The sequence below is a fragment of the Gemmatimonadaceae bacterium genome, from assembly GCA_036496605.1.
Lineage (GTDB): Bacteria > Gemmatimonadota > Gemmatimonadetes > Gemmatimonadales > Gemmatimonadaceae > AG2.
This window is the reverse complement of sequence record DASXKV010000052.1, coordinates 1-50227: the sequence shown is the minus strand read 5'-3', so window position 1 is coordinate 50227 and position 50227 is coordinate 1. Positions and strand designations below refer to the sequence as shown.

The window sequence follows — 50227 nt, the reverse complement described above, 5'->3', positions numbered from 1 at the left end:
TTCACGCCGATACCGCAGGTCGAACCAGAAAGCTGACTGTGCGTAACCGTCGCCGACCAGTAGCCCGGCCCGGGGGTCACGCCTGGGACGCCGACACCAGACGAGTTCTTGAACCCGTTACGCGCAACGAGCGTCGTCGCGTCGGTGTAGTACGTCGAATCGGAGAAGAACGCTTCCTCAGCGGTGACGAGGTTGCGCAGGTCCGACTTCATCGCCGTTACGTACGCCTTGTTCTTGGTGTTCGCGAACTTCGGAATCGCGATCGCGGCCAAGATGCCGATGATCACGACCACGATCAGGAGCTCGATGAGGGTGAAGCCCTTCCGAGCACGAAGCATTGTGGACATGAGGCTCTCCGTGGGGAATATCGAGAAGAGAAACAGGCGCGCGGCGGGGGAGCCGGGGCGACCACGGCGAGGATTAGGCAACGGTCAGACCCTAGCGGAGCCCATAGAAAAGCTTATGGGCGCCAAGGACATAGTGAGTCAGAGGGCACTCTTGCCCGGCTTGAGACGACCGCGACTTGCACGATGCATCGCGAATTGCGCTATCGGACGTGCGCCGATGCGGAGGCCATGCTAGCGATGCGTGCCGTTTCTAGGTGGATGCGAACAGTGTCGTCCAGATTCCGGCCGTAGCCGCCCGCGATGGTGATCGCGACTGGTATACCCACTTCACGGCAGAGATCGATCACGAGCGCGTCGCGCCGCGCCAATCCATTGAAGGAAAGACCCAACCTGCCCAGGGCGTCGCCCTCGTGCGGATCGGCACCGGCGAGATAGACGACGAGATCCGCGCTCGCGCGGGCGAGCACCGTCGGCAGACGAGAGGTCAGTTGATCGAGGTAGTCATCGTCCCGCGTGCCGTCGGGCAGCTCCACGTCGAGCGAGCCCGGGATTTTGTGAAAGGGATAGTTCCGGCCGCCGTGCATGCTGAAGGTGAAAACACTCTCATCGCCGGCGAAGATGGCATTGGTTCCATTCCCCTGATGTACGTCGAGATCGACGATCGCGGCGCGACGGACGCGGTGAGTGCGCTGGAGCGCGCGAATGGCGATGGCGACGTCGTTGAACACGCAAAATCCCTCGCCGTGATCGGCAAATGCGTGGTGTGTTCCGCCAGCCAGGTTCATGGCCACGCCGTCCTCCAATGCGGCGGCGGCTGCTTCGCAAGTCCCTCCCACGGCGCGCAGCGATCGCTCGACCAGTGCGGAAGACCAGGGGAAACCGAGGCGGCGCAACTCCTCGGGCGAGAGGCGTCCCTCGAGAAAGCGATCGACGTAGTCTGCCGTGTGGACGAGCTGCAGCGCTTCGCGTGTGGCCCGTTCCGGCTCGCGTAGCGCCTCCGGCGCGACGATACCGTTGATTAAAACTTGCTCACGCAGAAGCTGGTACTTCCCGATCGGAAACCGATGTCCGGCCGGGAGCGGGAACGTATACCGGGCGCTCGTCCAGAGGCGGAGCAAGACTAGGGGCCAGGGAATAGGGCCTGGGGCGACCACGCGCCACGCTTACACGCGTTCATCCTCGTTTGCCGAGCCGCACGGTGAACTGCTTCCGGTCGCCATTCCGCAGGACGGTTACAGATACGCTGTCGCCTGGCTTGTGCGAGTAGAGCACATCGCTGAAGTCGTAGAGGTCTTTCACCGGACGGCCCGCGAATTCGACGACGATGTCGCCCGACTCCAGGCCTGCTTGCTCGGCGGGACTGCCGGCGCGGATGCCCGTTAAGCGCAGCCCCTGGTTGCCGCCAGTCATATCGGGAATCGAGCCGAGATAAACGTCGGAGCCCTCACGGTCCCCTCCGACTGGCGGCGGCGCCGCGCCTCGCACGAACGTGAGTCGCCCTGGGCGATCGGCGATGGCGCGAATGACGCTCTCGGCGACGTCGACGACGCGCGCCTCGCCCTTCGCGTTGATCTTGCTCACCACATCAGTCGCGCGGTGATAGTCCTCGTGAAGATCGGTGAAGAAGTGCAGCACCGGGATATTGCGCGCATAGAACGAGCTGTGATCGGATGGACCGTAGCCATCGCCGAGTGCCGTTAGGCGTAGCGGTGCACGCCACTGCCGCTCGGTAGCAGTCGCGACGTTGGCGCTGTCGAGCAAAGCCGTGAGCTCCGTCGCCGTCGCGACGCCGTAGACGATCAGCTTGTCGTCTCGCAGTCGTCCGACCATGTCGAAGTTGATCATGGCGTCGGTGCTGTCGAGCGGGACAGGGCTGTTCGCGACGAAGTACTCGGAGCCGAGCAGGCCCATCTCTTCGCCGCTAAAGGTGACGAAGACAATCGTGCGTCGAGTGGGCGACCTCGCGAAGAGACGCGCAAGCTCCAGGACAGCGGCAGTGCCTGAAGCGTTATCGTCCGCGCCGCGACGAACGGCATTCTTGCGATCCGGGTCGAGCGCACCCTGAGTCGAGCGCCCGAGATGATCGAAGTGCGCTCCGACGATCACGAATTGCCCGCGAAGCGCCGAATCGCGACCGGGCAACAGGGCCACAACGTTCTGCGTCGGCAACGAGAGCGGCGCGACGTTGTGAGCAACGAGCGGATGGGCGACAAAGTGTTGCTCGAAGTCGCCGCCCAACGGTGTCAGACCGAGCGTCTGGAATCGCCGTGCGATGAACGCGGCCGCGGAATCATTGCCCGGCGTGCCAGTGCCGCGGCCTTCGAGTGCGTCGCCCGCAAGGAAGGCGATATCGGCGTGGAGACCGCGCGCGTCCGCGTGGTTTTCGGCGGGTCTGGTTCCCGCCGCGCCAGGCACCGGAGCGGCGCTGGCGCAGGCGTGCAAGACGGCGCTCAACGCCACCAAGGGCGCGCCGATAAAAAACCGTCGCGGCGAGGCCGGTAAGCCGCGCGGGAAGAACATCCCCATTCAACTCCATGTTCGAGGCAAGTGGAAGCGAAGTTACGCGACGAAGCGTCAAGCGGGTACTGGGCCAAAAGGTCGTGACGGGTCGCCGCTGCAGGCGTCTGCTGAGAGTCCGGGGCGTGCAGGGGCGCGGCATGCGTCCGTGACATCGATGCTGCGCCGCTTTGATCCGATGCCGACCCAGTGAATCCAGCCATCGTTTTCGCCTGCCAGTACGCACGACTCGTCTGGCTTCTGCTCCACGATCCGAGAAACATCGAGGAGCAGAAGGACGCGTTGCGTGCGGCGATGGCCGTTGTTGGCCAGGGTCCAGTCACGATTGCGCGACGCGGGAGCCGAGTGTTCGCGAACGGCAAGGCTCTGCCAGACGCGCTGGCGGCGGCTCCAGAGCTGGGTGCTCAGATGATGCAGCACGGGGTAATGATCATCGAGCTGGCCGCGAATACTCCCCCGGCGGAGCTCCTCGGTACGGCGAGAATCCTTTCGACGCCCGGATCGAGCGGCGACAAGGGCCGCAACGCAAAAGAACATTTTACGCCGCTGAAGCTTGGGGCGCTCAAGTTCGCGTACGAGGACGACACGCTCTCGCCAAAGCTGGACAACAAGCTCTCCGAGCCGACGCCGCTCCCCAGCAAGGGAATGCGACTGCCGATGACCGGAGGAACGCCGGTGCAGGGGATGCAGCTCGTAGAGAACCGCGAGATGTGGCATCAATTCCGAGCTGTGCAGGTGGCGAAGGAAGACACCGAGTCGCTCTTTGCGGCGCTCGACGTTGCCAAGTCGCCTAACGAGGAAGGGGAGCGGCTCGACGAGCTGGCGACGCTGGCGGAGCATTCGTCGCGAGACGGGCGCACGCACGTGCTCGCCGCGATCTGCATCGGTATCGTGCAGCGGGAGTCGAACGGGAATAGCGAAACTCGCCGGCAGGCATGCACGATGACGTTGCGCCGATTGCTTCGGCCGGCGTTGCTCCGCGGGATCGCGATGCTCCTGCCGCGTAAGCGTGACATCGCGGTCGATCTGGAGCGCGTGCTCTCGCGCGCTGGCGCCGAGGGAGCGGACGCGGTGATCGAGCTCCTGACCGAAGAAGCGCTGGCGACTGACCGGCACGCGTACCTCGAGGTTCTGCCCCGCCTGCAGACCGGCGTCTCGACGCTCGTCCATATGCTCGGCGACACGCGGTGGTTCGTCGTGCGCAACGCGTCGGATCTCCTCGGCGAGATGAAGGTGCAGTCCTCGGAGCCGGCGCTCCTGCCGCTCCTCCAGCACGCCGATGAGCGAGTGCGGAAATCGGCGGCGAACGCGCTGATCAATCTCGGAACAACGGCGGGATTCCGAGCGGTGTGCGAGATGCTTCAGGCCGAGTCGCCGCGGACGCGCGCGCACGCGGTGATGGCGCTCGCGTCCCGGAAGGACGAGAAGAGCACCGCGCAGCTACGCACGGTGCTCGAGGACGAGCCGGATACCGAGGTTCAACTCGCGCTGCTCTCCGCGTTGGGCAAAATCGCGACCCCGGCGGCGGTCGAGCAGCTCATTCGCGCGGCGGAGCCGAAGCGCCGATTGCTCGAGCGGAAGCCGAACTCGTTTCGCATTGCGGCCATTCAGGCGCTGTCGGAGGCGAAGACGCAAGCCGCGATCGCGGCGATCTCCGTGCTGCGCGAGGATAAGGAGCGGGATGTGCGCGATGCGGCGGCGAGGGCGTACCAGCGCGCGACCCGCTCAACTTGAGACCACGGAGCGATGGTCGGGCCTAACGCGCGGTGAGATCGATCGTTGCCGGGACCGCACGACAGGCTTCAGCGAGCAGCGTCGCCGTTTTATCGACGTCCTCGAGGCTGATCATCTCGTTAGGCGAATGCATGTAGCGGTTGGGAATCGAGACGAGCGCCGTCGCCACGCCCTCTCGAGCGATGTGGATCGCGTCGGCATTGGTCGACGTGTCCCGCCCCACCGCATGCACTGAGAAGGGAATCTTCTTCGTCTGTGCCGTATCGCGAATGAGATCGAACACCACAGGCGAGATCAGGGCGCCGCGGCTAACCACCGGGCCGGAACCCATCTTGTGTTCGCCGAGCTCTTTCTTCTCGAGATTCGGATGGTCGGTCGCGAACGTCACGTCGACGACGATGGCCATCTGCGGATTGATGCAATGCGCGCAAACGAGCGCACCGCCACCGTGCCAGGCAATTTCTTCCTGTACGGTCGCAGCGGCCACGACCCGCGCCGATCCGGGATTCTCGGAGTACCGACGCAGCGCCTCCAGTATGACGAACGCGCCGATGCGGTTGTCGATCGAGCGCGAGACGAGACGTCCATTGGGAAAATCGACGCTTCTGGAATCGATCACACCTGCATCACCGATTTGCAGGCGCTGCTCCACTTCGGCGCGGTTCGATGCGCCGATGTCGACCCAAAGATCAGTCATCTTCGAGGCGTGCTCGCGGTCGCTGTTCTTCATGAGGTGAATCGGCTTCTTGCCAACGACACCGACGACGTCACCGCCGTGGCCAAGAAAGCGAATGCGCTGACCAACGAGGACCTGCGGATCCCAACCGCCAATGGGAGAGACGTAGATAAACCCATCGTCGTCGATGTACTGCACGATCAGACCGATCTCGTCGAGGTGCCCATCGAGCATGATCGTCGGTGTACCGCTTGGATTCACCTCGGCCATGCAGTTGCCGGCGACGTCCGTGCTCACGTGTTTCGTGAATCCTGCGGCCTCTTCTCGCCACACTCGGCCTGCGGCAGCCTCATAGCCCGATGGGCCCGGCGTATCCAACAAGCGTTTCAGGAACGCGATCGAGGACGGGTTCAGCATTCTCGTTCAACGAAAGTGAAGCTCGGTGCGGCCGACTTCGGCGGCGTATGGGCACAGGAACATGACGAAACGCCCTGGCCCTCGGAAACTCAAGTGATTGGTTGGGCTTCGCAACAACGACCCGAACGAACGCCACCTTCAGCGGGCGCTGGTCGAGGGACTCCTGTCCTCGCGAACCGGGAACGCCCAGAAGCTGACCGCAAGGATAACTAATCCGGCGATGAACCAGCGAAGGTCTTCGGTGAGGCCGTAGTAGAGAATGCCGAACCAGGCTACCATCTGCCCGAGAAGCCACCCGTTGAGGCTCTCTGGGATCCGGAGCTGGGCGCGCCGGCGCTGCGCGAAGCGGCTGTTGTAAAACCGCATATCCGCCATCTGGACGAGCGCATACAACCAGGTGAGCACGCCAACGCCGCGAAGCTTGAAGATGAAGTTGGGCGCCCGGACAGTAGCGGGGCCAAGCGTGTGGAAGATCCAGACGACGAGGCCGAAAAAGAGGGTCAATCCGAGGAGCACGGCGCGCACGTGCGCGAGGCGCTCGGGAGTGAGCCAGTCGTATCGGGTCGAAACCTCGTCCGAAGGGCCGAGGCCGACGATCGGTGGAACCATGAAACCCTAACCTTGAACCGCCAGCCTCAATATATGCCGCAGGTTGTGAGCCTGCCTATGTACCCGGAATCCGCGTCCAGATGACGACGACGCCGCAGATGGTGGTTCCTTCCTTCGTGTTGAACTGCGGTGGTACCGTTGCGGCGCCTTCGTAGATCTCGATGCCTTCGACGTCTTGCGGGACGATGTCGTCGATGTTGAGGCCGTACGCCTTCACCCCATCGACCCAGTACTGGGGCGGACAATCGCGTCCGCCCATCGACGCCCGGTTGAAGCGCAGCGTGGCTTGGCCGCCACCGCGCAGCGGAACGAGACGAGCGCCGGGGATCATTCGCATCATGTCACTCAGGTTCATCGGGTTTCGTTTCTCGATGTCCTCTCGAGTTACGAAATGACCGAAGCCCCGCGAGCTGCGGTCGTAGAAGTCGGCGAGTATTTGACGGCGGCGCGCGAGCTCTTCGACCGTTACGCCTTCGATTTCCGTCGCCGAGGCCTCGAGCACGACGTTGAGCGCGAGCGTTTTTCCCTCTGTGATCGCCGTGTCGAGGGACTTCGGTGCGAAGCCGAGCCGGCGGAAGTGGAGCTCATGCTTTCCGGCAGCAATGCTGGGGAAGCGGAAGACGCCGAGACTATCGGAGTGCACCGCGCCTTTGAGCTGCAGCAACACGACCTCGACGCCGGGAATGGGCGTACCGGTCGAGTCGCGCACGGTGCCGGAAATCGCACCCACGGACTGCGCGGACACCGATGCGAACGCCGGTAGCAGCAGCACGGGTACACAACGCCGGACGCAAGCAGACAACGCCGCCGTCCGTGGGCGCGAGCGTAACATGGAACCCTCCGAAAGCGTTGCCTTACGAGCACGGCGACGCCGGTTCCCCGACGGGGCAAAGCGCGTGCGCGCAGATCTCGCGGCGTGCTCGTCACCGGCAGGGACCGCCAATCGCTCGACTGGCGGTCCCCAAGGTCTAATGTACCCGAAGTTCAATCCTCGAGTTCGGAAATGTGTCGAACCGCGAAGCCCCTGTTAGGCGCGCTCGCCGCCGACGCTCTTCTCTGGCAGGCGGAGACCGTGGTTCGCGAGAAATCGCCGCGCGATGTAGAGAGCCGCGCCGATGAGTAGGCCAACGGGGACGAGTATGCCTAGAGAGGCGATCAGGCCTGCTGTAAGGCTGACGAAATTCCTTCCCGCCTGGGCGAATGCATCGCGCATCGGGTGCATTCCGGCATGCTCGGCGACGATCGGGTACGCCTCGTGGAGGGCGATGGTGAGCGTGCTGACCGATGCGCGCGAGCTGAGATACCGCATTCGTCCCTCGAAGCGCTCGATTTCTTCACGGACGCGCGCGAGCTCGCTCTCGACGCGCAGCACGTCGGTGAGCTTGCCGGTGCGATTGGCGAGGAGGTCGGTGAGACGTTGCTCGAGTCGCCGCGCGTTGGTCATGCGCGCCTGTACGTCGACAAATTCCTCGCCGACGTCCTCGACGTTGACATTCACGGATTCCAGCTTGCCGATGGGTGAGAGTCCACTCACTGCTTCGTCGAAATGCTGTGACGGAATGCGGAGCTCGAGCGAGGCGGCCCGCGTTTGTTCCTTGCCATCCTCCATCGTGGTGTTGGCGATGACGGCGCCGGTGCGCCTTGCCACGTCGCGAACGCGGGAAATTCCTACGTCGAGCGACTCGACTTGCACCGACGCCTGGCCGACACGAACGAGCATGCTTCCGGGGACGACATCCTGGGGAACGGCCGGTGGAGCGATGGTTCGCGTATTCTCTGGAGCCGGACTGGCCTCCGCCTCACTTACAACGACGCGTGCGCGATCGGCGGCGCCAGCAGCGCCAGTGGTATCGTGACGTGCGCGGCTCTCAAAGCCGTCGAGGGCAGCAGGAGAAACTGAGTCGGCAATCCGCACGACGCCGGCGGAAAACGCTGCTTTCGCCGCCTGTGGACTGTGAGCGTACTGACGCCTACCGGCATCGGCGTCGCAGCCGGTCATCGCGGCCGCGATGACGATGAAGAGCAGGGCTAGGCGCGTTGTGGCGGACATCGAATCCTCGATGTAAGAGCGACCCGACAGCGGGGTCGAGCAGATCAGTCGGATCGCCGCTGTGACCATCCCGTTCTCGACCCCGAGCGGGAGACGTCGCGGCGCGTCGGAACTTGCACACCTCATCCACGGTCGAGTGTAGTTTTTCGCAGCACTGGCCCACTCATTGGAGCTTCATGACGCCGTCCAGCCTTGGCAGGCGGAGTGTCGCGGCGATCGCCGCATTCCTCGTCGGAGCGCCGGCCGCGGGGCAAGCGCCGCGAGACGCGAAAGGCACTTCCGCCGATATCCAGGACATTCGCTACGAGATCACCTTCGACCACGTCGCCGCGGCGTCGCGGACGGTGAAGGTCTCGATGACCTTCGCGGTCGGGGGAAACGCTCCGGTGATTCTGTCGCTTCCCGAATGGACGCCGGGCGCGTACGAGATTAGCAACTTTGCACGTTGGGTCTCTGACTTCGTCGCGAAGGCAGACGGTCACGACCTGACGTGGAGCAAACAGGATTATGACAGCTGGCGCGTCGAGCCGGCTGGCGCGAAGAGCGTCACGGTGAGCTTCACGTATCTCGCGGACTCGCTCGACAACGCCATGGCGTGGACACAGCGCGACTTCCTGCTCTTCACCGGTACCAACCTGTTCCTGTACCCCGAGGGACGCTCGCTCGGATTCCCGGCGCGCGTAACGGTGCGTACTGAAGCGGATTGGCGCGTCGCGACGGGAATGCAAGCCGAGGGAGCGAACAGCTTCCGCGCGACGAACTATCACGATCTGGTCGACATGCCCTTCTTCGTTGGCCGCTTCGACATCGACAGTGCGCAGATCTCCGGGAAGTGGGTGCGCTATGTGACCTACCCTCAGGGGAGCGTGAGCGGTGCCGCGCGCCTAACGGCTTGGGATCAGCTCAAGCGCGTGATTCCACCCGAGGTTGCGGTGTTCGGCGAAGTGCCGTGGGAGAATTACACGGTCATGCAGATCGCCGACTCATCGTATCAAGGCGCGAGCGGTCTGGAACATCAGAGCTCACACGTCGACGTCGTGACTCCGGTCGCGATCGGGAGCACCTTTCAGCCGTCGCTGTACGCTCACGAGATCTTCCATGCGTGGAACGTGAAGCGTCTGCGACCGGCGGAAATGTGGCCGTACGAATACGATCGCTCGCAGCCGACGCCGTGGCTGTGGGTGAGCGAAGGGATCACGGACTACTACGCCGATCTCGCTGAGGTGCGCGGCGGAGTCGTCGACGAGAACGGCTTCTATGCCGCGACGGCGGCGAAGATGCGTGAAGTGAGCGACACCCGACCCGTCTCGCTGGACGACGCGTCGATCGACACGTGGATTCATCCGGTCGACGGCACGCAGTACACGTATTACGCGAAAGGCTCTCTGGCGGGATTGCTCCTCGACATCATGATTCGCGACGCGAGTGACAACCGCCAGTCTCTCGACAACGTGATGAGAGATCTCTATACGAATGTCTACAAGGCCGGCCGCGGCTTTACCGCGACGGACTGGTGGGCAGCGGTAAGCAAGGCAGCGGGCGGAAAATCCTTCGGCGATTTTGCGGCACGATACGTAGAGGGCCGCGAATCGTATCCATGGGATCGCGTGCTCGCGCTCGCGGGACTGCACACGAGTCGGCCGAACGCGCCGCGTCTTGGCGTGTACACGGTCGCCGACTCCGGTGGTGTGCTGGTGACGCGCGTCGAGGAGGGGAGCTCAGCCGCGGCGGCGGGGGTGCGAGAAGGGGATTACCTCCTCACCGTCGGCGACATTCCTGTGACAGACGAGCAATTCGGCGAGCATTTCCGGGGCAAGTTCGGCAACGCGGCGGAGGGTTCGCCGATTGTCGTGAAAGTGCGACGCGCGGGACAAACGCTCTCGCTGACGGGAAAGCTGCGCTTTGCGCCTGGAGATATCGTACTCGAGGCGGATACGAAGGCTGGAGCGAAGGCCGTGCGAATCCGAAACGGAATCGTGAGGGGGAAGTGACCTGCGCAGTTGCGCCGGTCTGGCTCAGGTCCGATCGAGCTCCTTCGCGTACCCGGCGAGATTCGTCCCATCGGGCAGCGTCGACTTTACGAGCTTCATAACCGTGCTGAGCGCTTCGTCATCGTCGATCGGAATCGTGACGCCGTTCACCCGGTGTCGGAGCCCGGCGAGCGGGATCTCGGTTGGCGATGCGACGAGAAGGAGGTAGCCGATCGGACTTGCTCCTGGGCCGGGCTCGCGAAGAGGGCCCAAGCCGCGCGAGGTGGTCCCGCTGTCGCTTCCGTAACGCACGGAGTCGCGGCGAGCCGTATCGCGGAAGACCGGTGGTGGCTGGGACGGATTGGGATTGCGTCCCTGTTGCTGCCGTCGGATCGCGGCGAACATGCTGTCGCGATTGAACGCGCGCTCCCGGAACTGCACTGGGATCGTGTGCTGTCCCGCGTCGACGTGCGTATTCATCGCGGTATCCGTCGGAAATACGATGACGGCTCCCCGACCGGGCACCACATAAAGCGCTGTGACGTACGAAGGGCGCGCGAGATTCACCGTGATCTGCGTCGGCGTCTTCTCGTTCTGCGGCGTGGTGAACAGAGGCGCAACGGTTCCGTAGTCGCCGAGTTTACGGATCTCGGGCCCGCTGGAGCACGCCGCGGTGGTCACGACCAATGCGAGCAGAATGCGACGAAGCTGGAACATGCGTGTCAGGACGGAAGTGGACTGAGCTCACAATAGTGTCGAGCGTAACGAAGCGACGTCATCGAAAGGCACTGCGAGAATCTTACCATCTCGCGTCCCGAAGTTGGATCGTGTGGCCGGAAAGCGCTTGCGTCGCCGCCGGCCGCCGGAGATACTCGCACACCCTTGGTTTCTCACCTCAGCCCGATTTTCGAATGCGCGTGCATAGTGCCTGGACTCTTGTGACACTTCTGGGCGTCGTTCCCCTTATCGCCGGCGCTTCGATAGCGACGGCGCAGGCAACGCCCGGTGCGCAAGGGGTCTCCTCGTCGATCTCTACATCTATCGCGAGCCGAACGAGCGGCTTCGAGAAATTCGACGGCTTCATTCCGCTCTACTTCGATCCGCGGCAGGGCAAGCTCCTGCTCGAGCTGCCGCATGACTCGACTCGGGCGCTATTCGTGGTGACGCAGGCGACGGGTCTGGGGTCGAATCCAATCGGCATCGATCGCGGATCGGATGCGGCAAGCGACGTCGTCCGGTTCGATCGGGACGGGGAGCGGGTGCTCGTCGTGCTGGAGAACTGGAACTATCGCAGCTCGGCACTCAGCAATCCCGATCATCAGCGCACGGTGCGCGAGGCGTTCGCGGCGAGTACGGTCGCGTCGCTGCCGATCGTGGCGATGGAGGGCGGCCGACTCCTCGTCGACGCGGCGGACCTCGTTATGCGCGACTGGAATCACGTCGCCGAAACGCTGGCGTCGAGTCGCCAGGGGATGTACACGGTGGCGCGCGAGCGGTCCTCGATCTACCCGCCGTACACGAAGGCATTTCCACAGAACACCGAGATCGAAGTTGCGCTCACGTTCGCGACTACCGGATCACCGGGTTCGATCGTCGAGCGCGTGGCGCCGGACGGCCACGCGGTCACGCTACGTCAACACCTCGCGCTGGTCGCGCTACCTAACGACGGCTACGAACCGCGGGCCTGGGATCCACGTGTCGGATATTTCGGAATCTCGTTCAACGACTATGGCCAACCGATTCAACGCCCCTTGCAGGTGCGATGGATCGCGCGCCATCGGCTCGAGCGCATGAATCCGAGTGATCCGAATTCGCCGATCAAGAACCCCATCATTTATTACGTCGATCGCGGGATCCCGGAGCCTTTGAGAACGGCGACCTTGCAAGGGGTGGGTTGGTGGACGGAAGCCTTCGAACGGGCGGGCCTGCACGGAGCATTCAAGGTCCAGCTGCTGCCCGAGGGCGTCGATCCCATGGACATCCGATACAACGTCGTGCAGTGGGAGAATCGGAACGAGCGCGGCTGGTCGGTGGGGGGTGCGGTTACGGATCCGCGGACCGGAGAGATGCTAAAGGGCATGGCTCGGCTCGATTCGCATCGCTCGCGCACGGATTACAACCTCTACGCTGGCCTGATGGGAGCCGCCGCCGCCGCGGCCGACACGGCATTCGTCCTGGCGCGCGTGAGACAGGTGAGCGCGCATGAGGTTGGCCACACGTTGGGCCTGGCGCACAACTACATCGCCTCGAGCTTCGAGCGCGCGTCGGTGATGGATTACCCACCGCCGCGGGTGTCGCTGACGCCCGACGGTCGCATCGACCTCTCGCAGGCGTACGGTGTGGGACCGGGCGCGTATGACGTCTGGGCGATTCACTGGGGCTATGGAATCTTCCCCGCCGCGACCGAAGCGGACTCGCTTCGCGCGATCGTCGCGGATGGACTCAAGCGTGGCTACCTGTTTCTCTCGGATGCAGATGCTCGACCCGAGTATGGGTCTGATCCGCGCGTAAGTCTGTGGGATGACCGCGAAAGTGCGATGAGCTTTCTCGAAAATCAGATGGCCGTGCGTCGCGTCGCGCTCGATCGGTTCGGCGAACGGAACATTCGCGTCGGTGACCCGATCACCTTGTTGCAGGAGCGCCTGGCGCCCGTGTACTTCATGCACCGCTTCGCGCTGAATGGCCTGACGAAGACAATCGGTGGAATGGAGTACGCGAATGCGGTTCGCGGTGACGGTCAGCAGGTGACGCATCCGATCGCCGCGGCGCAGCAGCGGGCGGCGCTGACGCTGCTCTTATCTGCACTCGCGCCGAAGGAGCTCGCGATCCCGGACACGGCGCTCACGCTGATGGCACCGGGTGCGACGAATGTGACCCCGCCCGTGGAGCTGTTCGGCAGCCGAACGCGTCCGGCATTCGACGAGCTTGGCGCGGCGCGTACGCTGGCACAGATGGTCGTCGACGGCATCCTGCAGCGCGACCGGGACGCACGCTTGGTGCAGTTCGCCGCGCACGGATCGGGCTTCACGTTAGGCAACGTGATCGATGCATTGGTGAACGCGACGTGGCGCGCTCCGACGGCGGCAACGCCGAAGCTCACGGCGCTCCAGCGCGTGACGCAGCGGGCTGTGGTCGACCGGCTCCTATTGCTCGCGGCGGACTCCGAGGCTGCGCCCGAAGTGCGGGCGATGGCCGATCTCAAGCTCACCGAGCTGCGGCCGAGCGCGGTGGCGTGGTCGAAGGGTGTGGGGCGCAGCGAAGAGGAGAGGGCGCATTGGTTGGCGATTGCGACGGATGTCGGGCAGTGGATAGACAAGCGGCAGTTGCCGGCTCTCACGCGGGCACTGGTAGCGCCGCCGGGCGATCCGTTCTAACTCACGCGCACCAACGCGGCCACAATCGAGCGTCGGAGGGCGCTTAGTTTTCACCGGGTAGTCAGCTCTTACGGAGAAGACTTGGATGCGCATCACCAGGTTGGGTGTGGTTGGGGCAGGTACGATGGGGAGCGGGATCGCGGCGTTAGCGGCGTCGGCGGGGTTGCGGGTCGTGTTGCTCGACGTGGCCGGACCCGATGCGGACAAGAATGCGATCGTTAGGCAAGGGCTCGAGCGCGCGAAGAAAGCGCGGCCGGCGGCGTTCATGGATCCGGATCGCGCGTCGCTGATTCGCATCGGCAATACCGCAGATGATCTCCAACTGCTCGCCGAGTGCGACCTGGTAATCGAAGCGATCATCGAGCAGCCGGGACCAAAACGCGAGCTCTATGCGCGGCTCGAACCGATGCTGCGCGGCGACGTCATCGTCGCGACGAACACGTCCGGGATTCCGATGCGTGTGTTGACGGAAGGACGGTCGGAAAGATTTCGGTCGAACTTCCTCGGCATGCATTTCTTCAATCCGCCGCGCTATCTGCACCTCCTCGAGATCATACCGACGGCCGAAACGCGTCGTGAGGCAATCGACGCCGCGCAACGTGTCAGCGAGCGCGTGCTCGGCAAAGGAATCGTGCTCGCGAAAGACGTTCCCGGATTCGTCGCGAATCGCCTCGGCGTGTACGGAATGGTGCTCGCGCTGGATTTGATGCAACGCTATGGCTTCACGATCGACGAAGCCGACGTGCTCACTGGTCCAATACTCGGTCGCGCGAAGTCTGCAACTTTCCGCACGGGAGATCTCACGGGAATCGACGTTCTCCTTCATGTCACGGAAGGGTTGAGCCAGGCGACTGGCGAAGCGTTCGCGATGCCCGGCTGGGTGAAGGAGCTGGTGAGCTCGGGGCGCGCCGGAGAGAAGAGCGGTGCGGGATTCTATCGACGCGTTGGCAAGGACATCCAGACGCTCGATTGGAAAACGCTCAACTACGGGCCGCAGCGCAAGCCCGACAGCCCGGAGCTCGATCGCATGACGGGCTTGCCACTCGCCGAGCGCTTCGCGGCGGTGCGCGAGCTGGAGGGACGATACGGCGACTTCGCGCGCGAGTACCTGCTGCGATTCTCGCATTACGTGGCCACGACGACGCCGGTAATCGCGTACGACCTCGTCAGCGTCGACCGAGCGATGGAGTGGGGTTATGCGTGGGAAGCGGGGCCATTCAAGCAGATGGATCTGCTTGGTCTCGATTTCCTCGAGAGCGGCTTCGAGCGGCTCGGGCTCGACATGCCAGCGATGCTCGGCAAAGTGGAGGGCTGCTTCTATCGAAGCGCGGGCGATGAGCTACGGTACCTGACGAATGACGGCGGCTACGCGCGCGTACCCGAAGTCCCGGGTACGATCCATCTCGCGTCGCAGAAGCGGTGGCGGCGATTGCTCGAGGCGTCGACGGACGCGAGTCTCGTCGACGTCGGAGACGGCGTCGCGGTGCTCGAGTTCACGAGCAAGATGAACACGCTCGGTGAGGGCGTGCTGCGCATGCTGGGGGAGTCGTTGGCGCGCGTTCGGCGCGACGGGTTAGCAGGCTTGGTCATCGGCAACGACGATCCGCGCACCTTCACGGCCGGCGCCGATCTGGGCTGGGTAATGCGAATGGTGCGCGATGGGCGGTGGAAGGAGCTCGAGGCGGCCGTGGAGCTGTTTCAATCCTGCTCGATGAGCTTGCGTGCCGCACCCTTTCCCGTTGTCGTCGCCCCGTTCGGCTTGACGTTAGGCGGCGGCTGTGAGTTCTCGCTTCACGCGGATCTCGTGCAGGCGCACGCCGAGCTATATATGGGTCTCGTCGAGGTCGGAGTCGGATTGTTGCCCGCCGGCGGCGGGACCAAGGAGCTGCTCTTCCGGTTCACGAATGACCTCGCGCCATATGAGGAGGCGGACCCGTTCGAGGCGGTGAAGCGAGCATTCAAGCTGATCGCGATGGCGACGACGAGCACGAGCGCGCTCGAGGCGAGGAAGCTCGGCTTGCTGCGCACGACAGATCGGATCTCGATGAACCGGGATCAGCTCATTGCGGATGCGAAGGCACGCGTGCTCGATCTCGCGCCTGATTATGTGCCGCCGGCACCGATGACGATCACGGCGCTGGGCCGCGAGGGGTTGGGGAATTTGAACTACGCAGCGTTTGCGATGCGCGAGGCCGGGCAGATCACGGATTACGAAGTGCGGCTTGCGCACGAGATTGCGTACGTCCTCACGGGGGGCGATGGCGAGCGCCGGCTAGTGACGGAGCAGGATATTCTGGATCTCGAGCGAGATGCGTTCCTGCGGTTGTTAGGGGCGAAGGAAACGCAGGAGCGGATTCAGCATATGCTGAAGACGGGAAAGCCACTGCGGAATTGAGGAATCGTGGCTGGTGGTTGGTGGTTGGTGACTGGTGCCTTCGCAAAACCAACCACCAATCATCAATTACCATGACAAAGAGGATTGAGTGTGACTGAACTCCGAGAAGCCGTAATCGTGTCCGCCGTGCGGTCGCCGGTGGCGAAAGGGAAGAAAGATGGCGCGCTCGCGAGCGTGCATCCCACCGAGCTCTCGGCGTGGGTCATGCGCGCGGCGGTGCAGAAAGCAGGTGTCGATCCCACCACGATCGATGACATTTTCTGGGGCTGCGCGATGCCGGAAGCGTCGCAGGGACTCAACGTGGCGCGGCTCGCATCGTTGCGCGCGGGCTTTCCGGTCGCGGTGCCATCGGCGACGATCAACCGGTTCTGCTCTTCCGGATTGCAGACGGTCGCGCTCGCGGCACAGCAGATCATGACGGACATGGGCGACATCGTGATCGCGGGCGGCGTCGAGATGATGAGCCAGGTGCCGATGTCCGGCTATTACACCAGGCTCGCGCCGGAGCTGACGGAGTCGTACATCGGCATGGGTTTCACCGCCGAGCGCGTCGCCGAGCGCTGGCACGTGTCGCGCGAGGATCAGGATCGCTGGGCGTTAGGCAGCCAGCAAAAGGCGACGAACGCGTGGCGGAGTGGCGCGTTTGCCAAACAGATCGCGCCGATTCCAGTGACGAAAACGACGTGGGAAGGAGCGAGCAAGGAAGCGTGCAGCTCCGAGGTCACGCGCGACGAGCTGCTGCGTCCCGAGACGACATTGGAGGGGCTCGCGAAGCTGAAACCCGCGTTCAAGGTGAAGGGTACGGTGACGGCGGGCAACTCGAGTCCCTATTCGGATGGCGCCGCGGCACTTGTCCTGATGAGCCGCGAGCGCGCGACCGCGTTAGGCATCAAACCGCTCGCGCGTTTCATCACCTTCGCCACAGCGGGTGTCGAACCGGAGGTGATGGGTATCGCGCCGATCAAGGCCGTGCCGAAGGCGTTCAAGCGCGCCAAGATGTCGATGAAGGACATCGACTTGATCGAGTTCAACGAGGCGTTTGCGTCGCAGGTGGTCGCCGTGGTGCGCGAGCTGAAGATGTCCGAGGACAAGGTAAACGTGAACGGCGGTGCGATCGCACTCGGTCACCCGTTAGGTGCAACGGGTGCGAAATTGACGACGCAACTGGTGCATGAGCTCGGGGCGCGAGGCGGAGGCGTCGGGCTCGTGACGATGTGCATCGGTGGGGGAATGGGAGGGGCGGGGTTGTTCGAGGTCTATCCGGCGTGAGGGCGCGAGGGCCGCGACGCGCCGTTCTCCAAGCGCCCTGCCGTCAAGGCCGCCTGTATCGCTCGATGAGCGCCGAATCTCTCGATGCGCGCGTGGAGCGCGGAGTCTTCATGATCGCTTCGATCTCCGCCATTTCGCGCGGCGCGCGCGAGATCCATTCGACAGCATTCGGTGTCGCGATGTAGTCGTCCTCGATGCGAATGCCGATGTTGCGGTAGCGGTTGACGGCTGGCCGGAGTTTCGCGATCAAGGCGCGATTGCGCGGTGTCTGGGGAAGGACGTCGAGCACGTCGCTGCGGACGTAGATGCCGGGCTCGATCGTGAACGCGTCGCCGGGGGCAATCTCCGCCTGATCCGGGTCGTGAACCTCGAGGCCGATGCCGTGTCCGAGTCCGTGCATGTAGTACAGGTCGTACTGCGGACATTGCGCCGTCTGGCCGCCGGCGTCGCAATCGTAGCTCGCCCCCGGTGCCTCGATGAGACCGAGCCTCGTTAGGCCGGCGGCGAGGACCGCCGTCGCGGAGTCGGACATGAAATGCGCAGGCGCGCCGAGTTTGGCCTGTCGTTCCGCGGACCCCTGCGCGTCGCGCACGATCTGGTAGATCGCGCGTTGCTCGGGCGAGTACGTTCCGTTTGCCGGGATCGACCGCGTGACGTCGGCGGCGTACCCTTTGTACGAAGCGCCGATGTCCATCACGACGATGTCCCCGCCCTCGATGAAGCGGTCGTCGAGATTGTAGTGCAGCGCCGTCGCGTTAGGTCCCGAGCCGATGATCGACGCGAAGGAGGGCCGCTCGGCGCCGTTGCGTCGAAAGGTGTACTCGACGAGCGCCTGGATTTCGAATTCGTTCATTCCCGGCGCGAGCGCCTGCATCGCGTCGCGCTCGGCGCGCGCGGTGATCTCGGCGGCTTGACGGATGAGCGCGAGCTCGGCCGGCGACTTCGTGGCGCGGAGCTGCAGGACATGCGGCGTCGCGTTTTTCACGACGATCGCAGGATGCCGGCTGCGGAACGCCGAGACGAATTGCTGGTCGGGCGTGAGGCCGCTTCCTGGATCCTCGGTCGAGAAGTCGCCGACGACGTACCAGGGCAATCCCGAGGAGCTGAGCGAATCGAGAACCTGGGCGAGATCGCCGATTTCTCGCGTCGGTAAGGCAGTGCGGCGCTGCGCACCGTCGACGCCGAGGCGCGTGCCGACCCAGACTTCACGCGCGGGAATGCGCGGCTCGACGAAGAGCGTGCTCGTGACGCTCCCGCCGGACTTGACGATCACGAGCGCGGCGTCGGGCTCGACCAAGCCGGTGAGATAATTGAACGACGGCGTCTGGTAGAAGGAAAGATAATCCTGCGCCGGCTCATGGGCGCCTAACGCGAGGACGACGCCGTCGGCGATCTGCGCTAGCAGTGCCGCGCGTCGCTGGGCGTACTCGGTCGTCGCGAATTGCGCGGGCGTCGCAGCGAGCGGCGCGAGGAGGAGGACGGTGAGAATGGCGAGAGCATGAGGCCGTCGAGTCATTCAACAAAGCTACTCCCTTGCCGCTGCCACGCCGCCCTGCGTCACCGCAGACATGCCGTTCTCGACGTGCCCATTCGCCGCGAGTCGACGAGGAACTCCACCTGCTCCCGTTACAGGCCTCTCGAACTATGATGCGGTGTCGTATTATTGCGCCAGCGTCGGATTTCTTGGCTCGCACTTGGACCTCTCAACATCCTCACCGTGTCGCCATGCACACTCGTATCGCAGCCGTCACAATGCTCTCACTTCCCGCCGCGCTCGCGGCGCAGACCGCGACCGTGACGATTCGGGCTGGTCGGTTGATCGACGGCCACGGCGGCATGCTCGAGAACGCGACCATCATTGTGCAACAGGGAAAGATCAGTCGCGTCGATCGAGTCGCGACAGGCAACGCGGTGTACGATCTGAGCCACTTCACCGTGCTGCCCGGACTCATCGACGGTCACGCGCACGTCAGCTGGTATTTCAATCGCAGCGGCCGGTTTCACACGCCGAGCGACGGCGACACGCCCGTGCAATCGATGCTGGCGATGACCGCGAATGCATTTGCGACGTTGACGTCCGGCGTGACGACGATTCAGAGTCCCGGTTCGCCCGAGGATAAGGATCTGCGCGATTTCATCGCGACAGGCGGGACGCCGGGGCCGCGCATACTGACGTCGCTGCAACCGATCACGAGCCCGCGCCTAACGCCGGACTCCTTACGCGAGATCGTGCGTCGTCGCAAGGCCGAAGGAGCGGACTTCATCAAGATTTTCGCGTCGCAGAGCATTCGCGACGGCGGCAAGCAGACCTTGTCGCAGGAACAGCTCGACGCGATCTGCGGCGAGGCGAAGGCGCAAGGGATGCGCACGCTCGTGCACGCTCATAGCGCCGAGAGCATGAAGGCCGCGACCATGGCAGGATGTACACAGATCGAGCATGGCGTGTTCGCGACGGACGACGTGTTGCGTCTGATGGCGGAGCGCGGAACGTTCTTCGATCCGCAGTGCGGGCTCGTGTTCCGGAATTACCTCGAGAACCGGGCGAAGTACCAAGGCATCGGCAATTACAACGAGGAAGGCTTCGCGGCGATGGAACGGGCCATTCCGCTCGCGGTTGCGGCGTTCAAGCGGGCACGCGCGACGACGGGACTCAAGATCGTGTGGGGAACAGACGCGGTTGCGGGCGCGCTCGGTCGGAATGTCGAAGATCTCATCTGCCGTGTGCAGGATGGTGGCCAGCCGCCGATGGAGGCGATCACTTCGGCGACATCGTTGGGCGCCGAGGCGATTGGGCTGGCCGACCAGATCGGCCGGATCGCGCCGGGGTTTCAGGCGGATCTGATCGCAGTGGACGGCGACCCGTCGAAGGACATCACGGCGTTGCGACGCGTTGTGTTCGTGATGAAGGGAGGACGGGTGTATCGATGGGATGGAGAGCGGCAACTGCGGACGGCGCAACGATAGCACAACGAGTGGACTCAGGCTTTGGGCAGTCGAACCGTGAAGACTGATCCCTTCCCGAGCTGACTGCGTACCGTCAGATCGCCACGCATTCCCCTCGCCAGGTCGCGGCTGATCGCGAGGCCGAGACCCGTTCCCTGCCGCTGGCCGGCGTAGGTGCGATCGACCTGGACGAACGGCTCGAAGATCGCTTCGAGCTTGTCCGCAGGGATGCCGACGCCAGTGTCGACCACGTCGATGAGCACGTCCTTATCAGGCGCCGAGCAGCACAGCTCGACAGATCCTCCCTCCGTCGTATACCGAATGGCATTCGACAACAGGTTCACCAGAATCTGGCGCAGCTTCTCCGCGTCGGCACAGACGCGCACTCCGGGGCACGCGGTGCGCAGGCGATAGGTGATGCGCTTCGCGGCGGCGAGCGGCGCGACGAGCTCCTCGACGGCGGTGAGAGATTGATCGAGCCGGGTCGCGACGATGTCGTACTCGAGGCGGCCGCTCTCGACCTTCGCATAGTTTAGAATATCGGTAATCAAGCCGAGGAGGTGCTGGGAGCTGCGCTCGATACGTCCGAGATCCGCATGTTGCTCGGCGTTGACCGGGCCGTGGATGCCGACGTCGAGCAGCTGCGCGTAGCCGATGATGGCGTTGAGTGGCGTGCGTAGCTCGTGGCTCATCGCGGCGAGGAAGTCGCTCTTCGCGCGATTCGCCTCGTCGGCTTCACGCCGCGCGTCCTCGGCGTCGAATCTGGCGCGCTCCGCGTCCTTGGTTCGCTCGGCGAGATCTTCGTTCGCCGCACGCAGCCCATTGTTCGAGTGCTCGAGCTCCGCGGCGACGACCTCCAGCTCGGCGGCCTGCGCTTCGAGCTCCGTCGCCTGCTCCTCGAGAAGTCGCCGGCCCTCCTCCACGTCGGCGAACAGGCGTGCGTTGTCGATCGCTTGTGCGGCGCGCATCGCGAGCTCTTCGGCCACCTCGAGATCATGCTTGTCGAAGCGTCGATCCGACTCGGCGCTGACGAAGGTCATCGCACCGAGGATCGCGTCGCGGCCGCGGAGCGGGACGACAATGAACGATCGCACGCCGAGGCCGCGAACGAGACGGAGATGCTGTGCGTCCTGCGCGATGTTCGAAAGGATGTCGTCGGTAACGGTGGTGACGAGCTGACTCCGGCCGCTCCGAATGACGGCGCGCGCTCCGAATTGTGACTCCGGCCGATTTGCATAACGAGCAGCGAGCGCGTGCGCCGCCTCGCGCTTCGATGGATCGCGGTGCTCCGTCTCGAGCCGTCGGATCGAACCGTCCGGCTCGACAACGTCGACCGTGTACCAATCCGCGAACGCGGGCACCACGACTTTGCTGAGATTGCAGAGCATCCGCTCGCTCTCGAGCGACGAGAGCAGCACGTTGCTGACGCGGAGGAGGAGCTGCTGTGTTGCCTCGAGCCGCCGTCGCTCTGTCAGTTCGCGGAGGTACGCGGTAAAGACGGGTGGACCGGGAAGTGGAATGCGCGTGATCGTGAGCTCGATCGGGATGATCGATCCGTCCGCACGCATTCCTTCGACCTCGATGCGCGTGCCGAGCAGGTGTGCCTCGCCCGTCTGACGATAGCGTGCGAAGCCACTATAGTGCGCCTCGCGAAAGTGCGGTGGAATGATCGTCTCGGCGAGTTGACGTCCGATGACGGCGTTCCGTGGGTAGCCGAAGGTTCGCTCCGCCGCCGGATTCCACTCCAGAATGAGCCCGTCGTGATCGATGGTGATAATGCAGTCGAGCGCCACCTCCACCACCGCCGCGTTCCGGATGCGCTGGCTCCGTTCGGCCTCGTGAGCGCGACGACTCTCGAGAAAGACGCCCAGCTGGAAGCCCATACTGGTCGCCGCATTGAGCATTTGCTCATCGGGTGGTTCGGCGTGCTCGCTGTAGAGCTCGACGACGCCGACCGTCGACGTCCGCCGGGAGGGCGAGTCCACGGCGCGATCACGTTCGCTGCCCCGCGGCAGAACGCTGTGGACGGGGAAAGCGAAGACGGCGCGAAGCCGCTCACGCTGAGCGATCTGCTGTCGAGGCAGCTGATCTATTTCACCAACGTCGCTCTTCCAGACGGGTTCGCCCGTTTGCCAAACGAGCCCGGGGATTCCTCTGCCGCGCGGAAAGCTATTCGCGCGCGTCGCTTCCTCGAATTCCGGATACGCTCCAGATCGCCAAACCGCGGCGCATCGCATCCATCGTCGCGCCTCATCGAGTAACCAAAAGGCGCCGAATTGCCAGCCGAGCTGCGTTCCGAGTTCGTCGAGCACGCGCGGGAGCGCGTCCTCGACCGTCTCCGACTCGGCGAGGGCACGACTGAGGGCGTACTGAACGAGCAGTCGTCGGTCGAGGTCTTCACGCTGATCGAAAGTCGTTGGCCTGGGGGTTAGGCGTTCAGAGAACATGTGGCAGGGCCCGTACCAAACGTGTTGGCGCCGTCACATCGTGAACGTCTCACCTCTCCAAACGCTTCAGTTCGCCCAGCCTAACGATGGCACGCGGGTGATCCGGGTCAGTCAGATCGAGCTCGTGCCACGGAACGCGGAAGCGTTTGCCGAGCTTCTTTCCCAGCGCGCCCATCAGCGGGACGAGCGTCGAGAGCTCGACGACGCGCTCGACGAGTGCCCCGACACCCACGTGAATCTCGACGACGACCCAATCGGTATCTTCTTGCTCGACGACGAGCTCCTCGATGCGTCCAACCTTCTGGCCATCGGCATCGCGCAGAGCGCGACCGATCAGCGCCTCGACGTGAATTTCCCTCGGTGACAGGGGCGTCTCGTTCACGACCATGGAATTCGGCTCACGATGGTGCGCCGGAGCCATTTCTCGAGCGCCATGATCGGCGTGCTGGCCGCGACGAGATCGATGCGGAGCGAAGGCTCATCGAGCGTGATACGGGATATCGGAATTCGAACCGAAGCGCCGCGACCGCTGCCAAGCCGCGCGTCCAGGCGGGCGAACCAGTCACCGAAGCGGCGATTCAATCGTCGCGCGAGTGTGACGGGTCCGACTTCGACGAACCGAACGCGCGGCGGCTCGCCGGCGCGCAGCTCGAGAACGATGCCATCCACCTTGCCGGCGTTCTGTCCGGTTGCGTCGATGAGCTGATTGTCGAGCACGTCGCGGATGAGCAACACCTGCATCAGGATCCTCCAATGATCTCGAGCGGAATCGATACGATCGCGACGATGCCGGCGAGAACGCTGATGACGAGAATGGCCAGATTGCCTAACCACCCATTTGTGTGGTCGCCGAGGTACCTGCGATCGTTCATCAGGACGAGGAAGGGGAGAATCGCAACCGGCAGCGACGCAGCAGTGAGTGCCATCGAGAGGTTCGTGAGCTTCAGCGGGTCGACGCCAACGACGACGAGCAGCGTGGATGCGAGCAGAATGATGGTGTACGTGACACTGAAGCGTGCATCGGCACTCGGCTCGAGGTCCTCCCCCCAATTCCAGCCGAAGCCTTGAGCGATCTTATATGCAAGGGCGAGCGCAATCTCCGCCGTCGCGCCGATACAGGTAATGAAGAGAGAGCCAGCAAAGAGCAAAAAGCCGACGCGTCCCCATGGCGACGAGAGCAAAAGCGGCAGCTGCTTGTACTCCTCGACCTTCATGCCACGAGGCGCGTACACGAGGGCCGCAACGACGAGCACCGCGACGGAAAGAAACCCACCGAACCCCATGCCGATCGCGGCGATCACGCGGTTAGGGCCGAAGTAGGTCTCGTCCCACTTCTCCTCGATCGCTCCTGACGAGTAGAAATAGAAGAGGTAGGGGGAGATCGAAGCGCCGAGAATGCTCACGGCGATGAACCAATAGTGCGCCGGCTGCTTGGCAGGGAGTGTTGGCGCGAGACCGACGGCGAGTGCATGCCAGTCGGGTCCGAGGTGCACCGCCGCGACAACGAAGGCGATCGTGATCAGCCCAAGCAGCGAAATGGCGTTTTCGATGATGCTGAACGTTCCGTACCAGAGGAGCCCCCAGGCGAGGAGTGCGACTGGCAATGCCCACACCGGATAATGAATTCCGGTCACCAGCTCGACCGCGACGGCGACGCCGCCGATCTCCGCGGCGAGAACCAGCACTGAGATGAAGAAGACGAGGACGAGGGGAACCATGAAGAAGTGGATCCCGAAGCGCTCACGCATCGCGTCGGCGATCGTGTGCTTGCTCGCGACCGCGAACCGTCCCGACATCTCGATGAGCAGCGCGATGCAGATCGTTCCCAGGACGATGGCCCAGGCGAGCTGATAGCGATATTCCGCGCCTCCCTGGGCAGCCGTCGCGATCGAGCCAATCTCCAGGAAGCCACCAATGCTCGTGACGATGCCGAGCGCGACGCCTAACCAGCGTTTCACGTCAATCTGCTAGTGGAGTGTATACAGATACGCGGCAATGTCGCGCGCCTCGGCGTCACCGATGTGAAGATTCGGCATCGCCGTCTTGTCGTCGACGGCCGGAGGGTTCGTCAGCCAGCGGATCATGTTGTCTGGTGTGTTAGGCAGAACCCCGGCGATGTACGCCCGCTTCGCCATGCCGTGAAGGTCCGGTCCGACGACCGACGCGGCACCGGCGACGTGGGGAATCGTGTGGCACGCACCGCAGCCGTAGGCCGAGATGAGTGCCTTGCCGCGCGACGGACTGCCGCCGTGTGTGAGCGCGATTGCATCGCGCTCGCCGTCGCTGCAGGCGGCGACGAGTACCAATGCCATCAATCCAAGGCGGATGCTCACGACCAATCACCTTCGGTGGCGCTCGCTGTCCATTGCGCGTCGCGCGCGAGCTCGCGCTCGTGAACGCGATCTTCAGACGCGCGCAGCCAACTCGCAAAGAGGATCAATGCGGCGACGAGATACGCGAATCCTGCCGGAATCCACATGATGAGTCCCGCGAGTTGCTGATCCTCGAGCGGCGTCAACAAACACGCACCCTGACAGGCGGATGCGTACGCGGGATACCACAGTGTCCGCGAAAAGGTGAGGAGCGCGCCCAACGCGCCGGAGTGAAGCGCCGTGCCGAACAAGAGGAGCACGGCGACGCCGAAGCTCATCGCGCGAGATCGGCCGCTGAGTGCGTCGCCATGCAAAATCGTCCACCAGAAGAGCAGCGCCGTTCCGAAAAAGCTCAGATGCTGCAGCGCGTGCATTGCGTCGCTCGTGAGCGTTGCCTGGTAGAGGGGCGGGGCGTGCCAGATCCAGATCGCGGCGCCGTGGACGAGGAACGCCACGATCGGCCGCGTGAAGAACCCCGATACCGCGCGCATGGCATCCCGTCGAGACGCTCGCCCGACGAAGCGCCGCGCATTCGAGGGGAGCGCCCACAGCATCGGGACGATCGGTCTTCCGAGCACGAGCAGCGGCGCAGCCACGACCATCAACAACTCGTGCTGGACCATGTGCACCGAGAAGCGCTGTTCGGCGAGCGCATGTATGGGTGTCAGCAAGGCGACCGCCGCAACGAGCCAGCCCGCGGCAAACGACGTCGCTTCCCACACGCGGATGCCGCGACCGACGTGCTCGTCCCAGAGGAGACGCAGGCCGCGCGCGTAGAGTGCTGCCGAGAGGACGAGCGGCGTGACGATTCCGGGCTCCCAGTCCCAGGCCGTCCAGAGGTCGGAAGCGCCGGCGTGAAGCATCGTCAGCTCCGCACGCACGGACCAAAGACGAACACCGCCAGCCACTGCATAACGATGAGGAGTGCCGAGAGGGCGCTCACCGCCATGCCGCCAAGCGCGAGGAAGCGCGTGCGCGAGTCGATCATTGCCGACTCGCTCTCCGTGCCGCGACCGACGCGACCCCAGTCGGCGCGCGCGAGGAGTCCGGCGGCGATGGCAACCAACAGGCACACGACCGCGACGATGTGCATCCCGATCGGTGCGCCATGGCCGCACACCCACATGTTCGTGAGATAAATCATTTCCTCGTTTACGAGCGCGGCGATCGGACCCAGGAGCAGTCCGAGGCTGAGGGTGAGCATGCCGGGCCATCGGGAGAAACGATCGACCGCGTTAGGCGCGTTGTTCATCGCGTCCATCAGAGCACGTACGGGCTCACGTACACGACGAAGTACAGCGGTATCCAGATCAGAACCATGAAGTACCAATAGAACGAGTTGTCAGTGACGTCACTCATCACCTTGATCGGCAGCCGTTTGAACCAGAAGAAGAGTGTGAGGCCGATCGTGTCGGCGACGTCGAGCAGAAGGAGCGACGCGTGCGTACCGACGATCGTCCAAGCCGCGGTGCCGTAGGCGTTGCTGTCCCAACGCACGTTGAGCGCCCAGAGCTCATACCAGCGAAGAATCGGAATCGGCAGGGAGATCAACGACGAGACGAGCAGCCAGAGTCTCACTCCTCGGAGATCGAGTCGCCGCGCCGCGCGTGACGCCAGGTACACGGGTAAGACGCTGACGATCATGACCGCGAGGTTGACCGTCGGCGCCGTGAGCGAGGGCCGCGGCGTCCGCAGCGGCGGCCACGTCTCGAAGTTCTGCCGGACATAGAAATACATCGCGGTGATCAATGCGAGCGTCCAGCCTTCGATCACCATGAAGCCGAGCGTGCCCCACCACATGAGGCTGCGGTGCCCGAACGTGACCGAGGGCAGCTCGGCGACGTCGCCTAACGATTGCTGCGCTGTGGACAGCGGTGTCGTCATACCGTGTCGATGATCTGCAGGTCGGTGTCGACGCGCTCGACTTCGATCTGCCGGGACGATTGCCAGCCCCACCCGAGCATGCCAAGCAAGGTGAGTCCGAATCCGCCGACGACAGCCCATGGCGTGAAAATCGAACCGATCCAGAATTCAGCCATGCACAGCGCCAGGAAGAGCGGCCAGATCGACGCGTTAGGTTGCCGGTGGCGATAATCGGGTTCGGCGTCGAAGGCGGTGGTGACGAGAACTTCACGTCGGTCGGCGCGGAGACCGGTGATCACCGGCAGCGGCGAGCCGGTATCCCACAGCGGATGGCGGCCGAGGACAATCGGCGTATTGACGAAGTTGTAATTGGGTGGTGGAGACGTCGTCGCCCACTCGAGGCCGTAGGAGTCCCAGGGATTCGCGCCGGCGGGTCGCCCGACTCGCGCGCTCATGGCCGCGTTGACGACGAAGAGCGCAACGGAAATGACGACGACCACCGCGCCGATCGTCGACAGGGCGTTCAAGGGCCCCCAGCCGGTAGACGCGAGATACGTGTACACGCGCCGCGGCATTCCGTTCAGGCCGAGGATGTGCATCGGGAAGAACGCGACGTTGACGCCAAGGATGAAGAGCCACGCATGCCATTTGCCGAGCGACTCGTCGAGCAACCGTCCGGTGGCCTTGGGAAACCAGTAGTAGAAGGCCGCGAAGAGCGGCATGACCGCCCCGCCGAGCAGCACATAATGGAAATGGGCCACGACAAAGAACGTGTCGTGCACCTGCTTGTCGAAGGCGACCGACGCCACCATCACACCCGTCAGGCCGCCATTCACGAATGTGATGAAGAACCCGAGTATGAAGATCATCGCGGTCGTTAGGCGAGGACGACCGGAGAGGAGGGTGACGAGCCAACAGAAGATCTGAACGCCGGTCGGGATGGCGATGACGAGGCTCGCGGCGGTGAAGAGGCTCTGTCCGAGCTCGGGGATCGGCGTCGCGAACATATGATGGACCCACAGCCCGAAGGCAAAGAATCCAGTCGTGATGTTCGCGAGGACGATTGCCAGGTAACCAAAGACTCGTCGTCGGCAGAACGTTTCGATAATGGGTGAAATAAAACCGAGACCGGGCAAGAATATGATGTAGACCTCGGGATGCCCGAAGAACCAGAAGATGTGCTGCCAGAGGAGCGCGTCACCGCCTTCGGCAGGATTGAACCATTGCGTGCTGAGCGCGCGATCGGCCGCGAGCTGCAACGTGCTCGCCGTCGCAACGGCGGGCATTGCGAAAACGATCATGAACGAGACGACGAGCTGCGACCACACGAACAGCGGGATGCGATTGAGCGATATCCCCGGCGCGCGCAGCTTGAACACGGTGACGATGATGTTCACCGCGGCGCAGAGCGCTGCGATCTCGGTGAAGGTCACGACCTGCGCCCAGACGTCGAGGCGGTGGCCAGGGGAATACTGTGGGCCGGAGAGCGGGACATATGCGGTCCAACCCGCATCCGGTCCCATGTTGATGAACAGCGATACGTAGAGGAACACGACGCCCACGAGGTACGCGTAGTACCCGAAGGCATTCAGCCGCGGAAAGGCGATGCTGCGTGCGCCGACCATCAGCGGGACGAGGTACAATCCCATCGCCGTCATGATCGGCACGGCGAAGAGGAACATCATTGTCGTGCCGTGGACGGTGAAGATCTGGTTGTAGCGGTCGGGTCCGAGGAACGTGTTCTCGGGGCGCGCGAGCTGGAGGCGCATCATCGCCGCTTCGATGCCGCCGGCGATGAACATCAGGAATGCGGTGACGACATAGCGCCGGGCGATCAGCTTGTGATCGACGGTCGTGAGCCAGCCCCACAAGCCGCCGCCGTCGCGCCACGTGATGTCGAGAAGCCGCGCCTGCTCGAGCACCGTTTCCTCGCTGAGCAGCTCCGGCGCCGAACCGGGCAGCGTCCCCGGCGTGGGGCTGTCGTTATGCAACAGGCGGCGGCCGGCGCTCGTCACTTGAGGGACTCGAGATAGTCGAGCAATGCGAGCAGATCCTTCGGCGCGAGCTGATTCGACGGCATTCGCACGCCCGGCTTGAGCGACTGTGGATCGACGACCCAGCCGGCAAGGTTCCCGCGGGTATTGGCAAGCGCACCCGCGCCAATCGTCTTGCGGCTGGCGAGGTGTGTGAGGTCCGGCCCGATGGTGCCATACGCCGCGGTGCCAGTGATCGAGTGACACGAGGAGCACGGGCCCGCGAGGAAGATGCGCTGGCCTTCCTTCGTGCTGGAATCGTTAGGCTCGGTGGCTGGGGCTCGCTGTGCGGCCAGCCACGTCGTGAAGTCCGCTCGTGAATGGACGATGACCGTGAGCGCCATCTTCGCGTGCTCGACGCCGCAGAACTCGGCGCATTGTGCGCGGTAGGTGCCTGGCCGGTCCGCGTCCAGAAAGATCGACGAGGTGTAGCCCGGAATGAGATCGCGTTTGCCGATGATGTTGGGCACCCAGAAACTGTGGATCACGTCGCGCGATGAGAGCGTCACCTGCACGGGCTCGCCGGCCGGGATGTGGAGCTCGTTGGCGTCGACGACGATCTTGCTCGGGTCGGCGTCGACGTACTGGATCTCCCACCACCACTGATGGCCGATGATCTCGATGGTGAGCGCACGGTTTGGATGCTCGGCGAGCGCGCGCCCGACCGTGAAGTCGAAGACGAGAAAGAGCAGCAGAATGAGCGCGGTCCCGGCGATCAACGCGCCGACGAGACGGGTCTGTCGCTGCTTGTCATCGTTAGGCAGGTCCACGACCGGCTCGAGATCCTCACGCGTCGTCCGCCGCCGGGTGAGCGCGCCCCACAAGGCGGCACCGACGACGCCGATCCAGACCGTCGCGGACACGACGAGCATCGACCAGAAGAGCCGATTCACGATGCGGTTCGGGGATCCCGCGGGGTCGAGCACATTCTGTGGGCCGTGACATGCGACCACGCACGACACGAGGACGACACACGTCGCCACTCCGTGAAGGCGTCGGCTTCTGCGCACGTGTCGATCTCAGTGCTGCGTGCCTGGAAGAGCACTGGCCGTCTTCGGCTTCCCCTTCGGCGTCGACACCTCCGGCGGCTTGAGCATCATGTGATCGTCGCGCCCGCCGCGCGCGCCCTTCGGATTGAGCGAGCTCAGTGACCGAACGAAGCTCACGAGCTCCCAGATCTGCTGAGTGCTGAGCCGATATTCCCAGGCTGGCATCCCGTTAGGCCGCCCTTCGGCGATTGATGCGAAGATCTGTTGCGGCTCGCTGCCGTAGATCCACTCGTCGTCCATGAGCGCCGGTCCGATGCCGCCACCGCCCTCAAAGTGACAACCGGAGCAATTCATCGAGGTGAAGAGTGTCTTGCCTTCGGAAACGGCGTACGCATTGTCGTCGTACGGCGCATCGATCTTCGGAGCGATCGTGGCCGGTCCCGGCTGAAGCTCGCTGACGACGAGGGCCGAAGCGCTCGGCGTCGCCGTGGGAGGGACCTCGCTGAAGTGATGGTTCTCGCGCTCGCAGCCGGCGGTGACGAGCAACCCGACGAGCATCACCAAGGAGCTAGAAGCCGAAGACATACAGCATGCCCCCTTTCGTCGTCTTCTGCGGCAGATCCTTCATCGCGTTTACGAAGCCGAGTGCGGCGCTCGAGTCCCGCGCATCGAGGTTGGCCGCGACAATGGCGCCGGGCCAGCCGCCGATGCCGGAGAGAATGGCGACGTACTGCTTGCCGTCGGGACCGCGATACGTCATCGGTTGGCCAACGATGCCGGAGCCGGTTTTAAACTTCCATAACTCCCGTCCCGTGCGTGCATCGACAGCCTTGAACCAGCCGTCCATCGTGCCATAGAACGCGACGTCTCCGGCAGTGACGAGCGCGCCACTCCACACGGGAAGATCTTCCCTGACACTCCATACCACGCGTGCCGCGACTGGGTCCCAGGCGTCGAACGCACCGCGGTTGCCGGTGGGGCCGGCGTACATCTTCACGTGCGAGCCGACATACGGCGTGCCGGCGATGTAGTTCGCCTCCAGCCCCTCCTCGTCCATGCACAAGTTCTGATGCGGGATGTAGACCAGCCCCGTACGCGGCGAATAGGCCGAGGGCTGCCAGTCTTTCATGCCCGGCGACGCGGGGCAGCTGTTGCGGACCACCGCACCAGTCCGCGTCGCCTTCTCCGGATTGTATTGCAGCCTTCCTGTCTTCAGATCGACGCCCGTCGTGGTGTTCACGAATCCGTACGGCTCCGCCGAGAGCACCTCTCCCGTCGATCGATCGATGACGTAGAAATAGCCGTTGCGATCCGGACGCAGGATCAGCTTTCGCTGCTGACCCCTCCATGGCATGTCGACGAGAATGCTCTCATTGACGCCGTCGTAATCGTGCTGATCGTGCGGCGTGAGCTGATACGCCCAGACGGCCTCGCCCGTCTCCGGCCGGCGCGCGAAGAGCGTCGCGCTCCACTTGTTGTCTCCCGGGCGGAGCTCGGGGTTCCACGGGCCTGGATTCGCCGTACCGTAGTAAATGAGATCGAGCTCGGGGTCGTACGTAATCCATCCCCATGCGCCGGCCCCACCGATCTTCCATCTGTCGCCGGGCCAGGAGTTGATGCCAAGATCCTTCCCGCTGTCGGCGGCGTAGAATGGCCGGAAGTTCGGGCCGATGAGAACATCCTTATCAGGTCCGGTATGATAGGCGGTCCACGCGACCTTGCCGGATGCTTCGTCGAGCGCCTTGAGCCAGCCGCGAACGCCGAACTCACCGCCGCTCACGCCGACCAGGACTCTGCCTTTGACGACGAGCGGCGCCATCGTGACCGATTCGCCAACATTGATTTTGCCGACCTGCGTCACCCACTGCTCTTTGCCGATCGCAGCATCGAGCGCGATCGTGCGCCCGTCGAGCGTGTTGAAGAAGATCTTACCATTATCGAAGACGAGCCCCCGGTTCACGACATCACAGCACGCCACTCCCTGTGATGCGCTCACGGGGTGCGGCTTGTACGACCATTTCGTGGGAAACCCCGGCTTCGTGAGATCCAACGCGTAGACGTAGTTCGGATATGGCGTGACGATGTACATCGTGCTGCCAGCCACGACCGGCGCCGCTTCGTGCCCGCGCTCGACCCCAGTCGAGAACGTCGCGACGACGCGCAGATTTTGCACATTCTGATTGTTTATTTCAGTCAGACCGCTGAACCGGGTTCCCTGCACGTCCTTCGATGGACGAAGCCATTGTCCGTCGTCGGCGAAGCGAGTGGTAGTGTCCCCGACCGCCGTCGCAGGGCCTGTTGCTGCGACGAGTCCGATGTGACTGGTCGCATTCTCGCGACCACCTTTGCACGCGCTGAGTATCGCGCCCGCCATGAGCAGGCGGACGGATATAGATCGGCGTCGCGCATGTCGAGTATCCCCGCTTCTCGGCATCCGATTCTGCGTTCAGAAGGAGCCTGAGCCGTGCAGGAAGTGTTCCGACCGCTAAAAAGGAGGGACGATCACGCCCTCTGGGTCATTTGCGCCCACCAGTTCGCGTACACGGTCGGCGAGATTTCGGACGGCTTGATCTCGCTGCGCCCGCCCCAGAACACGTTGGTGTAGAGAATCGGCATCCCGACGCTCGTGAGGTGCGCGTCGATCGCATCCTTGTGCGCGAGCATGGTTGCTTTGTCCGTCCCGTGCGCGACGGCCATGATGTTGACGTTCGCGAATTCCGGTCCGCCCTCGCGCCAGTATGCGTGCGTGAGAATGTGGTGACGGCCGACTTCACTTCCGGCTTCGATCTCTCGACCCTCCGGCACGCGCCAGTGAAAGAGCGCGTTGTATCGCGTCACCCGTGTGCCGCCGACCGACGGCTTGACGTGCTCGAGGAAAGTCGAGAAGCGGCCAATCACCTTGCGTTCTCCGAGCTCCTGCGCGACACGCACGAACTCGTCTAATGATTCGCCCGCTTCGCGCGCGCGCAAATGCCAAATGTCCTGTCGCACTTCGTCGCCGTCGAGCTCGCGCTTGAGCGCCTCGAGCACACGCCATTCGCGACGCGAGAGCTCGACGACGTTCGTGTCGATCACGATTCCAGGCTCGTCGCTTTTCGATCCCGGCTCCATGCCCTTGCGTCGTACGTGACCGACGCCGAGCGCAAAGAGCTTCCTCGCAGGCATCGCACGATATGCTTCCGCGCCGATGCGCGTCGCGAGCAAGTCGCAATGCGCGGTCATCGAGAATCCCTGCGGAACCTTGAGCGTGGTCCAGAGTCGATATACCGAGCCGGGCGTCGCGCCGTCCGTCGATCGAATCACGATGTGGCCAGAGAACGGATCCTCACGCCACATCAAGTCGAATGCCTCATCGAGTCGCTCCGCGGGGACGCGCCACGCCACGAGCGCACCAGGCGCGAGATTCGTCGCCATCAGTGTTTGTCGAATGCGGCGAATCGTTCCCGCAGCGAGCATCGCGCGCAGACGCTCGAGCACCGTGTCGATCGGGACCTCCGACAATCGGGCGATCTCTCCGAACGGATCGACGAGAAAGCCGGCGATGCGGTCCTCGGAGACGGCGAGTATGCGCGCGTTGACCGGGTCGCTGATCTCGGTGGGAATGCTCGAGGTGGGCGAGTGGGTAATGGTCATACCGGAGAATAGCAGGTGAGCGAGATCGATGGATTGGCGTGATAGCTGCGAGGCTGTGACGAGGTAGTGGCCTTCGACATCAATGGAATCACGTTCGATTACATGGCCCGTTGCGGCGCTTGGCGCGTTCGGGCTCGTCGCGCTGTTGGACGAGCCGACCGCGCTCGATCGCGAGGTCTACGCGCTCGCTCGGCGTTTTTATGGACGGAAGCTCGAGCGCGCGCAGCGCCCGCTGGAGGTGTTCGGACTTCCTGGCGTTCACATTCCCGTCACTGTGCTCGGTGCGCGGGTGTTGCGACGATTTGGACGGCGCGGCGGGGGAAGCATCGCCGCATCGGCGGTCGTGAGTTGGTTGACAGTGCGTGGCATGCGTTCGCTCGTATATCGTCCGCGGCCGCCCCGTCCTCCGGGCCGAGGACCCAAATCGGAGAGCACTTTTCCGAGCGGGCACACGACGGAACTGACTGCAATCGCCATCGTCGCCGCGCATGTGCTCGAGCGTGAGCATATACTCACCCGTCGTCAGGCGCGCGCGCTACGAGTTGGACTGCCGCTCCTGATTGGAGCCGACCGCGTGTATGTGCGCGAGCACTGGCTCACGGACGTTCTCGGCGGCTGGGCGCTCGGCGCCGCCGTCGGGCTAACGGTGACCTCGCTGTCAGCGTCTCTTACGGGTTCTCGCTTTCTTCGCCTTCGGCCGTTTCGTCGCCGAGCCCTTCTTCGGCGTTGATGGCTTTCGCTTTTTCTTGAGCGTGGATGCCGGGCGCGCGCCCTCGAGCGAACGCCAGAGATACCAGCTCGCGACGCTTGCGTGCGGCGTCCAGTTCTTGCCAATGCGCTTCACGTCCTTGGGGCCCGGCTGTTTGCGCAGGCGGTACGCGCGACGGATCGCATTCTGAATTCCCAGATCCAACTCGGGAAGAACGTCCGGTCTGCCGAGTCGGAACATGAGGAACATCTGAACTGTCCAACGCCCGATGCCCTTCACCTGCACGAGTCGCTCGATGATCTCATCGTCCGGCAAATGGTCGATGGTGTCGGCTGCAAGCGGGACCACGCCACCCTCGACTTTCGCGGCCAGATCTTTGAGATACGACAGCTTCTGCCGCGAGAGCCCCGCCGCGCGGAGCTGCTCGTCCGACGTCGCCAGTATTTCGCTCGGCGTCGGCGACCGATTGCCGTACAGCTCGCGGACGCGGCCCAGGATTGTCCCCGCCGCCTTGCCCGACAGTTGCTGATAGACGATGGACCTAACGAGTGCGTCGAAATGCGTGCCCTCGCGCCGTGTCTCCAGGCGGCAAGGGCCGACGCGCTCGATCACCGTGGCGAGCACGGGATCGACGCGCCGCAGATGCTGAATCGAGGGTTCGTGCATGCCCTGAAGAATGCGCGCTCCGTCAAGCGGGGCGCCAGGACGTCATCCGAGATGGCGCGCCACCTTCTTCATGTCGGCGAAGAAGTCACGCTCGGCCTGCACCCGCGCCGCCGGATCGGGAGCGCGCAGCACCGACGATGGGTGGACCGAGGCGATGACGACGCCGCCGCTCGGCGCGGTCACGGCGCGGCCGCGCTCCTTCGTGACACGAAAGCTCTTGCCCATGATCGCCTGCGCCGCCGTTGCGCCGAGGCAGACGATGACCTGCGGTTGCACGAGCCGAATTTCCTCCGTGAGCCAGGGATGACACGCCCGAATCTCGGCGTCGTTAGGCTTCTTGTGAATCCGACGCGCACTCTTCTCGCCGCGCTCCCACTTGAAGTGCTTCACTGCGTTCGTAACGTACACGTCGTCACGGTCGATGCCCGCGTTTTCGAGCGCGCGATCGAGCAGCTTGCCCGACGGGCCAACGAAGGGATGCCCGGCGCGATCTTCCTGATCGCCTGGTTGCTCGCCGACGATCATGACGCGAGCGCGCTTCGGTCCTTCGCCAAACACCGCTTGCGTGCCGAGCGTCCAGAGATGACATCCGCGACAGGTCATCGCCGCCGTGCGTAGTTTGGGCAGCGTGGGATGCGGCGGTATGAAGTCGGCCGCCGAGCCAGTCGCGGTGCCTCGTTTGCCGGCAGGAGCTTTGGTGCGTGGTGCCGTGATCGGCTTTGCCGATGCTCGACCTCTCGTCTTGTGCGAGGTCGTTCCAACGCGCGCCGGCATCAGCGTCTCGCGCGATTGGCGTCGTCTCGCTCCGTTGGCGGTGTTGCCTCAGGAGTTTCGTCTTGCGGTGCGCCTTCCGATTCCTCGCTTCCGCCGTGTTTGCCATGGCGACCGGGTATGATCGAATCCTGATCGCTCGATTGTCCCGCTCGCTCGCGCGGAGTTGGCGACGGAGTGTCGGACGGCCCTTTATTTTCACGGTCGGTCGTCATGACGGCCTCGGAAGAGATGTCAGCGGCGGAAACGGGCAAGTGAGAGGCCAGTAGGCTGATCTCGATTAGTCTATCAGATTGAACTTGCCCGCGTTGCTTCCGATTGTCGGTCGGACTCTTCCGCCCCCCCAAATGTCCCGCCTGCTCAACTACTTCTTTCGTGGCGTGATCGTCGTTGCGCCCGTCGCCGTGACGATCTACGTCTGTTACGCGATTTTCACGAGCATCGACAACTGGCTGGGATTCCCAATCCCCGGTGTCGGTTTCCTGCTGACGATCGTATTGATCACGGTCGTCGGATTTCTCGCCTCCAACCTCATCACGCGTGGCTTATTGGCGGCCGTCGAGACGCTGCTCCAACGGCTGCCGTTCGTGCGGCTGCTCTACGGCTCGACGCGTGATCTGCTGAACGCGTTCGTCGGCGAGAAGCGACGATTCGACAAGCCGGTGCTCGTCGCTCCCATGCCTCAGAGTGGTATTCGCGTGCTCGGCTTCTTGACGCAGGAGTCGCTCGCTGTCATCGGACTCACGGATCATGTCACCGTGTACGTGCCGCAGTCGTATGGCTTCGCGGGACAACTCCTCGTCGTGCCATCGGCGCAGATCACACCGCTCCCGGCGGAGAGCGCCGACGTGATGGCGTTCATCATTTCGGGTGGCGTCACGCAAATGCCCGAACGCCGCTCATTGTCGGCATCGCATTCGTGAGACCGAACTGCTAGTTGCTTCGGGTACGGTTCTTCCCATGCCCACGACGACTAGTGGTGGGCCAAGGGGAGGCGGGACGTGGAAGAAACGGGAGCTCGTCGCGGAGACGGCGCGCCACAAGTGGGCACGCGCTTCTCCGCTGAGGAGATTCACGAGAATGTCAGCGAGGCTGCGCAGGAAGAGCTCGAGCGGCCCGCGGCGGAGCTCATGTGGTCGTCGATCGCATCGGGGCTGCTCGTCGGCTTCAGCTTTCTCGCAACCGCGTTCCTGAGATCGATCTTCCCGCCGTCGTTGCACACCGCCGCGGCGGCGCTCGCGTACCCGTTAGGCTTCGTGTACGTCGTCCATGCGCGCCACCAGCTCTTCACCGAGAACACGCTCGAGCCCGTGATCCCGTTGCTGGAACGGCGGAATCGCCAAACGCTCGTGCAATTGCTTCGGCTCTGGTCGATCGTGCTCCCGCTGAATCTGATTGGCGCCTTGCTCTTTGCGGTCGTCGTCGCGCACACGCGAGTGGTGGACGACACTCTGCGTGGACCATTACTCGACGCGGCGCGCAGCGCGACCGAAGGCGGCGCGGCGCTGGTGTTCTACAGAGCAATCTGGGCGGGCTGGCTCATCGCGCTCATGGCGTGGCTCATCGCGGCGACGCGCTCCGCGGTCGGACAGATCATCTTCGTCTGGCTGACGACGGCGCCGATCGCGGCGTTCGGATTCAAACACTCGATCGCGGGCGCCGTCGACGCATTCTATCGTGCCACGATCGGCGATGCGCCGTGGAGCGCGATGCTCTTTGGATTCGAGGTGCCGGCGATTCTCGGGAACGTCATTGGTGGGGTCGTGCTTGTCGCGCTCTTGAATCACGGGCAGGTACGACGAAAAACACGAAGTGCGATGTGATTGTAAAGGAGGTCTGCGCCTCTTTTCAACGACCGAGGTTGTCCTTCAAAGAGCTGAATCGTCAACGCGGATTGCCGCTGCCGAACGACCACTGAATCACCCTGAGCTGCCATCTGTCACCGACGCGGTGCAGGTACGCTCGGCTTCGCATCGACGCTTCCGTGTTCATCCGGACACCCCACGTCTTCGCGCCCTCCTGCACCTCGTTCGGCAACGAGTTGAAAGTCTCGCTGCGCGAGTCGAAGGCGTCGCCGAAGTCGTTGGGCACCCACCGCCAGCGGAAATCCACAGCCAGCTCGTTCACCGGGATGTTCTCGTTCGCGTCCTTCCAGTTGTGAATCTGTTCAACCCGGAGAAACTGCCGCGTCCCCATCGGCACGCGCCAGCCGATATCCTTCTTGAACTGACTCCAACCCGTGGCTCCGACGCGCGGCCGTTCCTCCTGCGCGTCCATGTTCTCCTGCTGGTCGAGCCCCGCGGCGCGCGGATCCTCGTCCGCGATCAGTGACGTGCTGTCGATGCCGGAGGGTGTGACGACGAGTTGGTGCATCGCGCCGCGCCCCGGTCCGTAGATGCTCTCGCTCACATTCACGACCCGCACGAGCTTGAGGATTGCCAATGTCGGATCGACGGTTGCGAGATCGGCGATCGAGAGAATTCCCTCGGTGCCATACTGCGAGACGAAGCCGCGCTGAAATGTCAACTGCCGAGGGATGTGGGCGAACTTTGGGCGCGTAAACGCCGTCGAGCCGCGCACGAGCGTCGCCGCTTCATCCTTCGTGATCGGCTTGGAAAGGCAGCCCGCGAGCCCAACGGAGCCGACGACAGCGATAGTCGTTAGGCGCTGGCGGCTCGGGAGGCAGCCCATGGCCATCTCGACCTACCAGCGGTCGTGCGGTTTGTCGGCGCCGTAGTTCCAGTCGACGCTCGTCACCTTCCACTTCGCGCCGTCGCGTGCCAGATAGGCGCGACTCCAGTGCGGGTTGGACGTATCGACCGTGACGGCGCCGTCGATCGCCGCCTGCTGCACCTCGCCCGGAAGCGACTGGTATTCGGCGCTCTCCGTGTCGAACGGCGCGCCAGGTTTGGTCGGACGCCATCGCCAGAGAAAGTCGACGCGTGCTTCGCCCGCCGGATCGCTCCGTGTCGGCGTATACGCAGCGACTTCGAGTATGCGAATCATATCTCGGGATCCGACGGCAAGGCTCCAACCCGGCGTGCGTCCAATCGGCCGCGCGTTGTAGGCGGCGCGCGGTGACTCGGGATTGTCGTCGCCGTCGTCGGGCGCGAGCTCGTCGGTCTGCAGCTGAGGGCGCGGGGTGACGCGCAGGGTGTGAACCCAGGCTTGCGCAAGCGGCGGCTCAGGCGGCGGACTCGAACGCGGCTCGTCGAGTCGAGGCTGCGGCTTCGCAACGTGGTGCTTCACCGAGTCACCTCGGGCTTTCGTCGTATCGCCGCGCGGCCTGGTCGAATCTCTCGGCGTCTTCGTCGAGTCTGACGTGCTGTCGGTTGCCGTCGTATCGGCGCTTGGTTTGGGCGCCAGCATGTCCGAGCCAGGCACGGCGCTCACGAAATCTTCGATCGTCACGCGGTCGCGGGCGCGCAGGACGGCGACGACGGGATCGACAGAGGCGATCTGAATGATGTTCAGTGCCTCGCCCTCGCGGGTCGCCGAGCTGCTGACGATGCCGTCGGCGGGGATGGCGAGCACGCGCGGAAGGTAGACGAGCTTTGGGGACTTGAATGCAGCCGATGCTTCGACGATTCCGCTCGCTTTCTGCTTCGAGATTGGCGGGCCACCGCAGGCCGAGACCAGTGCGGCAGCGAGCAAAAGCAGATTCTTCGCTGCGCTCAGAATGACAGGCTTGGGGGTCATTTACGATTGGGTCGAGCAGCGGCGGCAATCAAAGAGCGTCACCTGCCATTCGCCCTTCTTGTCGCGTGTGAGCCACACGCGACCGTTGTAAGTCACGCGACTATCGAGATCACCCGCGTTCACCGTGGCCTGCTGAAGGTCGCGTGACATGTCGTCGAAGCTAAGCGCGCCCTGATCGAACACCTTGCCGATCTCGGTCGGCACCCACCGAAAGCCGACGTCGGCGAGCACGTAACCTGGGGAGAGCTTATCGGCGACGGGTGAGCTGGAGTCGATGATCTGCCCGACGTTCACGATCTCGCGTCGTCCGAGCGTCACACGCCAGCCAGGCGTCTTGCGAACACTCGTCCACAGCCCGGGCGGACCCGGATCGTCGCTTTCGATAAACAGATCGGGCGACGCGTCGCTCGATGGTGTGATCGAGAGCACGTGGAAGTAGCCGCCGGAGGCGCCGTCTGGGCCGTAGACGTCTTGCACGTCCACGAGCTTGTTCGCATGCAGAATGGCGACGACGGGATCGATCTTCGCGAGTTGTCGGTCGTCCAGGGCACCGCCGCCCATCGACGCCGGCGTCTTGGTCTCCACTCGTCGCGGCACCGCGAGCATTTTCGGCTCGGTGAAGGTGCTCGCGTGCGTAAGCGCCCCGGCGACCGCCTTTGCCGACGGCTTTGGATAGCTGCAATTGAGCAGCGGCAGAAGCAGAAAGGGCGCGAGTAACGAGCGCGCGAGGAGTCGTCGAAGAGGGCGCATGAGGCCAGTGAGTCTCCAGAAAGGACGATCTCGCGGCGCCAGAAGCAAAACGGCATATTCGGTCGTCGTTGCGGCCGTTAAGCACTCCGGAGGAACGAGAGATGGCGACATCGAACGGCCGGACGACGTGGCTCGGCAAGGTGACCGGTAACCTGATCGTCCGGTTGCTCTGCTATTACGCCGTGATCATCGGAGCGATGGTGCTCGTGTGGCGGTACCTGCCGCGGTCGGAGCTCATCGCGCACGAGTCGCTGGACGCTTTGTTCGGCACTGCCGGAGCGGGCGCCGTCGAGACCGGGCGAAAGGGCCGAGTAGTCGCCACGCCGCTCGATCAGACGACGCTGGCGGTCACGGTCGCTCTGGCGATGATCGCGTCGGTTCTCCTCGCGCTCCCCACCGCGTGGGTTTACACCCGCACGCGCGCCAAACGAGGCTACCAGCAATCCGTTGTACAAACACTGATCGTCCTTCCGCTGCTCGTGTCGGGGATCGTCGTCCTCGTGAAGTACAGCGTGGCACTCGCGTTCAGCCTCGCCGGCATCGTTGCGGCGGTGCGTTTCCGCAACACGCTCGACGACAGCAAGGACGCGGTCTACATCTTCCTCGGTACGGCGATCGGTCTGGCGTCGGCGGTGGACCTGCCGGTCGCGGTCGTGATCTCGGTGCTGTTCAACGCCGTGGCACTCGCGCTCTGGTACTCGGACTTCGGACGTTCGCCGGCGCTCGAAGGGCGGATGGCCGAGCGACGCTTGCAACGCGCGATGGAGCAGATGAGCCGCACGGGTAGCTTCGTCGCGCGGGTGGACGAGCAGGTATTCGAGGACATGTCGGCGGAGCAATTGGCAGCCGTTGCCGATCGGGCGTGGCGGCGGGCGCGGCGGCACAGTCCGGAGACGCCGGATCCGGAGGGTCGTCGTGAGGCGCTGCTGCGAATCCGGACGACGGACGTGTCGACGACGCGCCTGACGATGGAGCCGATTCTCGAGGAGAATCTGAAGCGATGGCGGTACGGCGGCGTGGTGCACGAACCGGACGGCTCCCACGTGGTCGAGTATGCAGTGACACTCAGGAAGAGCATTCCGGCGGATCAGGTGCTGCAGACCCTGCGCGCGCTCGGCGAGCCGGTGCGTGGGGTAGACATAGCTTGAGTCTCGCTCTATCACATCGAACGAGGTGTCCGATGCGCGCCCTCATCGCCGTCCTTGCCATCGCCTGCCTAACCGCGACGCTTCCCGCACAGGAGCAACAGGGCAAGAAGAAAAAGTCGAAGAAAGATGAGCCAACGCAGGTCGACATCTCCGCTCACGAGCCCGCGCCGATCTTTACTGGTGACGCGCCGCTTCAGTTCACCCTCACGGCGAACCTCGGCCGCCTGCGTCGCGACAAGACGCAAACGCCGCCCTGGCGCGAGGCGACGATCACGTACTCCGACACGAGTGAGGGTACGGTCGAGGTTCCGCTCAAGGTGAGGACGCGCGGCATCTGGCGGTTGAACAACTGCGATTTCCCGCCGATCCGGCTCGATTTCGCCAAGTCGACGGCGAAGCATACCGAGTTCACGAAGCTCGACAAGCCGAAGCTCGTGACATACTGCAAGGACAACGAGGAGTTCGAGCAGTACGTGCTGCAGGAGTTCCAGCTCTACCGTGTTTACAATCTACTCACGCGCTACAGCCATCGCGTGCGCCTGGCGCGCGTGAGCTACGCCGACAGCGGAAGCGGCAAAGTCGCCGCGACACGCTATGGCTTCATCGAGGAGGAGCCAGCGGCCCTCGTCTATCGCGTCGGTGGGATGCGGATGCTCGGCCAGGGCGCCGGTGCCGGCGATCTCGACCCCCGCGCCGCCGCAATCTACTTCGTCTTCCAGTACATGATCGGGAACACGGACTGGTCGGTGGCGGGGCAACACAACAGTGAGCTGGTGACCTCCGACAGCATGTACATACCGATTGCCTACGACTTCGACTTTTCGGGCGCGGTGAACGCTCGCTACGCAACGCCTGACTCCCGCCTCCCGATTCGCCGTGTGCGGGAGCGTCTGTACCGCGGTTACTGCCTGCCTAACGAGGTCTTCGGGCCGACGTTCGAGCTGTTCAGGGCAAAGAAAGACTCGATCTACGCGCTGTATCACGATCCGATCGGCCAGCTCTTGAAGGGCGATCGGGTGAAGGAGACCCTGGAATACTTCGACGAGTTTTACAAGACGATCGGCGATAGGGGAGATGCGAAATCGCAAATCACTGATCGGTGCTTGAAGGGCTGATCTTTAAAAGAGCAAAGGGGCGGCTCTTCGAGCCGCCCTCCGAGCGCTCTCCTTACGGCGTCACCTTAGGAACTGGCCAGACATTATTCGCCCGATCGATGTCCACCAACCGCTTCTCCGGATCGAGCTCGATCTTCACCACCTTCTTCCCCGCGAACGCGTACTCGCGCGGATAGAAGCGCGTGTTCGTGCTCCACACTTCGGCTGGGTAGTTGAAGTCCTCCGTGGAGCCGTCGCTGAAGGTGAAGCGGGCGCGGATTGGTTCGACGCCGCGCGCGTGATTGGCGTAGAGCACGCCGACCATCAGGGTGTCGCCATGTTGCGCGGTGACGACCGAGTCGATCGCCTGGTCGAAGTGGGGGTTCTCGAGGAACCACTCGCGGAAGTACCAGTCGAGACGCTTGCCGCTCACGTCTTCCATCGTGCGATAGAAGTCGACGGGTGTCGGATGCTTGAACGCCCAGCGCTGGACGTAGGTCCGGAAGGCATCATCGAATGCAGCCGGCCCGAGAATCTCCTGTCGCAACTGTTGGAGTGCGACGCTGGTTTTCACATAGGCGTTTTCGCCTAACAACTGCGGATTGATGCGATCGGGATTGATCTCGAGCGGTTCGTCGACGTTGTGCTCCATGTATTGCGTAACGAGGTTGCGCTCGTCGGCGGCGCGGGCCATCTGGTTTCCTTTCTCCGGATATCGCCGCGCCTCGGAGAAGGTGTTTATGAAAGTGTTGAACCCTTCGTCCTGCCACATGTGCATCCGCTCATTCGATCCGACGATCATCGGGAACCACATGTGTCCGATCTCGTGCGTCACGACATTGTAGAGGTCGTACTTGTCGTTGCTCTTTGCCTCCATCGCGACCATCGGGTACTCCATGCCGCTGATCGGACCCTCGACTGCCGTGATCTGCGGATAGGGATACTGGAACCAGCGCTCGGAGTATTCCTGAATGGACGTGCGCGACATGTCGGCCGCATCCTTCCATGGCTCAATCGCGCTCGGGCGGAAGAACGCCTGGGCCAGCGAGCCCTTATAGCTCGAGGCATCCCACATGTAATCGGGGGACGCGGCCCAGACGACGTCGCGTACGCTCTTCGCCGCGAACTTCCATGTCATCGTGCCTGTCTTGCGCGGGCGGGCAGCGCCACTCGTCAGGTCCTGCTGCGTCACGATGTGGACCACGTTCGTGTCGTGCGCTGCCTGGGCGAGCCGCGAGATCTGCGCCGACGTGAGCACGTCATGAGCATTCTGCAATGTCCCCGTCGCGGCGACGATGTAGCCGGCCGGGACGGTGACCTCGAGGTTGAAGTCTCCGTACTCGAGGTAGAACTCGCCTTGCCCGAGATACGGCTCGGTGTTCCAGCCGCGCACGTCGTCGTAAACGTTCACGCGCGGATACCACTGCGCGAGCTCGTAGAGCGGGCCGTCGCGACCCATACGATCGGCGCCGTGTTCGGGAATATTGAAATGCCACGCCGCGTTGATCGTCGCCGTGTGGCCAGGCGCGAGCGGTTCGGCGAGATCGGCTTTCATGACGGTGCCTTCCGTGCGCAGCTTGAGCGTGTGCCGCGCCCCCTTGCCGTTCGCCGACACTTCCTCGAAGCGGTCGATCATGTCGCCGCCCTCGAAGTTCCGCGCGCCGAAGCGCGATTCGGCAGGGAAAACGTACGAGTTCAGGGAGTTCGATTTGAATGCGTTCTGCTCGACCTGGAACCAGAGGAAGTGGAGCGTGTCCGGTGAATTGTTCGTATAGCGAATCGTCATCTCGCCCCGGAGCGCCTTCGCGCTCGTGTCGAGCGTTGCCTTGAGATCGTAGTCGGCGCGCTGTTGCCAGTATTTCGGTCCGGGTGCCCCAGAACCGCTGCGATACTCGTTTCCAGGAGGAAGACCGAGCGGCGCGAACATCGATGTATCGCCGACACCGGTGCTGTCGAATTGAGGACGGGGCGGCGCCGTCTTGGCCGCGGACTGCGCAAACGCGGGTATGGCCGCTGCCGTGCTCATCGCGGCGGCGAGGACACCGCCCGCAAAGCGGGCGCGAGTGACGTGTTGCATTCGAAATGTGAAGTTGAGAGAAGACTTAATCGGCGCGCAGGAGCCAGTGCGGCCCTGCCCGTGCCCTAGCCCCGGCGAAAACAAACGCCGAGCGGAACCGCAGCAAACGGTGCGCCTGACAACCTTTTGTAAGCGAATACCCCTGTAAGGGGCGGAAGGTCGTTCGGCTACCTAGAAAAGGCGGCTCCTAGAGCCGCTCTTCTAGAACCGCCCTCCTACCCCTTATGCGAATAGACCCAACTCTTACCAGCCCGATCGAATGCCATCACGTCGTACGCATCCGCTCGCCCTCCCATGTCCATTCCGGGAGAGCCCGCTGGCATACCTGGCACTGCCAAGCCGGCGAGCTTGGCCCTGGTCGACAGCACCTTTTTTACAAGATCCGCGGGAACGTGGCCCTCGAACGCGTATCCGCTCGCGAGCGCGACATGACAACTCCGGAGCACAGTCGGTACGCCGGCGGTGATCTTCACCTGCTCGAGCATACTGTCATCGACGTCGTGGGCCTCGACGGTAAACCCGTTGTTCTTCATGTGCGCGACCCAGTTTGCGCAGCAGCCACAGGTCGGGCTCTTGTAGACCGTGACGCGCGTCGCGCGCGGACTAGCGCTGGCGGCGCGAGAGAAGGCCGACGTCGCCAGGCCAGCGACCGTGAGTTGGAGCCAATCGCGACGATTCATATTCCTTATAGCATAGCGGAGCGTGGAAGCTGAAAAATAGGGTTCGGATGCGCACACGACAGGCTCGCGCCTTGCACCGGGGTCAGCCGAATTCAACGGAGTGATCAAGATGGCTGACTCGAGCGAGCGCGCGCCCGCTGATCGCGGCACCCCGGGAACCAAGCGTCCGGTCGATTGGGCAGGGCAGGACGAGTACTGGCGCGACAACTACGGCGATTGTTCTTACACGCACGCGGATCGCGCCTACGAGTACTACCGGCCCGCGTACAAGTACGGCCATGAGTCGGCGTTCTTCTATGGCGACCGAGGGTGGGATAACGAGGTCGCGGACGATCTCGCTCGCGGCTGGGAGCAAGCGCGAGGCGACTCGAACTGCACATGGGACGAAGTGAAGGATGCCGTGCGCGATGCGTACGAGCGAACGCGATTGCATGCGATTGCCTAGAGCGTAGCACCTTCGGTCAGACTCTGGCGCCCAACGCTGTGGGGGTTTTTCATTCCCCACCGCATGACGTCTCCGTCAATTTCGCCGCCGCGCGCCGACCGCGTCGCTCTCGTACTCGTCCAGCTGGGCGCGCTGGCCGTGGTGTTGGCGTCCCTGCCGTACAAGCCCTTCGATCTCGACCGCTACTTCGTTCCGAAGGAGTTGGTGCTGCACATCGCCGCCGCCGGGGCGGCGCTGTGCTGTATCCTGCCTCGTGGTCGACTGTCACTCGCGCGAATCGACTGGCTCCTAATCGCCTATCTGGCTCTCAGCGCGGTCTCGGCTGCCTTCGCCGGTAATCGGTGGCTGTCGACGCGAGCGCTGGCGATCTCGCTGTCGGGCGCGGCGCTCTTCTGGATCGGACGCGTTCTTCGACGCGACGGACTCGCGCGGCCCGTCCTCTGGGCGCTCGGGCTGGCCGGCGCTGTGGGCGCGGTGACGGCACTACTCCAAGCCTACGGCATCACGTCCGAGTACTTCAGCTTGAATCGCTCGCCCGGCGGCACCTTCGGGAATCGGAACTTCATGGCGCATCTTGGCGCCATCGTCGCGCCGACGATCGTCTACTGCGGCGTAACGACACGTCGCTCCGCAGCGACGCTGTTCGCGGCGATCCTCATCTCCGTGGTCGCAGCGGCGGAGGTGCTTTCGAGGAGCCGAGCCGCGTGGCTGGCGCTACTCGGAGCCGCGCTGCCGGTCGTCATCGTGGCTTTTGCCACCCGTTCTCGCTGGAGCGGGCCCGAGACCTCGCGCCGGCTGATTTCCCTCGGCGTCGCCACTGCGATCGGCGCCGCGATTGCGCTCGTGCTCCCAAACACGCTCGAGTGGAACAGCAAGAATCCCTATCTCGAGTCCGTGCGCGGGATGGTGAACTACCAGGAGGGGAGCGGCCGGGGCCGTCTCGTGCAGTATACGAATTCGCTCCGCATGATGGCTGCCAATCCGATCCTCGGCGTCGGGCCAGGTAATTGGTCGGTCGAGTATCCGCGTTATGCGTCGCACGGCGATGCGTCGCTGAGCAGTCTCGACGAAGGAATGACGTCGAACCCGTGGCCGAGCAGCGATTGGGTTGCCTTCGCGGCGGAGCGTGGAGCGCCCGCGACTGTGTTGCTGATACTCATCTTCGTCGCATTTCTCGGTCTGGCCGCGTGGCATGCGCGGATCGCGCGCGGCGCGGAGGGTGTGTTCGGTGCGCTCGTGCTCGCGGCAACGGTGATCGTCACGTTGGTCGTCGGCGCCTTCGACGCGGTGCTCCTGATCGCACCGCCGACACTCTTCGTCTGGTTGCTCCTCGGTATCTACGCAGAACCGGTCTCGCCGTCGACGCCGCGACAGGTAATGAACTCTGGCCTGAGGCGTTGGGCGCCGGTTCTCGTTTTGGCCGTGGGTCTCTTCGCCGTCGGGCGGAGCGCCCTGCAGATGGCCGCGATGGCGACGGTGACGGCAAGCAGCCGCACGTCGGCGCTCGAGCGTGCGTCGATCTACGATCCGGGGAGCTATCGCATTCACCTGCGGCTCGCCGAAGCGTGGTTGAATGTGGGGCGGTGCGAGCGCGCGCGGCCGGAAGCGCGCGACGCGCGCGATCTCTACCCGATGGCGATCACGCCGCACGAGTTGTTGTCGCAGTGCGGCGAGTCGTCACCACGCCCGCGGCGTCGCTGAGATGCCGCGCGTCTCCAATATCACCGAGCGTGGGAAACGTCGGCGACTCATCGGCGGTCTCGTGTGGTTAGGCATCGCGACGATCACGACGGCGCTGTTGAGTGTGACCCGAGCGAGCGCTTGGTGGTATGTTTTGCTGGTAGTTCCCTTCACCGCAGCCGCGTTAGGCTATTTCCAGGCGCGAGGGCGAACCTGAGTGGTCCTGGCCGCGCTCGGGGAGCGCGAGGTCGAAGGCGGCGGCAAGGCGCGCCTGAATGCGGAAGAGAGACAACAAATCAGGCAGCAAGCGTTAGGCGTGTGGATTCGGTCGATTGTGACCGGTATCGTCTGTGCCGTGCTCGTCTGGGCCTTGCACTTGTCGTCCTGAGGTGCTCTACCGCAGGTGCTACTTGGTAATCCTGAGACTCATGAGCCCCGCCCACCGCGCGAGTCTGCCCTTCGGCCCTACCGCCCATCCCAGACTCGGCGACTCGAAGTGCACGGCGTTGTAGGCGACGCTGTCCACCATGAGCCAGGTTTCACCGTTGTCACTCGAGAATGCGGTGCCGGCGAGGCCCACGGCGACGACGCTCGAGCTGCCGGGGACGAACGTGACGGAGGAGAGATAGCCGACCGGGAGCGGCCCTTTCGCGATGCGCCACGTGCGGCCGCCGTCGCCGGTGAGCGCGACGTTAGGCAGCCCACCGCGAACCATCTGATAATCGCCGCCCACGGCCACGCCACGCCGTGCGTCGCGGAACGCCAACGAAAAAATTCCTGACGACGCGCTCCCGGCATGGATCGGTGTGTCGGCGACGCTCCAGGTACGGCCACGGTCGACCGAATGGTAGACGCGCGCGGTCACACCGCCACCGGTGCCGATCCAGACGTCGCTCTCGCCCTGAACCGTTAGGCAGCTGCCGCTGGCCGCGAACGCTGCCTCGCCAGGTAGCGCGGCGGGAATGCGGTCGGGTGAAATCCGCGTCCACGTGCCGCCGCCATCGTTCGTCGTGAGGAGAAAGAACCGTCCGTCGACGGGATCGCTGATCGCGATGCCGTGCTGCGCGTCCCAGAACGCGATCGCGTCGAGGAACACGCCCTTCTGAGCGGTCGAGTAAACGAGCGACCAGTGCGCACCCGCGTCGGTCGTGCGATAGATGCGCGCCTGCCCCTTGTCGGCGTCACCGGCGCTCATCAGCCAGGCGCGCCGCGCGTCGAGTGCATGGACGGCGCGGAAATCGAGCGAGGCCGCCGACGGCACGCTGTCCACGCGCCAGCTCCGTCCGCCGTCGATGCTGTGCGCGTAGCGTCCGCGCGTGCCGCTCGCCCACACGACGCTCGAGCCGGCGGTGCTCAGGCCGCGCAGCTCGGCGTCGGTACCGATGGGCGCGGACGACCACTGCGCCCCGGCGAACGCCGGCCACGCGGAAAGGAATGCAATGAGTAAACGCTCACGCATGATGAGATTCGCTCTGAATAGACCCATCCATTCTGCCGGCGACGGCACCGCTACCCGTCGAGCCCTTCGAGGGCCGACATTAACGCCGAGTTCCGCCGGAAGGCAAAATAGAAGCAGAGGAGGGCGCCAATGAATAGGGCCACGCTCTGGGTCACGTAACGATGTCGACCGTCGCGGAGGAACCAGATACCGAGCGGAGCGAAGAGGACGCCGAGGAGCGCCAGCGTCGACCGCACGAGGCATCCGGGGCGGGGGAGGGCAGCAGGCATATGCTTTGAGACGCGCGGCGCGGCGATTCGGCCACAGGAGGGGCTGGGGCCAGGGACTAGGGGCCGGGGCTAGATGGAGAGAGTCGCCGCTACCCCTAGCCTCTAGCCCCTAGCCCCTCGCAGCTTTTTGTCCATGCTCTCCCTCTCCGACATTCGCAGCGCCCGCGAGCGCATCGGCGATCGCGTCCACCATACGCCGGTGTTCTCGGCAACTCGACTTGGTGCGCGCGTCGGTGCGGTGCTGTATCACAAGTGCGAGTCGCTGCAGAAGACCGGCTCGTTCAAGGTCCGCGGCGCGCTCAATCGGCTCGCGTCGCTCGACGACGCGGCGCGCTCGCGCGGCGTCATCACGGTGTCGGCCGGCAATCATGCGCAGGCGCTGGCGTGGGCCTCACGGGATGCGGGCGTGCAGTGCACCGTCGTCATGCCGACGACTGCGTCGCGCACCAAGGTCGACGCGAGCCGCGGCTATGGCGCCGAAGTCGTGCTGCACGGCTCGAGTGGACTCGAGGCGTTCACCCGCGCGCACGAGCTGTCGATCGAACGGTCGCTCACCTTCGTGCATCCGTTCGACGACGACGCGATCATGGCCGGCCAGGGCACTGTGGGGCTCGAGATTCTCGATCAGCTCGACGAGTTCGACGACGTCATCGTCCCGATCGGCGGCGGTGGACTGATTGGCGGCGTGGCGGTGGCGATCAAGGAAGCGCGGCCATCAGTGAAGGTGTACGGTGTCGAGCCGACCGGCGCGGCCGTGATGCACAAGAGCCTCGAGGCGGGTCGTCCCGTTAGGCTCGAGTCGATGAAGACCATTGCCGACGGACTCGCGGCACCGATGGCAGGCGACCTCACCCTTCCGATCGTCCAGCGCTACGTCGACGAGATCGTGCTCGTGGACGACGACGAGATCATGCGCGCGATGAGCGAACTCTTATTCTCGACGAAACTGCTGGCCGAAGGCGCAGGCGCGGCGGCCACGGCAGCCGTGCTATCGGGGAAGATACCGGTCGGTGGCAGGCGAGTAGTCGCGGTGATGAGTGGCGGTAACGTCGACCCGGCGCGGGTGAGGGAGCTTCTTCAGTAGTTGGATAGAGAGGGGCGCGTCGAGAGGGGCGCGTCGAGAGGGGCGCGTCGAGAGGGGC

The 50227-nt window shown here is 64.0% G+C and carries 47 protein-coding genes; 16 read left to right on the top strand and 31 right to left on the bottom strand.

What is annotated here, in order from left to right; genetic code table 11:
• The 3 genes from VGH98_21240 to VGH98_21230 form a co-directional block, all read right to left on the bottom strand.
• A partial coding sequence (locus tag VGH98_21240) for a prepilin-type N-terminal cleavage/methylation domain-containing protein (GenBank protein HEY2378519.1) occupies positions 1 to 347 on the bottom strand: 347 nt, incomplete at its 3' end.
• Between the two features lie 200 nt (positions 348 to 547).
• Positions 548 to 1465, bottom strand: a complete 918-nt coding sequence (locus VGH98_21235; GenBank protein HEY2378518.1) for a histone deacetylase — start codon at positions 1463 to 1465, stop codon at positions 548 to 550.
• Between the two features lie 55 nt (positions 1466 to 1520).
• Positions 1521 to 2873, bottom strand: a complete 1353-nt coding sequence (locus tag VGH98_21230) for a M28 family peptidase (protein HEY2378517.1) — start codon at positions 2871 to 2873, stop codon at positions 1521 to 1523.
• A gap of 180 nt (positions 2874 to 3053) precedes the next feature.
• Between VGH98_21230 and VGH98_21225 the strand changes: the two genes are divergently transcribed.
• A complete protein-coding gene (locus VGH98_21225; protein HEY2378516.1) occupies positions 3054 to 4598 on the top strand; it encodes a HEAT repeat domain-containing protein in 1545 nt (514 codons plus the stop codon).
• Between the two features lie 22 nt (positions 4599 to 4620).
• On the opposite strand, the gene VGH98_21220 is transcribed toward VGH98_21225, so the two are convergent.
• From VGH98_21220 to VGH98_21205, 4 genes are all read right to left on the bottom strand, one after another.
• On the bottom strand, positions 4621 to 5691 hold the full coding sequence (locus VGH98_21220; protein HEY2378515.1) for a M20/M25/M40 family metallo-hydrolase: 1071 nt from the start codon (positions 5689 to 5691) through the stop codon (positions 4621 to 4623).
• Positions 5692 to 5829: 138 nt separating this feature from the next.
• The gene (locus VGH98_21215) at positions 5830 to 6300 is read right to left on the bottom strand and encodes a hypothetical protein (GenBank protein HEY2378514.1); all 471 of its coding nucleotides are present in this window, start codon (positions 6298 to 6300) and stop codon (positions 5830 to 5832) included.
• Positions 6301 to 6355: 55 nt separating this feature from the next.
• Positions 6356 to 7132: a TonB-dependent receptor gene (locus VGH98_21210; GenBank protein HEY2378513.1), complete on the bottom strand. Its 777-nt coding sequence runs from the start codon at positions 7130 to 7132 to the stop codon at positions 6356 to 6358.
• Between the two features lie 195 nt (positions 7133 to 7327).
• Entirely contained in the window at positions 7328 to 8350 is a 1023-nt protein-coding gene (locus VGH98_21205; GenBank protein HEY2378512.1) for a DUF4349 domain-containing protein, read from the bottom strand.
• A gap of 176 nt (positions 8351 to 8526) precedes the next feature.
• Here VGH98_21205 and VGH98_21200 point away from each other — a divergent pair, with 176 nt between their 5' ends.
• Positions 8527 to 10341, top strand: a complete 1815-nt coding sequence (locus VGH98_21200; protein HEY2378511.1) for a PDZ domain-containing protein — start codon at positions 8527 to 8529, stop codon at positions 10339 to 10341.
• Between the two features lie 24 nt (positions 10342 to 10365).
• Here the strand turns inward: VGH98_21200 and VGH98_21195 are convergent, their stop codons facing one another.
• Positions 10366 to 11037 carry a hypothetical protein gene (locus VGH98_21195; protein ID HEY2378510.1) on the bottom strand — a complete coding sequence of 224 codons (672 nt, stop codon included), beginning with the start codon at positions 11035 to 11037 and terminating at the stop codon, positions 10366 to 10368.
• Between the two features lie 194 nt (positions 11038 to 11231).
• Here VGH98_21195 and VGH98_21190 point away from each other — a divergent pair, with 194 nt between their 5' ends.
• The 3 genes from VGH98_21190 (at position 11232) to VGH98_21180 (ending at position 17358) form a co-directional block, all read left to right on the top strand.
• Complete coding sequence (locus VGH98_21190; protein ID HEY2378509.1) at positions 11232 to 13694, top strand: zinc-dependent metalloprotease; 2463 nt, start codon at positions 11232 to 11234, stop codon at positions 13692 to 13694.
• Between the two features lie 85 nt (positions 13695 to 13779).
• A complete protein-coding gene (locus VGH98_21185; protein ID HEY2378508.1) occupies positions 13780 to 16089 on the top strand; it encodes a 3-hydroxyacyl-CoA dehydrogenase/enoyl-CoA hydratase family protein in 2310 nt (769 codons plus the stop codon).
• Positions 16090 to 16179: 90 nt separating this feature from the next.
• Entirely contained in the window at positions 16180 to 17358 is a 1179-nt protein-coding gene (locus tag VGH98_21180; GenBank protein HEY2378507.1) for a thiolase family protein, read from the top strand.
• Positions 17359 to 17401: 43 nt separating this feature from the next.
• Here the strand turns inward: VGH98_21180 and VGH98_21175 are convergent, their stop codons facing one another.
• Positions 17402 to 18874: an aminopeptidase P N-terminal domain-containing protein gene (locus VGH98_21175; protein ID HEY2378506.1), complete on the bottom strand. Its 1473-nt coding sequence runs from the start codon at positions 18872 to 18874 to the stop codon at positions 17402 to 17404.
• A 209-nt stretch (positions 18875 to 19083) separates the two neighbouring features.
• Between VGH98_21175 and VGH98_21170 the strand changes: the two genes are divergently transcribed.
• Complete coding sequence (locus VGH98_21170) at positions 19084 to 20322, top strand: amidohydrolase family protein (protein ID HEY2378505.1); 1239 nt, start codon at positions 19084 to 19086, stop codon at positions 20320 to 20322.
• A 14-nt stretch (positions 20323 to 20336) separates the two neighbouring features.
• On the opposite strand, the gene VGH98_21165 is transcribed toward VGH98_21170, so the two are convergent.
• The 13 genes from VGH98_21165 to VGH98_21105 form a co-directional block, all read right to left on the bottom strand.
• Positions 20337 to 22748: an ATP-binding protein gene (locus tag VGH98_21165; protein HEY2378504.1), complete on the bottom strand. Its 2412-nt coding sequence runs from the start codon at positions 22746 to 22748 to the stop codon at positions 20337 to 20339.
• A 49-nt stretch (positions 22749 to 22797) separates the two neighbouring features.
• A complete protein-coding gene (locus VGH98_21160; GenBank protein HEY2378503.1) occupies positions 22798 to 23136 on the bottom strand; it encodes a PRC-barrel domain-containing protein in 339 nt (112 codons plus the stop codon).
• On the bottom strand, positions 23127 to 23489 hold the full coding sequence (locus tag VGH98_21155) for a hypothetical protein (GenBank protein HEY2378502.1): 363 nt from the start codon (positions 23487 to 23489) through the stop codon (positions 23127 to 23129). Before VGH98_21155 ends, VGH98_21160 begins: the two co-directional genes overlap by 10 nt.
• Entirely contained in the window at positions 23489 to 24706 is a 1218-nt protein-coding gene (locus VGH98_21150; protein ID HEY2378501.1) for a divalent metal cation transporter, read from the bottom strand. Before VGH98_21150 ends, VGH98_21155 begins: the two co-directional genes overlap by 1 nt.
• A 9-nt stretch (positions 24707 to 24715) precedes the next feature.
• Positions 24716 to 25081, bottom strand: a complete 366-nt coding sequence (locus VGH98_21145; protein ID HEY2378500.1) for a c-type cytochrome — start codon at positions 25079 to 25081, stop codon at positions 24716 to 24718.
• Positions 25078 to 25983 carry a cytochrome c oxidase assembly protein gene (locus VGH98_21140; protein HEY2378499.1) on the bottom strand — a complete coding sequence of 302 codons (906 nt, stop codon included), beginning with the start codon at positions 25981 to 25983 and terminating at the stop codon, positions 25078 to 25080. The genes VGH98_21145 and VGH98_21140 overlap by 4 nt, the downstream gene beginning before the upstream one ends.
• 2 nt (positions 25984 to 25985) lie before the next feature.
• On the bottom strand, positions 25986 to 26381 hold the full coding sequence (locus VGH98_21135) for a hypothetical protein (protein ID HEY2378498.1): 396 nt from the start codon (positions 26379 to 26381) through the stop codon (positions 25986 to 25988).
• Positions 26381 to 27004, bottom strand: a complete 624-nt coding sequence (locus VGH98_21130) for a hypothetical protein (GenBank protein ID HEY2378497.1) — start codon at positions 27002 to 27004, stop codon at positions 26381 to 26383. Before VGH98_21130 ends, VGH98_21135 begins: the two co-directional genes overlap by 1 nt.
• The gene (gene ctaD, locus VGH98_21125) at positions 27001 to 28998 is read right to left on the bottom strand and encodes a cytochrome c oxidase subunit I (GenBank protein HEY2378496.1); all 1998 of its coding nucleotides are present in this window, start codon (positions 28996 to 28998) and stop codon (positions 27001 to 27003) included. The genes VGH98_21130 and ctaD overlap by 4 nt, the downstream gene beginning before the upstream one ends.
• A complete protein-coding gene (coxB, locus tag VGH98_21120; GenBank protein HEY2378495.1) occupies positions 28995 to 30026 on the bottom strand; it encodes a cytochrome c oxidase subunit II in 1032 nt (343 codons plus the stop codon). The genes ctaD and coxB overlap by 4 nt, the downstream gene beginning before the upstream one ends.
• A 9-nt stretch (positions 30027 to 30035) precedes the next feature.
• Positions 30036 to 30590 carry a c-type cytochrome gene (locus VGH98_21115; GenBank protein ID HEY2378494.1) on the bottom strand — a complete coding sequence of 185 codons (555 nt, stop codon included), beginning with the start codon at positions 30588 to 30590 and terminating at the stop codon, positions 30036 to 30038.
• Positions 30574 to 32379 (bottom strand): methanol/ethanol family PQQ-dependent dehydrogenase, encoded by a 1806-nt coding sequence (locus tag VGH98_21110; GenBank protein HEY2378493.1) that lies wholly within the window; start codon positions 32377 to 32379, stop codon positions 30574 to 30576. Before VGH98_21110 ends, VGH98_21115 begins: the two co-directional genes overlap by 17 nt.
• A 128-nt stretch (positions 32380 to 32507) precedes the next feature.
• Positions 32508 to 33638, bottom strand: coding sequence for a hypothetical protein (locus VGH98_21105; GenBank protein HEY2378492.1), 1131 nt, complete (start codon positions 33636 to 33638; stop codon positions 32508 to 32510).
• Positions 33639 to 33720: 82 nt separating this feature from the next.
• On the opposite strand from VGH98_21105, the gene VGH98_21100 reads away from it, so the two are divergent.
• Entirely contained in the window at positions 33721 to 34368 is a 648-nt protein-coding gene (locus tag VGH98_21100; GenBank protein ID HEY2378491.1) for a phosphatase PAP2 family protein, read from the top strand.
• Here VGH98_21100 and VGH98_21095 read toward each other — a convergent pair.
• Entirely contained in the window at positions 34297 to 35013 is a 717-nt protein-coding gene (locus tag VGH98_21095) for a DNA-3-methyladenine glycosylase (GenBank protein ID HEY2378490.1), read from the bottom strand. The genes VGH98_21100 and VGH98_21095 overlap by 72 nt on opposite strands.
• 42 nt (positions 35014 to 35055) lie before the next feature.
• Positions 35056 to 35787: a UdgX family uracil-DNA binding protein gene (locus tag VGH98_21090; GenBank protein ID HEY2378489.1), complete on the bottom strand. Its 732-nt coding sequence runs from the start codon at positions 35785 to 35787 to the stop codon at positions 35056 to 35058.
• Positions 35788 to 36131: 344 nt separating this feature from the next.
• Between VGH98_21090 and VGH98_21085 the strand changes: the two genes are divergently transcribed.
• A complete protein-coding gene (locus VGH98_21085; GenBank protein HEY2378488.1) occupies positions 36132 to 36707 on the top strand; it encodes a DUF502 domain-containing protein in 576 nt (191 codons plus the stop codon).
• 78 nt (positions 36708 to 36785) lie between these two features.
• On the top strand, positions 36786 to 37607 hold the full coding sequence (locus VGH98_21080; GenBank protein HEY2378487.1) for a formate/nitrite transporter family protein: 822 nt from the start codon (positions 36786 to 36788) through the stop codon (positions 37605 to 37607).
• Between the two features lie 61 nt (positions 37608 to 37668).
• On the opposite strand, the gene VGH98_21075 is transcribed toward VGH98_21080, so the two are convergent.
• The 3 genes from VGH98_21075 to VGH98_21065 are packed head-to-tail and all read right to left on the bottom strand — an operon-like array spanning position 37669 to position 40233.
• On the bottom strand, positions 37669 to 38475 hold the full coding sequence (locus VGH98_21075; GenBank protein HEY2378486.1) for a hypothetical protein: 807 nt from the start codon (positions 38473 to 38475) through the stop codon (positions 37669 to 37671).
• Between the two features lie 12 nt (positions 38476 to 38487).
• Positions 38488 to 39483 carry a hypothetical protein gene (locus VGH98_21070; GenBank protein HEY2378485.1) on the bottom strand — a complete coding sequence of 332 codons (996 nt, stop codon included), beginning with the start codon at positions 39481 to 39483 and terminating at the stop codon, positions 38488 to 38490.
• The gene (locus VGH98_21065; GenBank protein ID HEY2378484.1) at positions 39484 to 40233 is read right to left on the bottom strand and encodes a hypothetical protein; all 750 of its coding nucleotides are present in this window, start codon (positions 40231 to 40233) and stop codon (positions 39484 to 39486) included. It lies immediately after the preceding gene.
• 101 nt (positions 40234 to 40334) lie between these two features.
• Between VGH98_21065 and VGH98_21060 the strand changes: the two genes are divergently transcribed.
• Both VGH98_21060 and VGH98_21055 read left to right on the top strand, forming a co-directional pair.
• Positions 40335 to 41381, top strand: coding sequence for a DUF4956 domain-containing protein (locus VGH98_21060; protein ID HEY2378483.1), 1047 nt, complete (start codon positions 40335 to 40337; stop codon positions 41379 to 41381).
• 32 nt (positions 41382 to 41413) lie between these two features.
• A complete protein-coding gene (locus VGH98_21055; protein ID HEY2378482.1) occupies positions 41414 to 42496 on the top strand; it encodes a hypothetical protein in 1083 nt (360 codons plus the stop codon).
• Between the two features lie 52 nt (positions 42497 to 42548).
• Here the strand turns inward: VGH98_21055 and VGH98_21050 are convergent, their stop codons facing one another.
• Complete coding sequence (locus VGH98_21050; GenBank protein ID HEY2378481.1) at positions 42549 to 44552, bottom strand: M1 family metallopeptidase; 2004 nt, start codon at positions 44550 to 44552, stop codon at positions 42549 to 42551.
• Positions 44553 to 44767: 215 nt separating this feature from the next.
• Positions 44768 to 45232 carry a DUF411 domain-containing protein gene (locus VGH98_21045; GenBank protein HEY2378480.1) on the bottom strand — a complete coding sequence of 155 codons (465 nt, stop codon included), beginning with the start codon at positions 45230 to 45232 and terminating at the stop codon, positions 44768 to 44770.
• 109 nt (positions 45233 to 45341) lie between these two features.
• Here VGH98_21045 and VGH98_21040 point away from each other — a divergent pair, with 109 nt between their 5' ends.
• The 4 genes from VGH98_21040 to VGH98_21025 all read left to right on the top strand — a co-directional run bounded on the left by VGH98_21040 (position 45342) and on the right by VGH98_21025 (position 47745).
• Positions 45342 to 45677 (top strand): hypothetical protein, encoded by a 336-nt coding sequence (locus VGH98_21040; protein ID HEY2378479.1) that lies wholly within the window; start codon positions 45342 to 45344, stop codon positions 45675 to 45677.
• A 63-nt stretch (positions 45678 to 45740) separates the two neighbouring features.
• Entirely contained in the window at positions 45741 to 47378 is a 1638-nt protein-coding gene (locus VGH98_21035) for an O-antigen ligase family protein (protein HEY2378478.1), read from the top strand.
• A gap of 1 nt (position 47379) precedes the next feature.
• Entirely contained in the window at positions 47380 to 47574 is a 195-nt protein-coding gene (locus VGH98_21030) for a hypothetical protein (GenBank protein ID HEY2378477.1), read from the top strand.
• Positions 47575 to 47745: a hypothetical protein gene (locus tag VGH98_21025; protein ID HEY2378476.1), complete on the top strand. Its 171-nt coding sequence runs from the start codon at positions 47575 to 47577 to the stop codon at positions 47743 to 47745.
• Positions 47746 to 47763: 18 nt separating this feature from the next.
• On the opposite strand, the gene VGH98_21020 is transcribed toward VGH98_21025, so the two are convergent.
• Entirely contained in the window at positions 47764 to 48843 is a 1080-nt protein-coding gene (locus VGH98_21020) for a hypothetical protein (protein HEY2378475.1), read from the bottom strand.
• 23 nt (positions 48844 to 48866) lie between these two features.
• Complete coding sequence (locus VGH98_21015; GenBank protein HEY2378474.1) at positions 48867 to 49052, bottom strand: hypothetical protein; 186 nt, start codon at positions 49050 to 49052, stop codon at positions 48867 to 48869.
• A 166-nt stretch (positions 49053 to 49218) separates the two neighbouring features.
• On the opposite strand from VGH98_21015, the gene VGH98_21010 reads away from it, so the two are divergent.
• Positions 49219 to 50169, top strand: coding sequence for a threonine/serine dehydratase (locus tag VGH98_21010; protein ID HEY2378473.1), 951 nt, complete (start codon positions 49219 to 49221; stop codon positions 50167 to 50169).
• The last annotated feature ends 58 nt before the right edge of the window (positions 50170 to 50227 follow it).

Excerpts from the sequence above, each read along its gene's own strand:
- VGH98_21230 (HEY2378517.1), bottom strand. The coding sequence starts at position 2,873 with ATGGGGATGTTCTTCCCGCGCGGCTTACCGGCCTCGCCGCGACGGTTT.
- VGH98_21220 (HEY2378515.1), bottom strand. The coding sequence starts at position 5,691 with ATGCTGAACCCGTCCTCGATCGCGTTCCTGAAACGCTTGTTGGATACG.
- VGH98_21215 (HEY2378514.1), bottom strand. The coding sequence starts at position 6,300 with ATGGTTCCACCGATCGTCGGCCTCGGCCCTTCGGACGAGGTTTCGACC.
- VGH98_21210 (HEY2378513.1), bottom strand. The coding sequence starts at position 7,132 with ATGTTACGCTCGCGCCCACGGACGGCGGCGTTGTCTGCTTGCGTCCGG.
- VGH98_21205 (HEY2378512.1), bottom strand. The coding sequence starts at position 8,350 with ATGTCCGCCACAACGCGCCTAGCCCTGCTCTTCATCGTCATCGCGGCC.
- VGH98_21200 (HEY2378511.1), top strand. The coding sequence starts at position 8,527 with ATGACGCCGTCCAGCCTTGGCAGGCGGAGTGTCGCGGCGATCGCCGCA.
- VGH98_21195 (HEY2378510.1), bottom strand. The coding sequence starts at position 11,037 with ATGTTCCAGCTTCGTCGCATTCTGCTCGCATTGGTCGTGACCACCGCG.
- VGH98_21190 (HEY2378509.1), top strand. The coding sequence starts at position 11,232 with ATGCGCGTGCATAGTGCCTGGACTCTTGTGACACTTCTGGGCGTCGTT.
- VGH98_21185 (HEY2378508.1), top strand. The coding sequence starts at position 13,780 with ATGCGCATCACCAGGTTGGGTGTGGTTGGGGCAGGTACGATGGGGAGC.
- VGH98_21175 (HEY2378506.1), bottom strand. The coding sequence starts at position 18,874 with ATGACTCGACGGCCTCATGCTCTCGCCATTCTCACCGTCCTCCTCCTC.
- VGH98_21170 (HEY2378505.1), top strand. The coding sequence starts at position 19,084 with ATGCACACTCGTATCGCAGCCGTCACAATGCTCTCACTTCCCGCCGCG.
- VGH98_21165 (HEY2378504.1), bottom strand. The coding sequence starts at position 22,748 with ATGTTCTCTGAACGCCTAACCCCCAGGCCAACGACTTTCGATCAGCGT.
- VGH98_21160 (HEY2378503.1), bottom strand. The coding sequence starts at position 23,136 with ATGGTCGTGAACGAGACGCCCCTGTCACCGAGGGAAATTCACGTCGAG.
- VGH98_21155 (HEY2378502.1), bottom strand. The coding sequence starts at position 23,489 with ATGCAGGTGTTGCTCATCCGCGACGTGCTCGACAATCAGCTCATCGAC.
- VGH98_21140 (HEY2378499.1), bottom strand. The coding sequence starts at position 25,983 with ATGCTTCACGCCGGCGCTTCCGACCTCTGGACGGCCTGGGACTGGGAG.
- VGH98_21135 (HEY2378498.1), bottom strand. The coding sequence starts at position 26,381 with ATGGACGCGATGAACAACGCGCCTAACGCGGTCGATCGTTTCTCCCGA.
- VGH98_21130 (HEY2378497.1), bottom strand. The coding sequence starts at position 27,004 with ATGACGACACCGCTGTCCACAGCGCAGCAATCGTTAGGCGACGTCGCC.
- VGH98_21115 (HEY2378494.1), bottom strand. The coding sequence starts at position 30,590 with ATGTCTTCGGCTTCTAGCTCCTTGGTGATGCTCGTCGGGTTGCTCGTC.
- VGH98_21110 (HEY2378493.1), bottom strand. The coding sequence starts at position 32,379 with ATGGCGGGCGCGATACTCAGCGCGTGCAAAGGTGGTCGCGAGAATGCG.
- VGH98_21105 (HEY2378492.1), bottom strand. The coding sequence starts at position 33,638 with ATGACCATTACCCACTCGCCCACCTCGAGCATTCCCACCGAGATCAGC.
- VGH98_21100 (HEY2378491.1), top strand. The coding sequence starts at position 33,721 with ATGGAATCACGTTCGATTACATGGCCCGTTGCGGCGCTTGGCGCGTTC.
- VGH98_21095 (HEY2378490.1), bottom strand. The coding sequence starts at position 35,013 with ATGCACGAACCCTCGATTCAGCATCTGCGGCGCGTCGATCCCGTGCTC.
- VGH98_21090 (HEY2378489.1), bottom strand. The coding sequence starts at position 35,787 with ATGCCGGCGCGCGTTGGAACGACCTCGCACAAGACGAGAGGTCGAGCA.
- VGH98_21085 (HEY2378488.1), top strand. The coding sequence starts at position 36,132 with ATGTCCCGCCTGCTCAACTACTTCTTTCGTGGCGTGATCGTCGTTGCG.
- VGH98_21075 (HEY2378486.1), bottom strand. The coding sequence starts at position 38,475 with ATGGGCTGCCTCCCGAGCCGCCAGCGCCTAACGACTATCGCTGTCGTC.
- VGH98_21070 (HEY2378485.1), bottom strand. The coding sequence starts at position 39,483 with ATGACCCCCAAGCCTGTCATTCTGAGCGCAGCGAAGAATCTGCTTTTG.
- VGH98_21065 (HEY2378484.1), bottom strand. The coding sequence starts at position 40,233 with ATGCGCCCTCTTCGACGACTCCTCGCGCGCTCGTTACTCGCGCCCTTT.
- VGH98_21060 (HEY2378483.1), top strand. The coding sequence starts at position 40,335 with ATGGCGACATCGAACGGCCGGACGACGTGGCTCGGCAAGGTGACCGGT.
- VGH98_21055 (HEY2378482.1), top strand. The coding sequence starts at position 41,414 with ATGCGCGCCCTCATCGCCGTCCTTGCCATCGCCTGCCTAACCGCGACG.
- VGH98_21050 (HEY2378481.1), bottom strand. The coding sequence starts at position 44,552 with ATGCAACACGTCACTCGCGCCCGCTTTGCGGGCGGTGTCCTCGCCGCC.
- VGH98_21045 (HEY2378480.1), bottom strand. The coding sequence starts at position 45,232 with ATGAATCGTCGCGATTGGCTCCAACTCACGGTCGCTGGCCTGGCGACG.
- VGH98_21040 (HEY2378479.1), top strand. The coding sequence starts at position 45,342 with ATGGCTGACTCGAGCGAGCGCGCGCCCGCTGATCGCGGCACCCCGGGA.
- VGH98_21035 (HEY2378478.1), top strand. The coding sequence starts at position 45,741 with ATGACGTCTCCGTCAATTTCGCCGCCGCGCGCCGACCGCGTCGCTCTC.
- VGH98_21030 (HEY2378477.1), top strand. The coding sequence starts at position 47,380 with ATGCCGCGCGTCTCCAATATCACCGAGCGTGGGAAACGTCGGCGACTC.
- VGH98_21020 (HEY2378475.1), bottom strand. The coding sequence starts at position 48,843 with ATGGGTCTATTCAGAGCGAATCTCATCATGCGTGAGCGTTTACTCATT.
- VGH98_21010 (HEY2378473.1), top strand. The coding sequence starts at position 49,219 with ATGCTCTCCCTCTCCGACATTCGCAGCGCCCGCGAGCGCATCGGCGAT.